The organism is Paenibacillus sp. G2S3 (genome assembly GCF_030123105.1).
Lineage (GTDB): Bacteria > Bacillota > Bacilli > Paenibacillales > Paenibacillaceae > Paenibacillus_AQ.
Window position 1 is genome coordinate 6,053,396 of sequence record NZ_CP126095.1, and the last position, 57,671, is coordinate 6,111,066.

Below are 57,671 nucleotides of genomic sequence, written 5' to 3' on the forward strand. Positions count from 1 at the left end.
CTACACCCAGACGAACTGCTGCTTCAACGGTTTCGTCGAATTTTGCAGTCGCTGCCTTTTTCACAAGCTCTACAGCTTCTGAAGGCTCGTAAGTTGCTTCGCTGTTGATCAGCTTAGCAGCTTCTTGGTATTTCTTACCATGTTTAGCCATGAAATGTTCCTCCTTTGTGGTGTTAGCGGAAATTCCTCCCACATACTTGCGGGTCACGAATGACCGATTCTTCGAAAACTACTAGTCTTCGATTGTGATACCCATACTGCGAGCAGTACCTTCAACCATACGCATTGCAGCTTCTACAGATGCAGCGTTAAGGTCGGGCATTTTTGTTTCAGCAATTTCACGAACCGCTGCGCGGCCGATTTTTGCTACTTTTTTCTTGTTTGGTTCGCCGGATCCTTTTTCTACTTTAGCAGCGATGCGAAGCAGAACAGCAGCCGGAGGAGTTTTAGTGATGAACGTAAAGGAACGGTCTTCAAATACTGTAATTTCAACCGGAATGATCAAGCCAGCCTGGTCGGCAGTACGAGCATTAAATTCCTTACAGAATGCCATGATGTTGACACCTGCTTGACCTAACGCCGGACCTACTGGAGGCGCTGGATTCGCTTTCCCTGCAGGAATCTGCAGTTTCACCATTTTAATAACTTTTTTAGCCATGAGTGACACCTCCTTGCAAAAATAGTGGTCTTCGAACGCCATTAGCGCTCTCCCACAAGAAACCCTTAGCTTATGTTATATTTTCTCCACTTGAGTGAAATCCAACTCTAGCGGGGTTTCCCGTCCAAACATGTTCACATGCACTTTGATCTTGCTCTTGTCAGCCAAAATTTCTTCCACGGATCCCACAAAATTCGCAAACGGACCAACCATAATACGTACGGATTCCTTGATTTCGAAATCAATCTTCGCTTTAGGTTCAACCATGCCCATATGCTTCAGAATTTGTTCTACCTCTTCCGGAAGCAAAGCTGTTGGTTTAGACCCTGAGCCTGTCGAACCAACAAATCCAGTAACGCCCGGAGTATTGCGGACAACATACCAGGAATCATCAGTCTGAACCATTTCCACCAAAACATAACCCGGGTAAACTTTACGCATAACGGTTTTTTTCTTACCGTCTTTGTTTACGATTTCTTCTTCCATAGGAACAAGAACGCGGAATATTTTGTCTTCCATGCCCATGGACTCAACGCGCTTTTCCAAATTGGCTTTGACCTTATTCTCATACCCAGAATAGGTATGAACGACATACCATCTTTTTTCCATATCAAGCCACCTGGGACCTCTCTAAATAATCGCTTCAATCACAGCGGAAATACCGATGTCCAGAACCCAGAAGTAAATAGCGACAACTACTATTGTACCGAGAACGATCAATGTATAGTTGGTCAATTCTTTACGACTTGGCCAGCGAACTTTTTTGAGTTCACTCCAGCTCTCAGTGAAAAAGGAAAACATAGACTTGAAACTACGTTTCATGCCGACTACACCTCCACAGACTATCTGGTTTCGCGATGAGGAGTTTGCGAGTTACAATACTTGCAAAATTTCTTCATCTCCATGCGGTCGGGGTGATTTCGCTTGTTTTTGGTAGTCGCATAGTTTCTTTGTTTGCAACTTGTACAAGCCAAAGTGATAATTACCCGCATGATGTGCACCTCCCGAGACGTCCTTCTAACTATACAATTAGAAGACGTAAATATTGATCCTAAAAAAAGCCGCGAATTTAGGCCTACCTAAAACACTTTAGCATAATGTCAAGGTCTGTGTCAACGAAAGAATTCCGTTCTGCACTGGGTAATTTCGGGTGTTATAGTCATATGGCCGTACCCTGTCCTTGGGTCTATCTCTTCCTCACACTTCGCTGTCTTCTTATCATTATGGGGCATTCCGACTGTGTATAAACCTACCCTCAACGGCAACAACTAAAATCGACTCAAATAGAAATTTATGGTGTTAGCTCCTAATTCTATCTAAGCAATTTCATGAGACTAAAAAAAAGAACTCGATGTACGAGCCCTCTTGTGTTCATTATATCATTAATTGTCACGCACTTCTAGATATCTTTCTAATTTCCGCTTTACTCGTTGTAAAGCGTTGTCAATAGATTTCACATGTCGCTTTAGATCTTCAGCAATTTCCTGATAAGATCTTCCGTCTAAATACAACATCAGAACCTTGCGCTCTAGGTCACTTAAAATCTCCGCCATCTTATCTTCAAGTCCAATGAATTCTTCTTGATTGATAATTAGCTCTTCTGGATCCAGTACCTGAGTTCCACAAATGACATCCATAAGCGTCCGGTCGGAATCTTCATCATAAATGGGCTTGTCCAAAGAAACATATGAATTGAGCGGAATATGCTTCTGACGAGTGGCCGTCTTAATAGCGGTTATAATTTGACGTGTTATGCAGAGCTCAGCAAAAGCCTTGAATGAAGAGAGCTTGTCACCTTTAAAGTCACGAATAGCCTTGTATAGACCAATCATTCCTTCTTGAACAATATCTTCACGGTCTGCCCCGATCAAGAAATAAGAGCGGGCTTTAGCACGTACAAAATTACGGTATTTATTAATTAAGTGTTCTAATGCGCCACTGTCGCCACCACGGAAAGCCTCGACAATATCTTCATCACTTATGAAATCATACTCGGATAGCATTATTTCCTTGAGGTCGACACTCACCAAGAATCCCCCCGGCTGCAACGCAAGACACATCGTTACTTCGCGAAATATAGGATCAGTATATATTATGTTACCTTACACCGTCAACCGGATTTGTCCAAAAACAATCTGTAATAGCATAAAATGGAATAAAAATATTACCTAAATCTTTCCTCTTGTCACTGCCTACGCCAATTTTCCAGTTTACTCCGCACATCAGGAGGAAGTTTTTCTTCCAAAGAATGACGTGTAGAACTGATGCTTCCCGGTTCGATAGCCTTTTTCACTTGTTTCTGGTTCTCTTCTATTTCTAGATGCAATTCTCTTGCAGAAATCCGCAGTGCACCTTGAGCAAAAATAATATGCTGCTCCACAAAGTCACTCGTCGCAACATAGATCTGCCGACGGCGGTTGCTAAATTCCCCAACCAGTCGCTCGATGCATTCATCTGCGGTTTCTTTTTCCTTGGTGAAAAACACCTGGACTTTCCCCTGGACAAATGACCGCCCCAATCCTGGAACGCGGTATGCATCAAACACAGCAATAACTCGTCGTCCTGAGTAAGCCTGGTAATCGGCCAGCAAATCCATCAAGCGGTCTCGTGCTTCCTGCATACCAATCTGGGACAGTGCCGCAAGTTCCGGCCAGCCACCGATCATATTATATCCGTCCACAAGCAGCACATCGCGCCAGTCGGCCATAGTTATCCCTGCTGTTGCCGAAGGCGTACCACTTCATACATAATGACTCCTGCGGCGACAGAGGCATTTAATGAATTGATCTTTCCGGCCATCGGCAGCTTAAGTAATACATCACATTTTTCACGAATCAGGCGTCCCATCCCTTTATTCTCATTACCGATTATAACAGCTACCGGTCCTGTGAAAATATTGGATCCAAACAGATTCTGATCTGTATCCACATCCGTACCTACTACCCAGACTCCCTGCTCTTTCAGACGATCAATGGTTTGACCTAGGTTAGTGACCCGCGCAACCGGAACATATTCCACGGCACCGGCCGATGTTTTGGAGACAGTAGCAGTAATCTGAGCCGAACGACGTTTAGGTACGATTACTCCGTGCACTCCAGTACAATCTGCTGTCCGCAGAATAGATCCCAGATTATGTGGATCTTCGATCTCATCCAGCAAAATCAGGAATGCGGGCTCTCCTTTGGCTTCAGCTGCAGCCAGCAGATCATCTACCTCAACATAGGCAAATGGTGCCGCTTGAGCAACTACCCCCTGATGTTGCACTCCAGGAGCAAGTTGATCCAGCTTACGCTTGTCCACATGCTGAATGACAATCCCCGCTTTACGTGCTTCAGCTACGATTGGTGCGGTCAGATGCTTCTGAGCCGTTTCTGCAATCCATATTTTATTTAATGTACGACCCGCACGAAGCGCCTCAAGCACTGAATGCTTCCCAGCCAATATTTCCTCTTCTGTCTTCAAATCCTCTTCCATGTTCACTTCTCCTATTCTTTATTTCGCAAAAGCCTTATCACGGCTGATTCAACATAAACTGTATGCCACTGTTCACAATTTCTTGTATTCTCTCCTGTTGACCTGTGTAGTATAAGTAACCAATCAGGCACTCAAAAGCAGTAGCATGACGGTATTCAAGCACATCTGCATTCTTAGGAATACTTCCCGATTTAGCATTTCTCCCCTGACGGGCGACATCTTTTTCCTCTTCTGTGAGACTTGGCTCCAAAAATCCGAGAATTGCACTCTGCGCCTTAGCGGATACAAGTCCTGTAGCAGAGCGATGCAAATGATTTGGGCGCAAATTCGGAAGAGATACTAAATACTGGCGAACTGACACTTCGTAAATAGCATCTCCTACATAGGCAAGCACAATTGGCGAGAGGAGTCGCGCAGGTTTGGAAGGCTCGTAAGGAAACCATCCGTTCTGAAACTTGCGTTCCTCACTCATTTACGCCGCCACCGCATTCCTTGCGGAGTATCCTCAAGCAATATGCCCAAGCGCCCCAATTCATCACGAATCTCATCGGACCGGCTCCAATTCTTATTCTTACGCGCTTCAACCCGCTCCGCGATCAATCGTTCAACTTCTTCACTCGCGATCTCTTCTTCTTCAAGCTCAGGTGTCAAACGTAGTAAAGCATTCATTTCCCCAAAAGCTTGCAGCAACGCAGCAAAATCAGCAGGGGCTGCCTCATTATTTGCAAGGGTATGGTTGGCAAGACTCACCCAATCAAACATAGCGGTGATCGCATCAGGGGTATTAAAGTCATCCTGCATTCTGGCATGGAAATTGGCCACAATAGCAGATAACTTATCATTAATCTCTAAGCTGACCTCGCCCTGAGCACCTTCAGCAGCAAGTTCAAGACGATGCTTAACGTTACTTTCTGCAAGTGAGATACGTTCTACGCTCTTTTCGGCTGAAGTCATGGAATCCACCGAGAAGTTCAACGGATTACGGTAATGTGTCGATAGCATGAAATAACGAATGGTTCCAGCTTTAAATTGCCCACGGATATCTTTTACAAGCCAACCGTTACCCAATGATTTCGACATTTTTTCATCACCGATGTTGATAAATCCATTGTGCATCCAGTAATTAGAGAGTGGCTTACCCGTCAGAGCTTCTGTCTGAGCGCATTCGCATTCATGATGCGGGAACTGCAAATCTTGTCCACCCCCGTGGATGTCGATCGTATCCCCCAAGAACTCTCTTGCCATGGCCGAGCATTCAATATGCCAGCCTGGGCGTCCATTTCCCCATGGGCTCTGCCAATACACTTCACCTGGTTTTGCTGCTTTCCACAACACAAAATCTTCAGGCTTCTCTTTACGTGAGTCTACCTCCACGCGAATACCAAACTGCAATTCATCTAGGTTCTGACGGGACAGCTTACCATAGTCTTCAAATTTGGATGTACGGTAGTAAACATCGCCACCACTCTCGTAGGCATATCCTTTTTCCTCAAGCTCTTTAATGAATTCAATGATCAACTCCATGCTTTCTGTTACCCGCGGATTCAGTGTTGCCGGTTTTACTCCAAGCCCTTCAAGATCCTCACGATAAGCATTAATGAAAATTTCAGCAACCTCAGCTACTGAAGTGTTCATTTCTTCTGCTTTGCGTATCAGTTTATCATCTACATCTGTAAAGTTCGTAACATACCGTACCTCATTACCGAGTTGCTCCAAATAATTCCGGACCATATCAAAGACAATAATAGGTCTAGCATTTCCGATATGCATATATCCATAAACGGTTGGACCACATACATACATTTTCACTTTGCCCGACTCCTGGGGCACAAACTGCTCCTTGCTGCGTGTCATTGTGTTGTAAATTTGTAAAGCCATCCTATTCCAACCCTTTCTGTTGTCCCGATTCCTTAAGTACCGGATATGCTTAAATTTCGTAATCGCCAATGTACTGCTGAGTTTCGACTAGCCGCTGCGCGGTCTTTTGCTTATCTTCTTCGCCAAGCTTCTCTCTGATCTCTTCGATTTCTTTCTGCAGAAAGCGAAGTGAATCTACAAGCGGGTCTGGCATCTTGGTATGATCCAAGCGATCGGATACACGTTCACCGTTACGTTTTACTACACGACCTGGATTTCCTACTACCGTACTGTTATTCGGCACTTCACGCAATACAACTGCATTCGAACCTATATTTGAATTGTCGCCGATACGAAACGATCCTAATACCTTCGCACCAGAACCAATAACTACATTGTTGCCAACTGTCGGATGGCGCTTACCTTTTTCTTTCCCTGTTCCCCCGAGTGTAACCCCTTGATAGATAATAACATCATCACCGATTTCACAGGTTTCTCCAATAACAATCCCCATACCATGATCGATAAATAGCCTGTTTCCGATGACAGCTCCGGGATGGATCTCAACACCGGTCATAAATCTACTAAACTGTGAGACCATACGGGCCATTGTATACCAGCGGCGTTTGAAAAAAGAATGGGCAATCCGGTGACCCCAAATGGCGTGCAACCCTGCATATGTGAAGACAACCTCGAACCAGCTGCGGGCAGCGGGATCGTTATCAAATACCGCCCGAATGTCCGACTTAACATGCTTAAACATCACGGTTCCTCTCTTCTTAACTCCCCCATCTCCTGTTTACAGGTACACAAGGAAGGTATTGTCTCCCATCCATCATTCTTATCATACATATGCTGTCGGTGTTTGCTTGGTTTGTTATATTAGAAAAGATACCTCGAAACAAAAAAAGCCCCTGCAGCATAAAGCTGCAGAGACGTTTAACCGCGGTTCCACTCTGCTTGAACGAATCAAACAGACTGCTCTTGTTACCATCGGCAGAGTTCTTCGTTCCACTTGGCATCATTAACGGCGACGTACCCGGCGCGATCTAACGAGCCTTAAGGATCGTTCAACCGTGCAGCTCACAGGCGCATGTTCTGCCCCCGACAAATGAATAACTCTCAGCCCGAAAGGGTCTCCCTTTCTCGGTTATTCTCTCTGGCAATTGCCTTTATGGACGTACTTCTCCTGATCACAGCTATTATCATATGATACTATCTTAGCGCAAAAGCTAAGGGACTGACAAGAGGCTTAGATATAAGTAATCCTACCTTAAGCTCCCTTTATTTGTGATTTCAAACGTTCGATCACTCGGTTTTGACCGAGCAAAGCAATCGTTATATTAAGATCACGTCCGTGCGTTTGTCCGGTCAAAGCCACACGTATCGGCATAAAGAGCGCTTTACCTTTGTGCCCTGTTTCCTTCTGCACTTCTTTGATTAGAACAGCCATGTTGCTAGCACTGAAATCCTGACAGGCTTCAACCTTAGCTAGGAAAGCAGACAAAACCTCAGGCACTTGGCTTTCAGCCAGAACCTGCGCTGCTTCTGTTTCTAACTCCAGATGGCTGCGGAAGAATAGTTCAGATAGCTCTACGATATCGGAGGCAGAGGTCATCTGCTCTTGATACAGTGCTACAAGGCTTTCTGCCCATGCCTGCTGCTCATCATTCAGCTCAGCCGGTATTTTCCCCGCTTTTTGCAGATGTGGAATCGCTAATGCCGAGATCCGTTTAGGATCAGCATGCTTAATATAGTGATTATTTAGATGCGCCAACTTGTGCTTATCGAATACAGCCGGGCTTTTGGACAAACGGTCCGCATCAAAAATAGAAATAAGTTCTTCTTTACTGAAGATCTCCTCTTCTCCCTCTGGTGACCAGCCCAGTAGAGAAATGAAGTTAACCAAAGCCTCAGGCAAGTAACCCAATTCATCATATTGCTCAATAAATGTAATTACAGATTGATCCCGCTTGCTAAGCTTCTTATGGTTATCACCGACAATCAGTGTCATATGACCAAATATTGGTGGTTTCCAACCAAGAGCCTCATAGATCATAAGCTGACGTGGTGTGTTGGAAATATGATCTTCCCCACGTAATACATGGGTGATAGCCATCAAATAATCATCAACAGCTACCGCAAAGTTATAGGTCGGAATTCCGTCCTTCTTCACGATAACAAAATCACCCATTTCTTTCGTATCAAAAGAAATAGTACCTTTTACGATATCATCGAACGTGTACGTACGATCCTCTGGTACACGGAAGCGAATGCTAGCTACTCGTCCCTCAGCTTCAAAGGCAAGGCGCTGCTCTTCCGTCAAATCACGGTGTTTGCCGGAATAACGAGGTGTTTCTCCACGTGCAGTCTGTTCTTCACGTTCCGCTTCCAGTTCTTCCTCCGTGCAATAACAGCGGTAAGCCAAACCTTTATCCAGCAATTCCTGCCAATATACACGATATAGGTCAAGGCGTTCAGTCTGGCGGTAAGGTCCGTACTCTCCGCCAACATCAACACTCTCATCCCAATCCATACCTAGCCATTTCAAATACTTAAGCTGGCTCTCTTCACCGCCTGCGACATTGCGCTTCACGTCTGTATCTTCAATTCTGATAATGAATTTACCGCCTTTATTACGGGCGAACAGATAGTTAAACAGCGCCGTTCTGGCGTTACCTATATGTAAATGTCCCGTAGGGCTCGGTGCGTAACGCACCCGGACTTGATCCGTCATTATATTCCCTCCGCTTCATATGGTTAAAACTTAGATTTACTACTTAGACCATCTCAAGATGATATCACATCTTGGAGTAGACAGACAATAGATTGCGCGGCAATTCCTTCGCCACGACCGGCAAAACCAAGCTGCTCAGTAGTGGTAGCTTTAACATTCACCTTGGACGGATCCGCGTGAAGTGCACGAGCGATGATTTCCGTCATTTGAGGAATGTAAGGAGCCATCTTTGGTTTTTGGGCAATAATCGTTGAATCGATATTTCCAAGCTTATAACCTCGCTCGCTAGCAAGTGCCCACACTTGTTCTAATAATTTCAAGCTATCCGCGTCCTTAAACGCTGGATCTGTGTCCGGAAAATGTCTGCCGATATCACCAAGTCCTAGTGCGCCTAGAATAGCGTCACTTACTGCGTGCAGCAGCACATCTGCATCGGAATGTCCCAGTAATCCTTTTTCATAAGGAATCGTAACGCCTCCAATAATACAAGGCCTTCCCTCAACCAATTGATGTACATCAAATCCTTGTCCTACAGCGATCATGATTGTCCCTCTCCCCTGTTTCTTTCTGTGAATTCTGCAAAATCCAAATCTTCAGGCGTCGTAATCTTAATATTTCTGTAGCTTCCCTCTACCACAGAAACCGGAATACCGGCACGCTCCGCCAAGCTGGAATCATCGGTACCTAGAAACCCATCCCGCTCCGCCGCCGTATAGGCATCCAGCAATTCAGAAAGACGAAAAGTCTGCGGGGTTTGAATCGCCCACAGACTTCGCCGATCCGGCGTAGAAAGTACTTTGCCTTCATTATCTACCTGTTTGATCGTATCTTTGACTGGTACAGCAAGAACTGAAGCACCGATCAGCTTCGCTCGCTCGTAACATGCCTCAATTTCATTCGGCTGTACAAACGGGCGAACACCATCATGTACCATTACCCACGGTGTCGTAAGTTTCAACAATCCTTTATGTACGGAATGCTGACGCTCAGATCCACCAGGTATTATAGCCTTAACCTTGTCCAGCTTATAGAGCTGTATCCATTCCCGGCAGCGCTCAATATCTTCCTTACCGGTTACGAGCACGATTTCAGAAATCAATTCGTGCTGCTGAAATACTTCCAGCGTATGGACGATAATTGGTTTACCCTGCAGTAACAGATATTGCTTGCTCTCTACAGTCCCCATTCGAGTACCTCTGCCTGCCGCCACAATGACGACGCCCACACTGTTTGACATTACTCAGGCTCCTGTCTTTCACGTATATTCCCATCATAACGTGTTTGGCGGGCATTTCCAACCCATAGGACATTTGCCGTACACTTTATCTACGCTTATTGTGCTTTTTCCAAGAGCTTTGGCTTCGCAAATATCATTCGTCCAGCCGAAGTTTGAAGCACGCTCGTGACGAGAACCTCCATCGTAGTCCCGATGTACTCCCGTCCGCCTTCCACAACGATCATTGTTCCATCGTCTAAATAGGCTACGCCTTGTCCATGCTCTTTGCCATCCTTAATGACCTGAACTACGATTTCCTCACCAGGCAACACTACAGGCTTCACCGCATTCGCAAGATCATTAATGTTCAGGACTGAGACTCCCTGCAATTCACATACTTTATTCAAGTTGAAGTCATTGGTAACTACTTTACCTCGCAGTACCTTCGCTAACTTCACCAGCTTACTATCCACCTCAGAGATTTCTTCAAAATCTCCCTCGTAGATTAATACCTTTACATCGAGCTCTTTCTGAATTTTATTGAGAATATCAAGTCCCCGCCGTCCGCGATTCCGTTTCAGTAGATCGGAAGAATCTGCGATATGCTGGAGCTCCTCAAGTACGAATTCCGGTATGACAATCGTTCCTTCAATAAATCCAGTTTTACAAATGTCGGCGATCCGGCCATCAATAATAACGCTTGTATCGAGGATTTTATGCTCCTCCAGCCCACGACCTTCCGGCTCAGCTGCTTGCCCCCAGCGTCCAGTTGTCCAAAGTGCAGCTAGTTCCTCTTTTTTCTCCAGACCGATCCGCAGCCCCATATATCCGAAAGCTAACGTAACGGGTACCTGCAGCAACTGCCCAGCTTTTCCAAGCCAAATCATAGCAGGATATAACAGAAGCGATAGCAAAAGCCCCCCTGTAAGCCCAGCTGCACCTGCAGCCAATTCATTCATTGGTATACGCGAACAGTACAGAACCGCCTCCCGCAGTTTTGAACCTCCCCATTCCGCGCATAAAGACCCCGCAAACAAAAAAATAATGGCACCCAGCACCGTAAATAAAATGCTTCCCTCTACAGGTAAACTTTCACTCAGCTTTTCCATCCCCTTGGGGAATCCTCTTTCAAGCGCATGGTATAGCGAAAAACCAGACCAAGCACCACATATTAAAGCAAAAGACAATATCACTTTTTTCCACATAACCTAACGCACCTCCTTTTTATTCATCCTTGAATGATTTATACCTCACCAGTATGTTCCAATTTTCAAGACGATAAACTTGGGGTAACGCTGGAATTGCAAAAAGGCTTTGCCATCCCCCTAAGGACGACAAAGCCTTTAGCTATAATTATATTAGTTCAACCTACAAGAGACTGCTTTAACCATTCTTCGAGTGATACACTTTATCTTCTGAACGTCTTCTACGACGGTGCCGGCGTCTGGCTGTTAATCGATCGATGTTTTGTTTAAAACCATATAACGCGTAAATCCCAAGTAAGACGAAGATTAGCTTAGCAATTTGTTCAGGGAACACAACAGCAACAGCCACGGCAACAACAATGACTACTGGCGCTCCGACAACCACTTTTTTAGGTAATCCAACCTTCTTAAAATTAGGATATTTAACAGTGCTGACCATCAAATAAGATAAGAGTAATGTAGCCACGATCATAAATGGAGCAGAAACATCTTTATTAAAAAGAGCTAATGTGGCAAGTACACCACCAGCAGCAGGAATTGGCAATCCGATGAAATAACCAGGAACTCCTGGATGAACATTAAAGCGAGCAAGGCGCAATGCACCAAACACCGGAAAAATTGCAGTTACTGTCCAAGCTAATGCAGAATTTAAATCATGCAGGCTTGAGACGTACATAATAACAGCGGGTGCTACTCCAAAAGAAACTACATCGGACAAAGAGTCCAATTCCTTACCAAATTCACTCTCACATTTAAGTGCGCGAGCAACCCGGCCATCTAATCCGTCTAACAGCATAGCAATAATAACCATGATAGCGGCCATGCTAACTTTGCCGTCAAACGCCATCATGATACCAAACATTCCGAGCATCAAGTTACCTATGGTAAAAAGACTCGGAATTGATTTTTGTATCATTTCTTCACCTCAATTTTCTCACATTGGCCTTAAACAGCTCCAATATTACGTGATTGTATGTTATTTACATTTGCCTGTCAATAAGAACTTGCTTCTGTAAACGTTTGAGCCCATCCTGAATATTACGAGCTCGCACCTCCCCAATTCCGTCCACTTCATCCAGTTCAGCTATACTTGCAGACATCAAATTAGGCAGCATTTCAAACCGCTCCACCAGATTATGAATGATCACATTTGGAAGCCGCGGAATTTTGTTAAGCAGACGATATCCACGTGGTGTAACCACTTCTTCGGAAGAAATTGCCGTAGAAGAGTAGCCCAGCAATCGAGCAATATGGTTGTCATCCATTAGGTCATCATCACTAATACGTTTGAGACCAGCAATAATTTCACGAATTTTATCTTCTTGCTCTTCCTTAGCATAGTCTCTGTATAGGAGCCATGCTTCTTCCTCTGTATTTCCAACCAGTTCTTCCATCTGCATGCTGATTAAGCGTCCTTCGTTGCCCAGTTCATTTATATATCGTTTGATCTCCATTTTTATGCGCAGAACCATCTCTACCCGTTGAATCACTCCAACCACTTCGGCGACCGTTACGATTCCCTCATACTCCGAAGCAGACAAATTCGTCAGTCCTTGTGTAAGAACCGCTTTGTACTTTTCGAGGGTTTGAATCGCTTGATTAGCTTTAGCCAAAATAGCTCCGATTTCTTTCAATGCATATCGAATGGAGCCTTGATACAGAGTAATGATGTTGCGGCGCTGTGAAATGGAAACCACCAGTTTACCTGTTTGCTTCGCTACGCGCTCGGCGGTCCGGTGACGAATGCCTGTTTCGATGGAGGAGATGGACGAATCCGGAATTAGCTGTGTATTTGCATACAAAATGCGTTTCAAATCCTCACTAAGAATAATGGCACCGTCCATTTTGGCTAGCTCATATAAATAATTGGGCGAAAAATCGCAGTTAATGGAGAATCCTCCATCCACTACCTCCATCACCTCAGGACTATACCCAACGACGATTAGTGCTCCCGTCTTAGCGCGTAGCACATTCTCCAGACCTTCTCGAAAAGGTGTCCCCGGTGCTGCCAGTCTGAGCAGATCATTCATATTTTCTAATTGGTTATATTCTTTCATAATCCCTGTGCCCCCTAATCTAACGCGACCGATAGTGCATCTGCTACGGTACTGACGCCAATAATCTGGATATCTTGCGGGTGCTTCCAGCCCTTCAAACTTTTCTCTGGCATGATCACCCGCCGGAAGCCTAGCTTCGCGGCCTCCTTCACACGCATTTCCGCGCGTGAAACACCTCTTACTTCACCTGTAAGCCCTACTTCACCGAAGAAAACATCGTAAGGTTTTGTTGAAATATCACGAAAGCTGGAAGCGATACTAATAGCTACTGCTAAATCAATCGCCGGTTCATCCAGCTTCACTCCTCCAGCAACATTAAGGTAAGCATCCTGATTCTGCAGGAACATGCCCATCCGCTTTTCCAGTACAGCGATAATAAGTGCCATTCGCTGGTGATCCATACCTGTGCACATCCGGCGCGGGGAGGGGAAATGAGTGGCGGCGACAAGAGCCTGAAGCTCTACAAGCACTGGTCTAGTCCCTTCCATACTGGCCACGACTGTAGATCCAGCTACACCAAGTGGACGTTCCGACAAGAAGAGCTCAGATGGATTCTCTACTTCTGTTAGTCCCACTTCACCCATTTCGAAAATGCCGATTTCATTCGTTGAACCGAAGCGATTCTTCACAGCCCGCAGGAGTCTATACGTATGATGCCGCTCTCCCTCAAAATACAGCACACAATCCACCATATGTTCAAGCATCCTTGGGCCTGCAATAGCTCCTTCCTTGGTGACATGCCCAACGAGAACTGTAGCAATTCCCCGAATCTTAGCGATACGCATAAATCTTGTCGTACATTCCCGAACCTGGGTCACGCTGCCTGGCGCACTGGTTACTTCTGGCATAAATACAGTCTGAATTGAATCGATAACAAGAAATTGCGGTTGAATTTGTTCAATCGCTTCTTCTATGCTTTCCATATTCGTCTCACATAGTACATATAGCTCAGCTGACAACGCACCGAGGCGATCCGCACGCAGCTTAGTTTGCCTTACCGATTCTTCGCCCGAAATGTACAGCACTCGCAATCCCTGAGTAGTCAGAGCATGCGATGTCTGTAATAAGAGCGTAGATTTACCGATTCCTGGGTCTCCCCCTACTAGTACCAGCGATCCTGGCACGATCCCCCCACCGAGAACACGGTTAAGCTCACCTATACCTGTCAGTATGCGCGGTTCCTTGTCACTTTCTATACTTATGATCGATTGTGCCTTTTCTTTACTATGAAAAATAGGGGCATTCATTCCCTGTGTTTTGACTACGCTTTCCGTTTCCTCCACCATGGAGTTCCAAGCTTGGCACCCGGGACATTTACCGAACCATTTTGGCGATTCGTATCCACAATCGGTGCAAAAAAATTTAGTTTTTGGTTTAGCCATTTGTTCTCCTTACGGTCCGAACTTTTAAATTGCGGATATTTTCTTCTAATGAAAGTTTACCATTTCTGCCCCTTTAACGAAAGGTCATTCGGAATTTGTACTAAATGTATATTTTTAAGAGATAAATTTTCAACAAGTATAACCGCCTTCGGCCTCTTTATAAGGACGGTAAGCGTTTAAGCGAGAAATATAAGAAATAACGTATGGTGTGAAACTTATACTTTCTTATATTTAAAAAAGCTCCCGCCCCTCAATAAACTGAGGAGCGGAAGCTTTATTTATTCCGTTTTTTATTCGGATTCTACTTCTTTTTCAAGCAGTGGTGCTACAGGAGCATCCACTTTATTCACTACAAGTTCTCCGCCAACTTCATCAATGTTGAGGGAATCACCCTTTTGGATATTACCTCTCAACAATTCCTCAGAGAGACGGTCTTCAATATGCTTCTGAATCGCACGACGCAATGGACGTGCACCGAAGGCTGGGTCATAACCTTCTTTAGCCAAGAAAGCCTTCGCCGCATCCGTGAGTACGAAATCAACATCATATTCACGCAGCCGCTTGCGCAGTTCATCAGACATCAACGTAACGATTTCAGCAATATGCTTCTCATCGAGGGAATGGAAGACTATGATTTCGTCAATCCGGTTCAAGAACTCTGGACGGAAGCTCTTCTTGAGCTCTTCCATAACCTTGCCCTTCATATTACCGTATTCTGCTCCGGCATCTTGTACAGCTGTGAATCCAAGTGTCGAATTCTTCTTGATCGCTTGTGCGCCTACGTTAGAAGTCAGAATAATTAATGTATTACGGAAATCGACTACCCGTCCTTTAGAGTCAGTCAAACGACCATCTTCAAGAACTTGCAGCAAAATGTTAAACACTTCTGGGTGCGCTTTTTCAATTTCATCAAGCAGCACTACAGAATAAGGTTTACGGCGTACCTTCTCGGTTAATTGGCCACCTTCTTCATAGCCAACATATCCAGGAGGGGCTCCGACTAAACGGGACGTGGAGTGCTTCTCCATGTATTCCGACATATCAATACGGATGACCGCATTCTCATCGCCGAACATGGCTTCAGCCAATGCACGCGCCAACTCAGTTTTACCTACACCAGTAGGGCCGAGGAAAATAAAGGAACCCATTGGACGTTTCGGATCTTTAAGGCCCGCACGCGCACGGCGTAGTGCCCGGCTAACTGCCTTAACAGCTTCGTCCTGACCGATCACTCGTTCATGCAGTAAAGCCTCCATGTTAAGCAGACGGTCGGTCTCCTCTTCCTTCAGCTTACTTACAGGTATACCCGTCCAGCTAGCTACAACCTGTGCGATGTCTTCAGGTGTAACCTCTGAATCCGTGCGACCCTGTTTTTCTTTCCATTGGTTCTTAGTCGTATCAAGCTCTTCACGGATTTTTTGCTCTGTATCACGCAAGGCAGCCGCTTTTTCAAACTCTTGACTCTGCACTGCGGAATCTTTCTCCTTGCGGATATCATCCAAGCGCATTTCCAGTTCCTTCAGATTTGGCGGTATGGTGTAAGAGTGAAGCCTTACTTTAGATCCCGCTTCATCGATAAGGTCAATCGCTTTATCTGGTAGGAAACGATCCGGGATGTAACGATCGGACAACTTCACTGCTTCCACAATAGCTTCATCCGTAATCTTCACACGGTGATGCGCTTCATAACGATCACGAAGACCAAATAGAATTTGTACAGCTTCTTCCGGAGAAGGTTGATCCACCGTAATCGGTTGGAAACGTCGCTCCAATGCTGCATCTTTTTCAATATATTTACGATATTCGTCAAGCGTAGTCGCACCAATGCACTGAAGTTCTCCACGGGCTAAAGCCGGCTTCAGAATGTTAGAAGCGTCAATTGCACCTTCCGCGCCACCAGCACCGATCAAAGTATGCAGCTCATCGATAAAGAGCACGATATTACCTGCTTGGCGAATCTCATCCATAATTTTCTTGAGGCGGTCTTCGAACTCACCGCGATATTTTGTTCCAGCCACTACTGAGCCCATGTCGAGGGTCATGACGCGTTTATCGCGAAGCGTTTCTGGAATTTCATTGTTGATAATCTTTTGTGCAAGTCCTTCAGCGATAGCTGTTTTACCAACACCAGGTTCACCGATCAGTACCGGGTTATTCTTAGTCCGGCGACTCAGTACCTGAATAACACGTTCAATTTCCTTGCTACGGCCGATAACAGGGTCTAGATTGCCCTCCTTAGCATAGGCAGTCAAATCGCGCGCAAGACCATCTAGGGTCGGTGTGCTGACGTTAGCCGGAGTCCCACTATGACTAGAGGCTGCCTCGCTGCTTCCCAGGAGTTGAAGCACTTGTTGACGAGCTTTGTTCAAGCTGATGCCGAGGTTATTAAGCACACGAGCCGCGACACCTTCTCCTTCACGGATAAGTCCAAGCAAAATATGCTCAGTGCCAACATACGTATGACCCAGTTTGCGGGCTTCGTCCATCGACAGCTCAATCACTTTTTTAGCGCGAGGAGTATAAGCAATGTTCGTAGGCTGTTCTTGACCTCTGCCAATCAGTGTCTCCACTTCGTCCTGGATTTTTTCAAGACCTAGCCCTAAAGCTATTAATGCCTTAGCAGCAATGCCGTCTCCTTCACGAATAAGTCCGAGCAAAATATGTTCTGTACCAATATTGTTGTGTCCTAAACGAACAGCTTCTTCCTGCGCCAGCGCTAGCACTTTTTGTGCGCGTTCCGTAAATCTTCCAAACATCATATCTCCTGCACCTCCATGAATAGTAAATATCTATATTAATGTTGTGTTCCCAGTGTCTCTCGGAGCAGTTTTGCCCGATACATATCTCGTTCAGTGGCGTTCAGCTCATCGCCGAACATCTTTTGCAGAAATCCTGGCTGTGTCTTAACGTTAAGTTCATTAAGCACGGAAATCGAAAGGCCTTCCAGAATACCAAGGTCAACCCCAAGTCTCACATCAGACAGTCGTTGTGCAGATTCTTTAAGCTCCATAAGAGCCGCATAACATAAAATCCCGTAAGAACGCTTCACTCGGTCTGTTATTCTCAGTGCGGAATCAACAAGCAACCGTTCACGTGCATTTCGCTCATGCTCTATAATCTGGGTGACTACACTGTGAAGGTTCTCTATAATTTCACTTTCCGTTTGACCGAGAGTGATCTGATTAGAAATTTGAAAGATGTTCCCTACTGCTTCGCTACCCTCACCGTAAATTCCTCTTACCGTCAATCCCACTTGATTCACTGCGGACAGTATGCGATTGATCTGATGAGTCATTACAAGCGCTGGTAGATGCAGCATTACCGAGGCACGGAGCCCTGTACCTACATTAGTGGGACAACTGGTCAAATATCCTCTTTTATCATCAAAAGCGTAATTGACAGCTGCCTCAAATATATCATCGATCGCCGTCGCACGTTCCCATGCTTCTCTAACCTGAAGACCAGGAAACAGACATTGGATTCGCAGATGGTCCTCTTCGTTAATCATGATGCTGACCGACTCATCTTCATTTAATAATACAGCCGCACTGCGCGAATCATTAGCCAAGTTAGGACTGATTAGATGCTTCTCAACCAGTACCTTTTTGTCCAGTTCATTCACTTCATCAAGCTTTAGGAGTTGAAAGGATCCGAAATCTGCAGCTGCTTCTTCATGAAACACAGGAGCCAGCAGCTCTAATACTTCTTCCGATTGCTCTAAGGAAGCCAGCATTGGGAACGGAAGATGCTCTAGATTACGGGCAATACGCATACGACTGCTAATTACAATCTCGGAGTGACTACCTCCAGAACGCATCCAATCACTAAGCGCTTGTTCAGTAAATCGGAGACTTGACATGTCATATCCCCCCTATATATCAAAGACTTTACTCTTGTGCTATTTCTTTTTCAAGTTTACGAATCTGATCTCGCAGCTCTGCCGCTTTCTCGAATTCTTCTTGTGTAATGCTTTGCTGTAGTTCCTGCTTGAGTTCATCAATCTGGCGTCTAAATACTATCTGAGCTCCTGCACGTTTCGGTATCTTACCTACATGTGAAGTACTGCCATGCACTCGCTTAAAAAGCGGATCCAGTGCGCTGTTAAAATATTTATAACAGGAGCTACAGCCAAAACGGCCTAATTTGCTAAACTGGGAGTACGTCATCCCACAATTCTCACATTGCAGACTCTGCGTAGTCTTCGTTGCAGCCGACTTCTCCTTGCCGGCACCTTCAAGATCAAGCAGACCTGACAGCAGACTGTGTATAGAGAATCCTCCAGCCGTTCCGGGAATGAGTTCACCCTTCTCCCGTGCACAGCTCTCGCAGATATGAAACTCCGTCTTCTCTCCATTCACGATCTTAGTGAAGTGGAGTGTTGCCGGCTTGACGCCACATTCCTGGCATTGCATAAGCGAAAGCCCCTCCCTTATGGTTGACAATTATTTGCCTAACAAAGAGATTAACATCGCCTTCATAATCTTGGCACGAATCTCATCCCGGTATGGAATCTTAACCGTTAGGCATTCACGAGAAACAGCAGCGCGCATAAGGCACGCTTCACGCTTACTTAGAAAACCAGCTTCCTCCAGCTGATAAATCAGCCCTTCAGCAGCGTTCTGATCAATCCCGCCACCTATAGTATGGTTTAAATGGGCATGCAGTGCCACGTTTGGTGGCAATTCAAAACGTTGAATACGAATATATCCCCCGCCACCACGCTTACTTTCCACCACATAACCTTTTTCCAGAGTAAAGCGTGTACTGATGACATAATTGATCTGTGACGGTACGCATGAGAACTGGTCCGCCAGGTCATTTCGCTGGATTTCCACCGTACCTTCGGGACTTTCATGCAAAATATTCTTCAGATATTGTTCGATAATATCAGAGATATTGCGCATCACTCATCCTCCAGTGCTTAAATCTTTATAATACCAATTGCAACTTGCATTCATAATGACAATGGTCTTTAATTGAACTTAAACATTTGTGGATAATCCCACACGTTCAAAGAATCGGATCGCTGTCATTAAGCTTCGTTGACTTTGACTTTCTTTGACTTTTTAATATTATAACATATTCTGTGCTAATTCCAAGTGGATTCTCTTATTTTTCACTTTTTTCAGCGAATGTATTCGGAAATAAAGAACTCTCCCAACTTCTTTCGAAGGGGAGAGCCTAATTTTTGTCAAGTATAAACGCCTTCGGCGCCCTTATTAGGACGATAAGCGTTTAAACGAGAAATATAAGGATAATGTACAGCGTGAAACTTATACTTTCTTATATTTTTAAAAATGATCAAATAATGCTGTCTGTGCTTGTGGTAGAATTTCCTCGAACCACTCCAGTGCCGCTGACTGACCTGTAACACTTCCATAACGAGCCATTTCTGTTGGACGTTTGTATCCAAGCATCAAGGCCGTCAATGTGCCTATGTCACAGCTTAAGTCTGCTTCTGCCCGCTCCCCTTCCACTCGGGTTAAAGTAGCCGATCCCTCATTAGAGATGTTCCATGCCCACAATCCATCATTCCAAGGTGCATATTTATCTTTAATATATATAAGCTGCTGCTTTTGGCTGCTGTATCCTCTGAAGGTGTAACTTTCTATGAATGCCTTGGCATTAACAATGCGCCCCATAAAATAAGGATAATTCTCCTGCCCTATACGCGGATCTGGTAACAAGAAGGGTAACATGTCGTCCGAAGGCACCAGCTTTAAGGATGCCCCGGTCACCATCGAATCATGGTTCGCCAGAAATGTCCACAGCCCCTGCCTAGCTTGTTCATTCAAAAATACAAATTCATCAATAACCAGTTCTCTGTTCTCTACCTTATACAGCACGTATCCCTCTGGTTCACCACTCTTGGAGTAAAACACTGCACTCTTTCCTTCATCATCTAAAACAGAGTTCTCCCACCAGTCCAAATCGCGCTTAAGTGTCCCGTTATATTGGACAGCGAATCGATTGTATAAGCTATCCAATACTTCGATATCTTTTATGTCCCGTTTAACCTTGCCCTCAACTTCAACCTTCTTGGGAAACTTCGCTACTGGAATGGAGTATTTCTTATATTCACAATAAACTTCCCAGCCAAATTTACGATAAAAAGGAATTAAGAACGGATGTAGAAAAGAGAGCGTTTGACCCGCCTCATTCATCGTATGCAGCGCATGAGTCAGAAGATTTGCCACATGTCCTTGTCTGCGGTTCTCCGGCCATGTAGCTACTCCTGCTATGCCACCCATAGGTACCACTCTACCCTGTATGTACACTTGGAAAGGAATAATCGTCAATTTAGCTTCCAATGTTCCGTCCTCAAAAGCACCCCATACCTGTTCAGCCTTGAATCTTTCCTTAGCACTTGCCCTTTTTTCACTAGGAAGCTTGTACTGAAAAGCATATTCTGACAAGTTCATGCTTGCTTCGAATTCTTCTGAACGTAACTGTCTTATTACCACAAACTCACCTCATCCTTTATAAAATTACTTTTAGGATAAGTATAACAAGAGCGTCAATTGTGCGCTAATCTATTGCATAATTTATAACTTTATTTTTAGTTATCCACAGCTCTATGCAGTTATAAAAATAGTCTTGAAATCTTGTCCTATCCAAGTTAAAATAGTTATCCACTTATCAATAGCTCTATCCACATAATTCCGGCTATATCCACAGCAACCCGTGTATTACTTAGGTTTTCTGTTGACAGATCCATATAAATATGTATTTAATCCACACTATTTAGGGATTTTTTCTCTTTCATTCATCTATCCACATGTGCGTAACTTTTCTGCAAATCCAAGACTTTATCCACAAGTTTTCCACAGACTATAATAGACGCAAAAAAGCCACTGTCGATTAGTCAACAGTGGTCTAATTGTGCTTGGCAACGTCCTACTCTCCCAGGACCCTTCGGTCCAAGTACCATTGGCGCTGGAGGGCTTAACGGTCGTGTTCGGGATGGGTACGCGTGGAACCCCTCCGCTATCGCCACCAAACATGCGTCTGTGAAACAGACGCTGCCGCGTGAAATTTCGTTCATCACCAGAAGTGAGAATGAATTTCTAAGCGTGTTACAGGCTTGATGCCTGAAAACTGAATCCGAATTGAATTTGCGTTCTAAGTATAGGATAAGCCCTCGACCGATTAGTATTGGTCAGCTCCATGCATTACTGCACTTCCACCTCCAACCTATCTACCTCGTCGTCTTCAAGGGGTCTTACTAATTGGGAAATCTCATCTTGAGGGGGGCTTCACGCTTAGATGCTTTCAGCGCTTATCCCGTCCGTACGTAGCTACCCAGCCATGCTTCTGGCGAAACAACTGGTGCACCAGCGGTACGTCCATCCCGGTCCTCTCGTACTAAGGACAGCTCCTCTCAAATTTCCTGCGCCCACGACAGATAGGGACCGAACTGTCTCACGACGTTCTGAACCCAGCTCGCGTACCGCTTTAATGGGCGAACAGCCCAACCCTTGGGACCTACTTCAGCCCCAGGATGCGATGAGCCGACATCGAGGTGCCAAACCTCCCCGTCGATGTGGACTCTTGGGGGAGATAAGCCTGTTATCCCCAGGGTAGCTTTTATCCGTTGAGCGATGGCCCTTCCATGCGGTACCACCGGATCACTAAGTCCGACTTTCGTCCCTGCTCGACTTGTAGGTCTCGCAGTCAAGCTCCCTTATGCCTTTGCACTCTTCGAATGATTTCCAACCATTCTGAGGGAACCTTGGAACGCCTCCGTTACTCTTTAGGAGGCGACCGCCCCAGTCAAACTGCCCGCCTGACACGGTCCCCGTACCCGATAAGGGTACTAGGTTAGAACCTAGATACGATCAGGGTGGTATCCCAACGGCGCCTCCACCGAAGCTTGCGCTCCGATTTCTACGGCTCCCACCTATCCTGTACAGATCGTACCCAAATTCAATATCAAGCTGCAGTAAAGCTCCATGGGGTCTTTCCGTCTTGTCGCGGGTAACCTGCATCTTCACAGGTATTAAAATTTCACCGGATCTCTCGTTGAGACAGCGCCCAAGTCGTTACGCCATTCGTGCGGGTCAGAATTTACCTGACAAGGAATTTCGCTACCTTAGGACCGTTATAGTTACGGCCGCCGTTTACTGGGGCTTCGGTTCATAGCTTCGGATTGCTCCTAACCACTCCCCTTAACCTTCCAGCACCGGGCAGGCGTCAGCCCGTATACTTCGCCTTGCGGCTTCGCACAGACCTGTGTTTTTGCTAAACAGTCGCTTGGGCCTTTTCACTGCGGCCCCCTCGTGCTATTCACACTACCGGGGCACCCCTTCTCCCGAAGTTACGGGGTCATTTTGCCGAGTTCCTTAACGAGAGTTCTTCCGCGCGCCTTAGAATTCTCTTCTCGCCTACCTGTGTCGGTTTGCGGTACGGGCACCTTCTCCTGGCTAGAGGCTTTTCTTGGCAGTGTGAGATCATGACCTTCGCTACTACAATTTTCGCTCCCCATCACAGCCCAGCCTTAATGATGTGCGGATTTGCCTACACATCAGCCTCACTGCTTAGACGGACATATCCATCAGTCCGCGTCACTACCCTCCTGCGTCACCCCATCGCTCATAGCGGATTACGGTGGTACAGTAATTTCAAACTGTTGTCCTTCGACTACGCCTTTCGGCCTCGCCTTAGGTCCCGACTTACCCTGAGCGGACGAGCCTTCCTCAGGAAACCTTGGGCTTTCGGCGGATCAGATTCTCACTGATCTTTTCGTTACTCATACCGGCATTCTCACTTGTATGCTGTCCAGCGCTCCTTACGGTACACCTTCAACCCACATACAACGCTCCCCTACCCCAGATACATACGTATCTAGCCATAGCTTCGGTGGTGTGTTTAGCCCCGTTACATTTTCGGCGCAGAGTCACTCGACCAGTGAGCTATTACGCACTCTTTCAATGGTGGCTGCTTCTAAGCCAACATCCTGGTTGTCTGTGCAACTCCACATCCTTTCCCACTTAACACACACTTGGGGACCTTAGCTGATGGTCTGGGCTGTTTCCCTTTTGACAATGGATCTTAGCACTCACTGTCTGACTCCCGGCAATAAGTATATGGCATTCGGAGTTTGACTGAGCTTGGTAATCCTTGCGGACCCCGCACCCAATCAGTGCTCTACCTCCACTACTCTTATACCGAGGCTAGCCCTAAAGCTATTTCGGGGAGAACCAGCTATCTCCGAGTTCGATTGGAATTTCTCCGCTACCCCCACCTCATCCCCGCACTTTTCAACGTACGTGGGTTCGGGCCTCCAGTGCGTGTTACCGCACCTTCACCCTGGACAGGGGTAGATCACACGGTTTCGGGTCTACGTCCACATACTAAATCGCCCTATTCAGACTCGCTTTCGCTGCGGCTCCACCTTCTCGGCTTAACCTTGCATGTTAAACGTAACTCGCCGGTTCATTCTACAAAAGGCACGCCATCACCCATAGATAGGGCTCTGACTTTTTGTAAGCACACGGTTTCAGGTTCTATTTCACTCCCCTTCCGGGGTGCTTTTCACCTTTCCCTCACGGTACTGTTTCACTATCGGTCGCCAGGTAGTATTTAGCCTTAGCAGATGGTCCTGCTGGATTCATACGGGGTTTCACGTGCCCCGCACTACTCGGGATCCGTCTCGGAGAGAACACAGTTTAGGCTACAGGGCTTTTACCTCTATCGCGGGCCTTTCCAGACCTCTTCGCCTACCATATTCCTTTGTAACTCCATGTGAGACGTCCCACAACCCCTAAGAGCAAGCTCTTAGGTTTAGGCTGTTCCGCGTTCGCTCGCCGCTACTGACGGAATCACTATTGTTTTCTCTTCCTCAGGGTACTTAGATGTTTCAGTTCCCCTGGTCTGCCTCTACATTTCCTATGTATTCAGAAATGAGTAACTGCGAATTACCACAGCTGGGTTTCCCCATTCGGACACCCCCGGATCAAAGCTTGCTTACAGCTCCCCGAGGCAGTTTCGTTGTTCGCCACGTCCTTCGTCGGCTCCTGGCGCCTAGGCATCCTCCGTGTGCTCTTATTAGCTTAACCTTTGCTCCGATGTTTCGCTTGTTCGCACAATCGATAATCTTCGCTTCCAGCTAATAACTAACGTACTTGTTTACACAAGTTATAGCTAAAAGATGTTCTAAAACGCAAATTCGTTTCGGTATCCAGTTTTCAAGGATCAAGATAAAAATATTCTAGACATAACAAATAGATGAAGTTTGTTGGTGGAGCCAAGCGGGATCGAACCGCTGACCTCCTGCTTGCAAGGCAGGCGCTCTCCCAGCTGAGCTATGGCCCCGCAAATTCCATCAAAACCGAACAAATGGATACGCGTTAAATGATTGTGGAAGTTTAACTTCCGATTTGAATGTCTTCATTGCAGAAGACGATTCTCCATAGAAAGGAGGTGATCCAGCCGCACCTTCCGATACGGCTACCTTGTTACGACTTCACCCCAATCATCTACCCCACCTTCGGCGGCTGGCTCCCTTGCGGGTTACCCCACCGACTTCGGGTGTTGTAAACTCTCGTGGTGTGACGGGCGGTGTGTACAAGACCCGGGAACGTATTCACCGCGGCATGCTGATCCGCGATTACTAGCAATTCCGACTTCATGCAGGCGAGTTGCAGCCTGCAATCCGAACTGAGACCGGCTTTGATGGGATTGGCTTCACCTCGCGGCTTCGCTTCCCGTTGTACCGGCCATTGTAGTACGTGTGTAGCCCAGGTCATAAGGGGCATGATGATTTGACGTCATCCCCACCTTCCTCCGGTTTGTCACCGGCAGTCACTCTAGAGTGCCCAACATGACTTGCTGGCAACTAAAGTTAAGGGTTGCGCTCGTTGCGGGACTTAACCCAACATCTCACGACACGAGCTGACGACAACCATGCACCACCTGTCTCCTCTGTCCCGAAGGCCGCTGCTATCTCTAGCAGATTCAGAGGGATGTCAAGACCTGGTAAGGTTCTTCGCGTTGCTTCGAATTAAACCACATACTCCACTGCTTGTGCGGGTCCCCGTCAATTCCTTTGAGTTTCAGTCTTGCGACCGTACTCCCCAGGCGGAGTGCTTACTGTGTTAACTTCGGCACCAAGGGTATCGAAACCCCTAACACCTAGCACTCATCGTTTACGGCGTGGACTACCAGGGTATCTAATCCTGTTTGCTCCCCACGCTTTCGCGCCTCAGCGTCAGTTACAGCCCAGAAAGTCGCCTTCGCCACTGGTGTTCCTCCACATATCTACGCATTTCACCGCTACACGTGGAATTCCACTTTCCTCTTCTGTACTCAAGTCACCCAGTTTCCAGTGCGACCTTAGGTTGAGCCCAAGGTTTAAACACCAGACTTAAATGACCGCCTGCGCGCGCTTTACGCCCAATAATTCCGGACAACGCTTGCCCCCTACGTATTACCGCGGCTGCTGGCACGTAGTTAGCCGGGGCTTTCTTCTCAGGTACCGTCACTCCGATAGCAGTTACTCTACCGGACGTTCTTCCCTGGCAACAGAGCTTTACGATCCGAAAACCTTCATCACTCACGCGGCGTTGCTCCGTCAGACTTTCGTCCATTGCGGAAGATTCCCTACTGCTGCCTCCCGTAGGAGTCTGGGCCGTGTCTCAGTCCCAGTGTGGCCGTTCACCCTCTCAGGTCGGCTACGCATCGTCGCCTTGGTGGGCCGTTACCCCACCAACTAGCTAATGCGCCGCAGGCCCATCCCTCAGTGACAGATTGCTCCGTCTTTCATTCTTCCTTCAGGAGAAAAAAGAAATTATCCGGTATTAGCTACCGTTTCCGGTAGTTATCCCAGTCTAAGGGGCAGGTTGCCTACGTGTTACTCACCCGTCCGCCGCTAAGTACTTTTGAAAGCAAGCTTTCAAAAGTACTCCGCTCGACTTGCATGTATTAGGCACGCCGCCAGCGTTCGTCCTGAGCCAGGATCAAACTCTCCAATTAGTATTGAAAAGAGCGATATGCTCATTTTGAAACTGACGATTCATTAAATGAATCTTTTAAAAATTAACGCGTTCCATTTGTTCAGTTTTCAAAGAACTTGCCCCTGGCATTTCGACATCCAATGTCTCTTGCACAGGAATTAGAGTATATCATGTTTCCGTATTTCTTGTCAACTTATTTTTTCATCGTTTGTGATTCATTTGTTCGATGCGTCATAAGCACAAGAGATAATATACCATGCCATTCTTATGTTTGCAAGCTTTTTTTGAAATAAAAATAATCTACGAATAATAACTTTAAAACTAGCACAAACCAACACAAATTGATTCCCATAATCCATGATTTATGGCTAAATAGAATTTATCACAATCCCATATATTAACTTCTAATGAAAAGTACAGAGAGGAGCCTAAATGAAAAACAATCCATCTACTGCTGCGACCCAAATAGACACCAAGGACAAGGAGCAGCGTAATCTGCAGCAAGCAACGATCTATAAGATTTTGCTGGCTGTCAGCTTTGTTCATTTATTTAATGATTCTATTCAGGCAGTCATCCCTGCAATCTTTCCTATTCTCAAAGATAACTTAATGCTCTCCTTCGCTCAGATTGGGTGGATTTCCTTCGCCTTAAACATGACGTCCTCCGTTATCCAGCCAGTCATTGGGTATGCTGCTGATCGCAAGCCTCGTCCAATATTGTTACCGCTAGGCATGTGCAGCACATTTTCAGGCGTACTTTTACTGGCATATGCGAACAACTATATCCTTGTATTGTTCTCCGTCATGCTAATCGGCTTCGGCTCGGCGACCTTTCATCCGGAAGGCATGCGTGTTGCTCATATGGCTGCTGGCCAGCGGAAAGGTCTTTCACAATCTATTTTTCAAGTCGGTGGCAATGCTGGGCAATCTTTAGGTCCAATGCTTACGAAATGGATATTCATTCCTTTTGGGCAGATCGGGGCCCTTGGCTTCACTATCGTTGCAGCTGCCGGAATTGCCGTCCAGACCTATGTCGCTCGCTGGTATCGGGAGATGCTAGATGCGGGATATACGTTTCATAAGAAATCAACAGCTCGTACAATTGATCCTGCCCGACGCAAAAGTATTCGAACGGCAACCATCATCCTTGTGTTCCTAGTCTTTGTAAGGTCTTGGTACGGTGCTTCTATCGGCAGTTACTACGCTTTCTATTTAATGGACAAATACCAAATGACGCTTGATAAGGCCCAGATCTATATTTTTATGTATTTAGCGGCTGGTGCCATTGGTACATTCTTTGGAGGTCCACTGGCAGACCGCTTCGGACGGCGTAATCTCATCCTTCTCTCTATGGTCGGAACAGTGCCCTTCGCACTGGCTCTCCCCTTTGTGAACCAAATGTGGGCAGCCATACTCCTACTGATTGGTGGTTTCATCCTTTTGTCCAGCTTCTCTGTTACTGTAATCTATGCTCAGATGCTTTATCCAGGCAATATCGGAACAGTTTCAGGGTTAATCACTGGTCTTGCTTTTGGTCTCGGTGGAATTGGCTCCTTAGTACTCGGCAATCTGATTGACAGCATTGGTATTTCAAAAGTGTTTATAGCTTGTGGCTTCCTACCTCTTCTTGGTTTCCTTGCTCTCCTGCTTCCTAGAGATGAGAAACTAGAAGAATGGGCCGCTCAATAAAAATCAATAATATCAGTAACATCAGTAACCGCTTAACGCCTTACTCATGACTGTAGAAAATAGAGCGGCAGCCTTCCCGCTGCCCTCTGTCATATAATTATCCTTATTCGTACGATCAAACCCCATCCACACCGCAGCTGTCCATTTCGACGTATAACCGACAAACCACAGATCCCGATTAGCTTTCTTGCTCACGCCTGGCAGGTCCAATTGGGTTGTTCCGGTTTTTCCCGCTACAGGTCTGTTCATTTGTGCTTTTTTGCCTGTTCCTTCATTGACAACATTACGAAGCATCATCGTCATTGCTTCTGCGGTTCGTTGCGAAATTACCTGCCTTGATTCAGAGAGATGTGAATAAACGACCTCCCCTTTGGAATCCATTATCGTGCGTACCATATGAGCCTCATTGAATTTACCTCCATTAGCAAAAACACCGTAGGCTTGTGTCATTTTAAGTGGAGACACCCCTTTATGAAGCCCTCCTAAAGCTATTGATAAATGGTTATCGTCCTCCGTCAGTACAATTCCTAATTCGGCTGCGAATTGCCGCGCAGAAGAGATACCAACCTGCTTTAATAGCCAAACGGCTGGTGCATTTATGGATTTTTGTAATGCTGTGTTCATTGTGATTTGTCCTTGGTACACACCATTCAAGTTCTCAGGTACATAATTGCCATAAGCGTATTTTCGGTCAGACAGTATACTATTCGGGCTATACTTCCCGCTCTCTAGCGCAGGTCCATAATCAATGATCGGCTTGAAGCTCGAGCCTGGCTGCCGCGCATCAATTGTGGCTCTGTTCAAGCTCCCCTCGTTTTGTTCACGTCCACCAATCAGTGCCACCACTTCACCTGTACGATGATCCATTATCGTCATAGCTGCTTCCACCTGTTGATCTTTTCCGTCGGGCGGGAAGGAAGAGTCCTTAAGAAAGGCCTGCTCAAGCGCGTGCTGTGCTTTAATGTTCAACCCAGTAACGATAGTAAAACCGCCCGTTCGAAGCTCCTCCACAGACTTCCCGGTCATCTGAGCCGCCTCCTTAAGCGTAGCATCCACATAATGCACGCCAATGGCTTCTTCTTTGTTCGCAGCAGGAGGCTGATACTGTTTATCTCTAGCCACAATCATTTGTTCATTAGTGATCAGTCCTTGATCCAGCATGATCTGTAGAACGAGGTTCCTTCTTGTTTTCGATAATGTACTATTATCTACCGGATTATAAATAGATGGTCCTTTAGGAATTCCCGCTAGGGTGGCTATTTGCCATATCTCAAGTTTTTTTAAATCAGAAACACCAAAGTAACGCTCCGCAGCTGCTTTTACTCCATACTGTCCGCGCCCCATATAAATCTGATTAAGATACAGCCCTAGAATTTCACGTTTAGATAGCTGCCTCTCCAATGCAAGAGCAATGGATGCTTCGTTTAGCTTACGTATGACATTCTTGTTCCTATTCAAATAAAGATTGCGAGCTAGCTGCTGAGTAATACTACTCCCGCCCTCAGAGAGATCCATATCTACAATATTATTTAGAAAAGCTCGAGAAATCCCTTTGTAATCTAATCCCTGATGGCTATAAAAACGACGATCCTCCACTGCTAAGAATGTATTTATCAATAATGCAGGCATCTCCTCCAGCTCCGCCGTTTGTCTATACCCAGAGCCCGGTAAAGGGATCATTCGTAATGTCGTCCCATCTGAGGTCTTAATGATGCTCGATTCCGGCAGCTGAAGTTTATCCTCTTGCTGTTTAACCACTTGTCCGCCGTATTGAAATACGTAAAGCAAACCCACGAGCGCTATTATTATTCCAATGACACTCCCGTCAAATAATAAATATCCTAGACGGAGTAACCGGGTACGTACGTTCCATCTGCTTTCCTTGTCTGCATGGGCTACACTTTGTTTTTTTTCGATAACGGCACTCATGATTCTATAATCAGGTTCTCTAGGAACCGCTCCATACTACGGGCTTCAACACTCGCTGCTTCAAGAAGTGTTTGAGCTTCCACCCCATCTTCTGTATTGCTGGCCTCTTCTACCTCACGGAGAGTACGGATAATTGCCCGAGTTCTTATCAATAAAGCTACAGCTGGCGTCTCTTCCATCGTCTCTGGTACTACGCCTCTATATGGAACTTCAATTCTTTGTATGCGATTCAGGTTAACTGCGATTTGGCCCAATTCTCCTCCAGAAAGGACTTTAATTTCTTGCGTTGTTCCCTTGTCCGCCAACTCTGAGGTCCCAACCAATACCGCGTGCAAATCATTGGCAATTTTCTGTGAACGGAGAATAAACAGCCCACTGAAGATTAGAACAAATAAAGCAATGGCACAGGGAATTTTTCCAATATGATTAATGATCCAGTGGATAAACCGAACAAAAAAAACGCCTGATTGCCCCGAATAATGAGAATACAGCAAAGCAACAGCCCGCTGGACAGCAAAAAGAAAGGCAGCACTCAAAAGAGCACTACCTATAAAAATATAAAGATAATGGATACGAACCGTTCGAAGTTTGTGCATAGTCATTCCCTCCTTGTGCTCACAAGGATATCTTCAAAATCTTAAGAACCCGCCAAGAGTTTTCTTAAGATTCTATGAAGAATGGGAAATAGGTGATGAAATCCGTGCGAAGTGGTGAGCTTTCTACATTAATAACACCATTGTGGCGTTCGATGATACTTTTGGAAATGGCAAGACCTAGGCCTGAACCGCCAGTATGCTGTGAACGGGACTTCTCTGCCCGATAGAATCGTTCAAAAATAAACGGAATATCGCTCTCTGCAATCATCTCTCCAAAATTGCTAATACGGACAACCGCTTCCTTGCCCTTTTTACTGAAACCAATTTCCACTTTTCCGCCGCTTCTACCGTAACGGATCGCGTTCGTAATCAAATTCTCATAAGCACGAACTAATTCTTTAGGGGAAGCCTCTATCCACAACTCACCAGCTTGATCATCGATCTCATAGGTCATCTCAGCCTTCGTTAGTTCCGGAACTGACTCCTCCGCTAACTGCCGTATAAATGCTTTTAAATCCAGTCGCTCCAGTACCAGAGGGTATTCTCCACTATTCACACGCGTATATTCAAAAAGATCGTCGATCAGTTTACGCAGCACAAGGGATTTGTTGTAGGCTATGTTAACGTAATATCGTATTTCTACTTCTTCCTGGCATCGATCTTGCTCGATATATTCCAGAAAGCCGAGGACAGAGGTAAGTGGAGTCCGTAAATCGTGTGAAACGCCAGTGATCAAATCATTTTTTGCATTCACGGCTTTACGTTCCTCCTCCACGGAGTGCTGCAGACGCTCAGCCATTTCATTAATGTTCTCCGCCAGCACACCCAGCTCGTCTGATGTTCTGACCTCAATACGGTGCGACATCCCCGAGCTTGTGATTTCCCGAATCCCTTTGGTGATCTCCTCCAGATACAGCACTACTTTGCGCGTATAGATAAAAAAGAACAGCAGAAAGCTGATAATACCAGCTGCGGTCAGTAGTGGCATAGAGCCAATATGATTAATGATCCAGCGTAAGATGCGTGAATAGGGAGCCGACTCTGAAGCTGGATTTAGATAGATCATAAAATTAACGAGTTGGTAGCAGACAAACAGCAGTAATCCACCAGAAAGCACACTAAGCAAAAAGGCGTATATAAACTTCCAACGAATCGTAGTTATATATTTGGAATTCAAGAAACCTCACCTATCCTTTCAGGAAGGTCCGTCAAGTTTATAACCAACGCCCCAGACGGTTTGGATATAACGTGGGCGCTTCGAATCCACTTCGATTTTGTCGCGGAGGTTACGAATATGTACCATCACTGTATTGCCCCCATCTAAAAATGGTTCGTTCCACACCTTATCGTATATCTGCTCTAAGCTGAGCACTTGACCTTGGTGCCTTGCCAAAAGCTCTAAAATGGAGAATTCCCGCGGGGTCAGCTTAATCTTTTGCTGGTCTATATGTACCTCATGCTTAGACGTATCTATAGTTAAATCTTCAAAGCTCAGTTTGCTGTCATTCCCTAGGCTATTACTGTCTTTATTGAAAGCGTGATAACGACGCAGCTGTGACTTAACTCGTGCCACAATCTCCAAAGGATTAAACGGCTTGCCCACGTAGTCGTCCGCTCCTATGCTAAGTCCTGAGATTTTGTCCATATCCGTATTTTTGGCCGAAAGGATGATAATTGGCATCTTGCGCTTTTCACGGATCTTCATACAGGCTACTAGCCCATCCATTTTAGGCATCATGACATCAAGAATAATTAGATCTACTTCTTCCTTCTGTAGACACGCCAGCGCTTCCATCCCGTCATAAGCTTTAAGTAGGCGATAGCCCTCATTACAGAGGTATATTGATAACAGCTCTACAATTTCCTTCTCATCATCTACTAACAATATCGTTTCTCTCTTCACAGGAGGGGTTTCCTTTCATATATAGTAATAATAATCTATAGCTTCTATATTAGCAGATCAATCGAACGATTTTCCTCGAAAATAGAAACATGTACTTAAAATCGAACGACAATAAGTAGGTTACGCAAAAAAAGGATACCCGCTCCTCTCGTACTTAAACGAAATGGAACTGGTATCCTTTTAGGATTCAGTAAAAATATGCTTACATCTCCAGCAGTCGAATCAGCTCATCTTCATCTTCAATAACCTGAATGCCTAGCTGCTGTGCCTTGGCCAGTTTGCTACCAGCCTTCTCGCCGGCAATAACCAAATCTGTCTTCTTGGATACACTTCCGGATACCTTCGCTCCGAGTGCTTCTAAGCGTTCAGCTGCTTCTTCACGCGTCAGCTTTTGTAACGAACCGGTCAACACTACCGTTTTTCCACTAAAGAAGGAATCCGTACTAACAGGACGTGGTGCCTCTGGAGCCTTCGCTTCAACCCCAAGCGCGCGCAATCGAGCAACGTTCGCTACTACTACAGGATCTGCAAAGAAGTTAACAATGCTCTCGGCGACAATCCCGCCAATGTCTGGTAACTCGGCGAGCTCCTCCGCTTTAGCCTGCATCACAGCATCTAGATCGCAGAAATGATCAGCTAGCATTTTGGTTGTTGCTTTACCTGTGTTAGGGATTCCTAACGCAAAGAGGAACGAGGCGAGATCGCGCCCTTTGCTATCCTCTAATGCTTGCAGCAAATTCTGTGCTTTTTTCTCCCCGAAACGGTTCAGCTGTACAAGCTGCTCAAAGGACAATTCATACAGATCCGCAGAGTCGTGTACATTAAGTTCGTCGTAGAGCTGACCTGCCGTCTTCTCACTAAACGTCTCAATATCCATCGCATCACGCGAAGCAAAATGAGTGATCCGACTAATAATTTGCGGTCTACAGTTCAGCTTATTGTTACAGAAAAGATGTGCGCCGCGCATTTCTAGCGGATATCCGCAAGCCGGGCAATCCTCAGGGAAGATAATTTCTCCTCCGTCATTCTCCTCTGTTACCTTGCCGAGAATTTCTGGGATAACATCATTAGAGCGACGAATAAACACTCGTGAGCCTAAGGCAAATTTCAAGTTTTTGCGCTCAATATCGCCCACATTATTTAATGTACAATTCTGTACGGTAACTCCAGCAAGCTCTACCGCCTCTACACGAGCCAGCGGAGTCACTTTGCCTGTACGGCCTACATTCCAGCTAACAGACTCAAGCACGGTCGTTGTTTCTTCAGCCTCAAATTTATAAGCCACTGCCCAGCGGGGGAACTTATCAGTGTAACCAAGAACTTCACGAATACGGAAATCCGTCACCTTGATCACGGCTCCATCGATGAGGTAATCAAGACTTGAACGACTCTCCTCGATTCCAGCAAGCTGCTCGGTCACATCATCGAAATCATTACAGTAAGTCAGATAAGGATTTACTTTGAATTTGTTATTCCTTAGAAAATCCATCATCTCCTGATGATCAGCGAATTCTACACCTTCTCCAAAACCTACATTATAGAAATAAGCATTCAAACGACGTTCTGCAGTAGTCTTCGGATTAAGATTGCGCAGTGCACCTGCTGCTGCATTACGCGCATTCTTTAGCGGCTCTGCAGCCCGTGTATTATAATCAGCGAGCACGGACAGGTTCATAATTCCTTCACCCTGAACCTCAATAACACCTTCTTTAAAAGGAATCGTTAATGGAACAGACTTTATGGTCTTCACCTGTGCAAGTATTCCTTCCCCCACTACACCGTTTCCACGCGTCGATGCCTGTTCAAGAACGCCATTACGATAGGTTAGATTCAGCGTTAAGCCATCAAACTTCAATTCTACTGCATAACAAGGATCAGGTAGAGGGTTGCCTGGGTTCTTAAGATTGTACTCATTCACTAAGCGAAGTACCCGCGTATTCCAGCTCCGCAGCTGTTCAATATTCTGTGCTTTATCGAGACTCCAAAGCGGAGCCAGATGCCGATGCGGCGTGAAGCCCTTAAGCAGCTCTCCACCTACACGTTGTGTAGGTGAATCCGGTAGTACGAAGCCACTCTCAGCCTCCAGTGCTACAAGCTTGTCGTATAAAACATCGTATTCCTTATCGCTGACTAGCGGAGCATCCAGCGTGTAATAGTGGTAATTATAATTATTTAACTCCGCAACAAGCTCTTCCATCACATGCATAGCATCCATGCAGGTACATCCCTCCGTCAATAAGTTTCCTAATGGTTAGCGTGGTCTAAATATCCGTTCGTTAATCGTTTCCTACTATTATTCCACCCTGGTAATCGGTGCAAACCCTGCAAGCAGTCGTTTTACACCCACTGGTGCCGGAAAAGCAATCTGCAGCTCCGTATCATTCCCGGTGCCCTTTACAGCTACAACGGTACCAGTGCCCCATTTGCCGTGCGAAACCTTATCACCGGCTTTGTAATCGCCAGCTGCTGCAGCCCCTGCTCCAGTAGCGCGCTGAGCGCCGCCGGAGGTTACGGTCACGCTGCTCTTGCTTGTCGCTGCTGACGCTGTGCTTCCGCTGCCAATCGGCGCCGCACCAGCGGCTCCACCTCGGCCGCCGAAGTTCCCACGACTGCCGCCACTGAAGCCGCGTCCGCCATAAGCACCGCCTACCTCCGTGCCTCCGCGTTGGAAGCGATCCTGCGTCTTAGCGGTATCCTCCTTCAACTCCTCCGGAATCTCTTCAATGAAGCGGGACGGCTGATTCGCCGTCGTCCGCCCAAAGAGCGTACGCATCCGCGCGCAAGAGAGAAACAATTGTTTCTCGGCGCGGGTGATCCCTACATATGCAAGCCGGCGTTCCTCTTCGAGCTCATCGTTGTCTTGGAAGGCTCGGCTGTGCGGGAACACGCCTTCTTCCATCCCGACGATAAATACCGTTGGGAACTCCAGACCTTTGGCGCTGTGCATCGTCATCAAGACAACAGCATCACTACGATCCTCTTCATCATCGTTCACACTATCAATATCTGCGATAAGCGCAAGATCTGTGAGGAAGGAGACAAGCGACTTGTCCTCGTTATTTTTTTCAAACTCCATCGTCACGGACAGGAACTCATCGATATTCTCTAGTCGCGAGCGAGATTCGAGTGTGTTTTCATTTTGCAGCTCCAAACGGTACTGCGACATCTCCAGTATTTTTTCCGTCAGTTCGGTTACGGACAGGAACTCCACCATACGGTGCAGAGCTTCAATCATATCGTAGAACTCTACTAGCATATTCCGTGTCCGCCCAGCAAAGCCCAAATCATCTACAGTTTGCAGTACGCGGAAAATAGAAACACCTCGTTCACCAGCCGCAGCTGCCAGCTTGCCAACCGTTGTATCCCCTAATCCCCGCTTAGGTACATTAATAATGCGTGTCAGACTGATATCATCATCAGGGTTAGACAACAGGCGTAAATACGCGAGCAGATCCTTGATTTCTTTACGATCATAGAACTTAATCCCGCCTACGATTTGATACGGAATATCTGATTTAATCAGAATTTCCTCTATTACCCGTGACTGGGCATTCGTACGATACAGTATCGCGTGATTCTGGTAGGCTTGGCCTTGTTTCACATTCTTACTGATTTCCCCGGTTACAAAATACCCTTCATCATGCTCGGAGTCCGCCCGATACACCTTAATCTTGGCGCCTTCCTCGGAATCGGTCCACAGCCTCTTCGGCTTCCGTCCACTATTGAGCGCGATTACTCCATTGGCTGCATTTAGGATATTAGCAGTTGAACGGTAGTTCTGCTCTAGAAGAATGGTTTTCGCTTCTGGATAGTCCTCTTCAAAATTGAGAATGTTCGTAATATCCGCTCCGCGCCAGCGATAAATGGACTGGTCACTATCCCCTACCACGCAAATCCGGTGGTGGCTATCAGCGAGCATACGGCACAACATATACTGCGCTCTGTTCGTATCCTGATACTCATCCACGTGGATGTATTTGAATTTCTTTTGGTAGAAATCAAGGACCTCGGGAACTTCCTTAAACAGTTCGATCGTCTTCATAATCAAATCATCAAAATCAAGCGAGTTATTGCTTCTTAGACGCCTTTGATACATCTTATATACCTTTGCAACTAAGCCTTCAAAATAATCGCCAACCTTCTGCTCATACTGCGCCGGAGTGATCAGCTCATTCTTGGATGCGCTAATGATAGCCTGCACAGCTTTTGGTTCGAATTTCTTCGTATCAATATTCAGTTCCTTCATACAGTTACGTATTACGGATAACTGATCTGTAGAGTCCAGAATGGAGAAGTTGGAGGTAAAGCCAATCCGCTCAATATCCTTCCGCAAAATCCGAACACACATAGAGTGAAAGGTAGATACCCAGATATCCCTTCCCTCAGGTCCGACAAGCTTAGATACACGTTCCTGCATTTCCCGCGCGGCTTTATTCGTAAACGTAATCGCCAAAATCGCCCAAGGCGGCGCCTTTCGATTGGCAATCAGCCAGGCAATTCTGTGAGTCAACACTCTCGTCTTCCCACTGCCCGCACCAGCCATAATCAAAAGTGGTCCTTCAGTAGTTTCCACAGCCTGTCTTTGTGGAGGATTCAGTCGACTTACTGCGTCTTGTATGCTAATAAGTTGCATGTGTAACATGCTCCTTTCTAAAAATGAAATTACAAATCATTAAGAGCTAAAATTCAAAATTAGCGATTAACCGTTCGAGAACAAGCCACTACGGGTTCGGAGGGTTCTTACGATCGCTGTTAAAGCCCAATTTCTTGATTCCAATAAAGAGATTATCGGTTGAAATGGATCTTTAAAGGCGACCACTGGCGTTTCTCCAGAATCCCTCCGACCCTCCGCTCTGTCCGCACGTCAAGTCATCATAAGTAGTCCTAAAAATAACCACTAAGCATAAACGCTCTTGGCGTCCTTATAAGGACGGTAAGTGTTTATGCGAAAAATATAAGGATAATGTATAACGTGAAACTTATACTTTCTTATATTTTAATCGAATTGCTCTTGTACTGTCTTTTTCACAGCCGCAACTGTTAGCAGCGCCTGCTGTACACAACTATAAATAATATTGCCGACCACTACTGTATCACATAGAGCTGCTGCCTGCTCGGCTTCTGCCTCACAAGTAATGCCCCCACCATAAAAAAGCTGGGCTCGCTCCACCATTTCACGCACTGTCCGCACGGTCTCCATATCCCCGAACCTACCGCTGTATTCAAGATAAACAATCGGCAGTGACATCAGCCTGTCCGCAACCTGGGCATAGGCAGCCGCTTCTTCAGCATCAATGGCCGTCTCGGCCCCTGTAATCCGCGCAACGGAAGAGTCGCTATTCAGCACAATATAGCCTTCCGTTAATAACGAATCCCATGGAATCATAAATCCATAGCGTTCAATAGCTCGGCGATGATGGCCTACGATCCAGGCTGGATCAGGCGTATTAAGCACCATAGGGATCATATAAAGATCAAATCCGGGCACAGCAGCTTCAAGTTCGGATACTTCTAGTGCACAGGGTAACTCAAACCCTCTTACTCTTGATAAGAGATCCACTGTATTCTCATAGGTTACTCCTGTTGAGCCCCCTATCAGTATGGCATCCGTGCCAGAAAAGCAAACGGCCTCCAAATCCTCATCCGAAATCATCCGGTCAGGGTCTAGTTTAAACACATGCCGCCAAGGTTTGATCATTTGCTGCACTGATTTCATGAGAATCATCCTTAATAGTCATTTGGGCAAGACAAAGACACTCCTGCCGCCGCAAAAGATATAGATCTAGTCTATGCCAGCGCAGCAGGTGTGTCAATTTAAAGCGAACAAAAATACGAACATTTTTTCGTGTTTTTTTATGGTAATATGAGGTCTAAGATTTCACCGTAAACCTGTAATGTTAATTAAATCCTCTTCGGGCACAAAATCAGTATAGAAACCATCCACTCCCATACGGGACAGCTCCCGAATTTCATCTTCTTCATTTACTGTATGAACATACACACGAGCGCCAGCCTTCTTCAGCTTTTTAACAAAGCTCTTGGTGGCTCGGCTAACTGGCATTGTAATATCCACACCTGTTTTTTTAACAAACTCAATAACTTGTTCATCCGTATCCTTGGATTGGTATAGGGTATAAAGCACTTCTGGAAAAGAATACATCTTATTAATCTCATCAAGCATCGACTGGTTATATATTTGTGGAATAATTCGATCTAATATGGCTGGTTCCCGATCCTGTGCCGCTTCTACCAACAGTGTAAATTGTTTATTTATAAGTTCGGGTTTGATTTCTTTCGTATCGGTCACGATATAGGCATCTGGATAATGCTGCATCAGATCAAGCAACTTCTCGACATCGATCGGGGAGTATATATTCAGGATTGGACTGTTCATGAATTCCTTATAATCTAGTACTACCCCTTGTTTATTAGCAGGAAGAACATCCAACTGACCTAAAAGCTTGCTCATATTGCCTGACCACTCATGTCTACCAACTAACTGATCATCAGCCGATAATAACAAGTCTACTTCAAATACACGAGTTCCCTGAGCATAATTAGCAACAAATGCTTCAAAGGCATTGGTGTATGTATGGCCGTTAATGCCACCCATGGCATGTGCTACGACCTTGTGAGCCTCAAAACCACTTGCAGGCTGTTCGTCTTCATTACTAAAAGCGATTACAAATAACATGATAAGAGCTCCAATTACAATTACAGTAGCAACAATCTTTTTCTTATCCATAGTTGAGAGTTTCCTTTGCAAAGTTTAGATTATAAAACCAATAGAAAAACAATACCCCGCTCTACCATAGGTAGAAACGGGGATCCAATTAAAGTTTTAGCAAATCTGAATAAGTGCAGGAATCAATAAGCATTTTTGTTGACGAAGCCGTTGCGAATCGTTTTAAAAATAATTCGAATGTCGAACAGTAAAGACCAGTTCTCGATATAGAAAATATCGTGTTTGATCCGCTCCTCGATGGAAGTATCACCGCGAAGTCCATTGCTCTGTGCCCAACCTGTGATTCCAGGGCGTACATGGTGTTTTACCATATACTTTGGAATTTCGTCACGGAACTGTTCTACATAATATGGGCGTTCTGGCCGAGGACCAACTACACTCATATGTCCCAGTAACACATTAAAAAATTGCGGAAGCTCATCCAGACTTGTCTTACGAATAAAGGTACCAAATCTAGTTCTACGAGGATCTTCTCGCGTACTCCAGCCCGTATCCTCTTCGCCGTCCTGCTGCATCTTCATGGAGCGGAACTTATACATCATAAAATTACGACGGTTCAATCCCACACGTTCCTGCCGGAATATAATCGGTCCCGGAGAGGTCAGACGAACACCAAGAGCCACGATAAGCATCACGGGAGAGATCATAATAATGGCGAACAAAGAGAACACAATATCAAACAATCGTTTTGCCATCTTATTACCCGTCATATCTAGTGGAATATCACGAACATTAATCATTGGCATGCCTGCAAAGTTATCAAAGTAAGGACGGGCTGGTAAGTAGTCGAAAAAGTCAGGGATAATCAATGTGCGTACGCCTGCTTTTTCACAAGCCGCAATAATTGAAGGATACTTCGAATGCGCATCAAGTGGCAGCGCGAGTATAACCTCATCCACAGGCAGCATCTCTAGCATTCCAGACAACTGGTCAACCGTTCCTAGAATCGGTTTATAGCGCTGTTCCTCAATTCCATCCCAAGTATGATAGTCATCCAAGAAACCAATCGCTTCGTATCCGAGCTCGGGGTATTGCTCCAGATTGTTATAGAATCTTTTACCAAGTGTACCTGCGCCGATGATAAGTACGAACTGTCGATTAAAGCCTTTTTCGCGAAAAGATTTAAGCATCTTCTTCAGCACATAACGGTACAGCATAATAGAAAGAACGTTAAATCCCATATAAATAGCAAGGTAGGTACGAGAGATATCGATTTCTTTCACAAAGAACATCAGACCGAGTAAAATGAATATGCTCATGATATGAACTTGGAAAATCTTGATAAATTCATCGACAAAACGTTTCTTACGTTTAGGCAAATACAGTGACAATAATATACCGATTAACACTGCAACTCCGCCATAAATCATACTCCAGTAAGCGTACGACTCTACAGGCAACGGATTGTAAAAATCCATCCATCCACTTTTAAACTTAAGCCACCAAGCCGCTAAAAAAGAGATCTGGATGACAATAAAGTCAGCAACCATATAGAGCTGTGTTAAAAATTTCTGATTACGCCGAATCATAAATTCACCTCAGTGTTCTTTTCGTTACGTGCACCTGTTTCATTAGTGGAGTTAAGACTCTGTGCAGGTGATGGAACTCTTTTAGGAGAAGTTAAGGCATTCCGCAAAAGCGAAAGTGCGAACTTCACGCCAACTCCAGCATATACTGTTCCATTTATCATACTGTTGTACTTCTTACTATAATGCTTACGATGAAATAAAATCATTGCCCGGTGGAATTCATAGACGATCTTAAACGGTCTGCGTCTGGCGCTGCCACCTTTAAGATGCACAATAGAAGTCTTCGGATAATAATAAATCTCCCAACCAGCCTCTTTAATACGATAACACCAATCTAAATCCTCACCGTACATAAAGAACTCTTCATCCAATCCACCCACCTGATCAATCGTCTCCCGCCGCAGCAGCATAAACGCACCAACCAGACAATCTATCGGGTAATCAAGATCAGGGTTCAGATAACCTAACTGGTAACCGTTAAACCTCGGACGATCCGGAAACAGCTTGCTAAATCCAAAAGCATAATAGAAGGATGCAGACGGTGTAGGAAATCCCCGCTTACAAGCTTTATCTAGCGACCCATCCGGTAAAATAATCTTACACCCTGACGCTCCTACATCAGGCCGACTGTCCATAAAGGAGATCATCGTCTCTAGCGTATCCTTACGTACCACCGTATCTGAATTCAGCAGCAGCACATACCGTCCGGATGAAGCTTCCATCCCCTGATTATTGGCACGGGCAAAACCGACATTGTCGTTATTTGCGATCAACATTACACCTGGAAACTCTCTACTAATCTTCTCTACCGAATCATCATGGGAATTGTTGTCTATTAAAATAATTTCATAGGAATAGTTCGTTTCTGAGTCATACACCGACCTGAGACAATCCATCGTCAGGCGACATGTGTTGTAATTAACAATAAGTATGCTTACATCTACATTCACTGCGTAACGCTCCTGACAAATATAGTAATCTACCGACAATAATTATAACATAAAACCTCCCTGAGAGTAGGTGACGTTTCAGGGAGGTTTTACCAGATTAGGTTTAGTTTTTGTGTTTCTCTCTCTCTTTTATCACGGCTTGTATATACTCACGCTTCTTTTTTAACGCTGGGAGCTGAGTGAAAAAGGACTTCCACGCTGTAATTAACTGTGGCTCTCTCAGAAGCATATAACCATGAGCGGCAATTTCATAGGGGAGAGAAATGAAGATTGTCTTCAACATAGTTCGAGCAGATTCATTCTTGTAGATCATTTTGTAGCGGTTAATGTAAGATATTCGTCGGATGAACATCGGTTTGGTGCTACGGCCAGACGTTTTCCACCCACGTTCATGATACCCGATCGCCTCTGCATCATAATATCCCTGCCAGCCGAATAACTCCGCCCTCCAAGCCACATCCACATCTTCCTTATAGGCAAAAAAGTCGGCATCAAAAAATTCGCCATCAACACTTATGTCGTTGATCATCCGCCGAGAATACATCGCAGCCGCTCCAGATACACCGAATACAGGACCCGATTGCGTCCATTGGTCAGCTGGCTCACCCGCACCGCGATCAAATGCACGGCGTGCTCTGTTCATTCGGAGACCTGTGCTGTCTACCAGCCCATGATCCGCCTTCAGCAAAAGCTTGCCTGTGGCGCTGCCGATCTGCGGATTATTCTCCATCTGTGTGATTAGCCTGGAGATATAGTCTGGTGCCAGCGTTAGGTCAGGGTTAAGGACGAGCACGTAATCTGTTTCCGTAGCAGCAATGGCTTGGTTGTGGGCTGGGGCGAAGCCTGTGTTAAGCTCATTCTCCAGAAGGTCAATTGTTGGATATTGCTTTATCTCCCTTGCGGAGTTCATAGCTTCATGCCCCACCAAGAATGCAGCGGGTGAGTCCGAGTTAAACTGGTGATAGAACGTTCTGACCTTATCCGCCGAACCATCAGTTGAAGCGTTGTCCACTACGACAATTTTTTTGACCAAATAGTCCTGTGCCATTACTGCCTCTATACAATCTATGATGTCGTCAGTACTATTATAGGTGACGATATGTACACTAACTGATTTGTTGTTCATGGGTATCCTCGACTTCGTGATTTCTTGTTAACTACCTACTCCCTTCCTATTATAGCGAAAGAATACAAAAAACTCCCGCATCGTTATAAACGATTTGGGAGTTTCAATGGTTATTATTCTATTCTTTTAGCTCCAGAAGGAAATCTCTTAGTCCCTCACGCCAAGGTCGAATATCCTCAAAACCGTTAGTACGTATCGACAAATGCTCCATCACTGAATTACGGGGACGCGGTGCAGGTCGAGGGAACTGTTCTGTCGCACACGGTTCAAGCTTGGCAGTGAATTTCAAGCCCAAAATATCCTCAGCCTCTGCAAAAATAGCCTGTGTAAATTCAAACCAAGTGCAAGATTCGCTATTTGACGCATGGTATACTCCATACTTTTCAGTTTGGATAAGCTCAAGCAAAAACCGAGCTAAATCGACTGTATAGGTAGGCGAACCCTTCTGGTCATCGACTACTTGAAGCATTGGCTTTTCTTGACCAAGCTTTAGCATTGTTTTGACAAAGTTATTCCCGTATTTACCATACACCCATGATGTGCGTACGATGAAATACTTAGAAGAGAGGGATTGAACGAGCACCTCGCCCGCACGCTTCGATTTACCATATATACTCTTAGGATCTGTATTATCATACTCATGGTAAGGCTGTACTCCCAAACCATCAAATACGTAATCCGTACTAATGTACACCAGCTTAGCTCCAGCTTTTTCAGAAGCTAGCGCTACGTTTCGACTGCCCGTTGCATTAATTAAATAAGCTGCATCGATGTCACTTTCTGCCGCATCTACTGCAGTATGCGCAGCACAATGAATGACAGCATCCGGTCCAAACTCACCAATAACCTGGATACACTGATCCAGATCGGTGATATCCACCTCTTGACGGTCGCAGCCCATCACTTGGTGACCTTGATCCTGGAGTAGTAAAACTACGTCTTGGCCTAGTTGTCCGGCCGCGCCTGTAACAAGTACCTTAAGTTGAGCCATTATAGAGACTCTCCCAAACGATCGCCATATTGTAATTCAGCGTACTTCTGGTATTCCCCAGATTGAATGCGAGTCCACCATTCACGGTTATTGAGATACCATTGGATGGTTTCTTTAATACCTGTTTCAAATGTATGTTTCGGCTTCCATCCCAGTTCGTTCATAATCTTAGTTGGATCTATACCGTAGCGGCGATCATGACCTGGGCGGTCTTGAACATAAGTAATCAGAGAATCGGGTTTGCCCAATTCTTGAAGTACCGTGTTTACAATATGCACATTCGTGCGCTCGTTATTGCCACCAATGTTATAAACTTCGCCATTCACGCCCTCATGAATAACCAAATCAATCGCGCTGCAGTGATCCTCAACATACAACCAATCGCGAATATTCATCCCATCACCATAAACAGGCAACGCTTGATCCGCAAGTGCGCGAGAGATCATCAACGGAATTAGTTTTTCAGGGAATTGATACGGGCCATAATTGTTCGAGCAGCGGGTAATGTTTACTGGCAGTCCGAATGTTTCATGGTATGCACGTACAAGCAGGTCTCCACCCGCTTTGCTGGCCGAATAAGGACTGTTCGGAGTCAAAGGAGTTTCTTCAGTAAACAACCCAGTTGCTCCAAGTGATCCGTAAACCTCATCCGTAGAAACCTGAACGAATTTAGTAACACTGTATTTTTTCGCTGCATCCAAAAGTACTTGTGTTCCAAGCACGTTCGTCTTTACAAACACTTCAGGCTCCAAAATACTCCGATCCACATGCGATTCAGCCGCGAAATTCACCACTACATCCACACCTTGGCTAAACAAAGCATCCATTGCCTGTACATCTGTAATGTCTGCTTTTACGAACTTGTGGTTCGGATGATTTTCAATTGATTTCAAATTCTCCAAATTACCTGCATACGTCAACGCGTCTACGTTAACGATTTGATAATCAGGATGTTGTTGCAGCATGTATAATACAAAATTGCTGCCGATAAATCCGGCTCCGCCGGTAACTAGCAGTTTCATTTATAGCCCACCTTTTGTTCAATGAAATGTTATGTTTATAATTCGAAGTTAAGTTCTGCGTCCTTCAGTACAGGATGACGTTGATCTTTATCCGATAATATCGGACTAGAAGTCGGCCAATCAATACCTAACGCTGGATCATTCCATAATATGCCGCGATCATTCTCAGGGGAATAATATTCGTCCACCTTATATAACACTTGGGTGTTCGGAACCAATGTGCAGAATCCATGTGCAAAGCCCTTCGGCACAAGCAGTTGGCGTTTGTTATATTCGCTAAGAATTACGCCAACCCATTGACCAAATGTAGGGGAATTACGACGGATATCAACGATTACATCGTAAATAGCTCCAGTTAGAACACGGATCAATTTCGTTTGAGCTTTGGGATTCAGCTGGTAGTGAAGACCACGCAGCACTCCAACGTCTGCAGAGAGGGACTGATTGTCTTGAATGAAATTGTAGTTTACGCCGAGCTTATGCATTACTTCTTCGTTGTAGCTTTCCATGAAAAATCCACGTTTGTCACCGTGAACCACAGGCTCTAACATGTTTGCACCTTTTAGTTGTAAGGCTGTAGCTTTCATCTAAAAGCCTCCCACTTTTAAATATTTATATTGGATCAAAAAATCACCATACAGATTTATTAGAACCGCTCTGATGTATATCTTACTCAGTAACTGTCCAATATGTTTTAAATTCAAGGTGATATTCATACCTAATCTGTATACATATTTTCATTTAGCTTTTACTACGCAAAAGCCCAATAACGATTAAGAAAAAAATTACTAATTGGAACAATTATAATAATTGCCATTTGAGCCCAAATATACCATAAGCCAATTAAATTAACCATTAGAAACATTATTAAAAGATTAATACCTAAGCCTGAAATCGATACAATCATGTACTTATAGAAAAAAGAAGACCTTCTTTCTGTTTTAAATGTCCACTTAACATTGATAAAGTAAGACACTATTAAAGAAAATATAAATCCAATAACTGATCCTAATAAAGGGTTCGCACTCATTTTCTCTACAAGCAAGATTAGCGTTAGCGACTGTACTGCTGTTCCTATGACACCAACTATTGCGTACTTTATGAATTGCTTTACTATATTAGATTGAATTAGTCCCATAAGATTCATTCTGCACTATCCTTCTTATATTTTTCCAATTCATTCTTAAGTAACCCTATTTCCTGTGAAAGCTGTTTAATTTTAATCGAATATTTCGACACAGAGACAGATAAGCTATATAAAATCATAAAACATGCTAAAAAACCAAATAAAAACAAAGTATTTACTGGAGTCTCAATATATAATAAATCGGATAAAAACGTTAAAATTCCCGGAAATAAAGCAAGCAAAATATTAATAAATATTATGAACATCCACAAAATAGTATACTTTAGTTCTATTTTATATGCTTTAATTTTTGTAACAAAAAATATGAATAAAAGAATACTAGCAACTATCAAAATTATTTGCAAATTCAAGGCAATCATACGTCAACCCCTTGCAACTCTTCTCTTTTGTTAAAATTCTTATTTCTCCTGATAGTCTCAATCAATATAGCCAATGTAACTTTAACCATATAGTAAATAGATCTAACAAAATTGATAGAAGACAGTCCGGATTTTCTTTCCATCATGGTTACAGGAATCTCCATCAATCTATAATTTTTTCTCAACAAAGCAGTTATAGACTCCGGTTCAGGATAATCAACAGGATAATAAACAGAAAAGTAATTAATAACTTCCAAGTTGCAGGCTCTAAAGCCAGATGTCGGATCAGTAATTTTTTTACCAGTTACCAATTTTATTAATGAACTAAAATACTTAATACCAACTCTCCTCATAAATGTTGATTGAAAGCCCTCTTTGTTGATATATCTAGAGCCTATAACCATGTCTGCTTCATTCTGAATAATTGGGTTTATTAAATTCTTAATAAACATTGGATTATGTTGTCCATCACCATCTACTTGAATTGCAATATCGTATCTATTCTTCACTGCATAAGCATACCCCGTCTGAACTGCCCCACCAATACCTAAGTTACAAGGTAAATCTATATAATTAACTTGCATTTTTTCGAGAATCTTCAATGTCATGTCAGTAGATTTATCATTGATTACTAATACATCAACGTTGATCTCCTTTAATTTAGATATTAGTTCCTCAATATTCCCCTCTTCATTATATGCTGGTATGATTGCTAATACTTTCATATAAGGAGCTCCCTCACTCTTATTGATAATTCTATTGAACATGAATTCTTGTAACTTCACTAGAATAATACTCTAATACAGAAGTCTAAAAACTATGTCCTCTTCGTATTTAACTCCTTTAATAAATAAATCACCATCTGTATATATATTAGGTTTGCTCAACTGGAAAGTAATGGGTGAAAGAACCTGAGACTCTGTTGGGAAAATGGAGATAATATAGTTATTCCCTTTGGATTTCGCAATAGGTTCAAATGAAATATCATAATAGGCATTATCTATTATTTTACTCACATCTAAGTTAACTTCCCGAATAGTACTCCGATCCTTAGCGTCCTGCAGCACTAATTTATATGGACTAGTTATTTGTTTTTCGAAGGTAGATATATATACGCTAAAGCCACTTAGGTTATTGTTTTCTGCTTTGATATATTGATTTATCTCTGTATCCGCCAATATCCCACCTTCAATAAAGTGATTATTATCGGGTTCTAACAATTGATATTGAGGTCCAAAAAAATAATAGTGCTGAAGCATTTTTCCTGATGCAACAAGCAAAGTAGCAATTAGAATAATACATATTACCCATTTAGAGTACTTAATAAATGTTGGAGCCAGTAAATATAATCCGTAAAAGAACAACAAAACTATCGGTATAAAATATCTTCCTTGCACACCTTCAACAATCACGGGACTTGTTTGAGGCCAATTTAAATACAATGAGGTTTCAATAAGTATATAACAAATAATAAATATACCTATGCTGAGAACAATTGAAAGAATTCTGCCCTCAGTATATTCTCTTTCTTTACTCCCTTCTACAAAAGCAACAACAAATAGTGCTATAAAATACAGAATGTAAACTACCATTGGTAATGGAACGCTCAACCAACCTAATATTCCTATAAACTGCAAATACAAATTATCGTAATTAAAAATATTCTTTACTAGTAATTGGCCGTAATCTAAAGGGTTCTGTAATATGTTGCTTAATTGAACCGCTGTATCTACAGGGAAAAAGATATTCATAGACTTTGTGAAAAACATCCAAAGTACTGCTGAGACAGTAGCTAAGCATACAATAAGAGTATTTATTATGAGATAGTTCTTTATAGTTTTATATTTAGTATGAGGAATTAGGAATATTGCAAGCGATAACGGAAAATAAGTAATCTTCAGTAAACCTAAAACCATGGAGAGTATCGCAATGATTATAAGGTTCTTCCGGTTTACGAAGCTATCCTCCTTATATTTAATATATAGAATATAGCAAAGTAATAAGAAAGCCGTAGCATTTGTTAAAGCATCTGCACTTAATGATCCAGCTTGATGTAAGGACATAGGCATTAATGCTAATAACATTACTACATTCTTTAAACGCGGTATCAATCGGATGGAAATAGCACAAATCATTATGTATACTAATAAATTTGTTAGTCTACCCAAGTAAAAGATCCACATTAAATTTAGATTTAGAATATTGCCAATAAGAATTCCAAATGCTTGTGGTAAATAAGGCGCTGCATTATATACACAACTGCTGTAGTGTTCAAAGAACACCTTTTTACTACTTGGATAATACTTGGATGCATTATTTAGTGTTTCAATATTTCTACTTGTACTAGTCATATCAGTACTATTTACGAATTCGGAAATGTTAGATGGTAAGTAACTCCCGGCATAAGAATCCCCTTCACTCGAGCAAAGGAACTGACCCTCAGAAACTGCATAGGCTTTATAAAAATGAACTTGCTCATCAGGAGCTTGGAATGGTGGTGTAATAAATACAAATAACACCCCAAAAATAGATGCGACTATTATAAATATATGTAGTGCATTTATTTTCAATAGCTTTGTGAATCTGGACATATCACATCTCCCACTTGTATTTCAGCTTTGTTTTTTCTGCCAAGTATTTTGTTGAAAAACTTACCCAAATTATAACTTCCGTAAAACAAATTTAATCCGGTAAAAAAAACTATCTAAGCGCCTCTGTTTGTACATAGGTGTCTTCAATACATAGCTAATCCTTTTAAAGAAATTCAGATCCCGTTTAACTATAAATGTTCTAAGATCCGTTTTTTCCTTATTTGGCAATTGATCCATATAAATATTAAAGAACTCTTCAGCTTGAGTACTCAGCATCTTCCCATAATAATTCCTAACAAATCGCGTATATCTTTTCTTCCATTTGATTGCAAAGGTTTCTGTCTGACCACCAAGTAAATTATCATTATGCTGACGATAAAGAATAAACGGCCTAGGATCAAATATGACCTTTCCAAAACAAGAAGCACACAAATAGATCCACCAATCATGCATAATAACATTACCATAATTTTTGGGAAGATTGTTTTTTACTAAAACCATTAAATTTGCATTCATTACTATAGTACATCCTACTGCAATGTTTTCAAGAACTGCATTATATACGGTTAACTCCCTATCAGGCCGATTAGGCCATGAATTTATGAATTTCAATTGAGAATTCACCATTTTAGTAGAAGAGCAGTAAAGTATAGGCTGTGTTAGATCATTTTCTCTTATTAGGTTGATTGCGTTTATAATTTTTCTACTATCCCAAACATCATCTTGATCGCAGAAGCAAAAATAATTAAAGTCCTCAGAACTTTTAACAATTAAATTGAAAAAGCTTTGTTTCGCACCAACATTCATTCCGGTATAGAAAGTAATATTATTAGGGTATCTTTTAATATATTCATTAATTATATTAACTGACATATCGCATGATCCGTCATCCCTTATCAATACATGGATATCCACATCTTCTTGAGTCATTAAACTTCCAAGTTGTTCATCTAAATACCTCTCTCCATTATATATAGAGAGTAACACTTGAATTTTATAATGATTCAAAATAAGACCTCCATAGCAATTACTTCATGCTCATAAATTCGGTGTATTTATCAATGCCTTGCTCAAGACTATACTTTGGATAAAAACCAAGTTCCCTTTTAGCTTTGTCTATCGATAATATATTGACTTCAGCATCAATAGATCTAGAATCCACATATTCAATGATCGCTTTTTTCTGCAATTTATACTCGATCAAAGAGATTAATTCAATTAAAGATGTTCCTTTTCCTGTTCCAATATTAAATACCTCTTCAACACCTAAGTAAGTAGCAGAGCTTATCAAAGCTGAGATTACATCATCAATATAAATATAATCTCGAACAGTGTTCCCACCACCAAAAATGGTTATTGTTTCCTCATTTAATATTTTACTCAAAAATATTGTAACAGCGCCAATATTTTTGTTCTTATTTTGCCCAGAACCATAAGGATTAGCAAGTCTTAATATTAAATTTTTCATACCATAACTCTTATTATATTTTAATAGAAGTTTTTCAATCGCCAATTTTGATATTCCATAGTTGTTCATTGGATTTGTTTGATGATTCTCATCAATAGGCAAATATTCATGATTACCATATACTGTCCCACCTGAGGAGACAAAAATAATCTTTTTCACACCTCGTTCACGTGCAATTTCTAATAACTTCAGGGATTGTAACAAGTCTACTTGATAAGCTTCAAATGGATTTGCTTCCGAACGCGCAGGATTAGAAGAACTAATGAGATGGAATATTACATCGATATTATTCACAGCTTCCATTAGATCTGCTTCTCTAGTGAAATCACCCTTTACGCATTTCACATTGGGAATTACTTCAGACTCTTTAGAAAAAGTAGTTATTTCGAATAAGTCATTTAATTTCGAAAGTTCTTTCACAAGATTCGAACCCACAAAACCATTTGCTCCCAAAACTAAACACTTAATCTTGTTCATATTTTTTTAAGAGCTCCTCTTTTAAGAATAATTCAAATTTATCAGCTTCTTTATCCCACGACGTATTTATAGCGAAATCATATGCTTTTTTTATTTTTTCTTGACGTTCAGCATCATCGTCGAGTAAACGTGCCATCTCTATTGCAATGGCTTTATAATCTATATCGACTAAAGAGGAATTCCCCTCATTTAATAACCACTCAACATTAGGTCCTTTATTTGAAACGACCAGACAGTTGCAGGCCATCATTTCTAGCGGTAGAAGAGACAGATTAGTACCAGAAAGAACTAATCCCAAATCACATTGAGAGTATAAATCAGGCAACTCGTTAATTGATACACTCCCAGCATTTAAGTGAGGAAATGGTATTTCATAGTTACTTACATCCCAACCTGCAAAAATGATTCCGGTCTCTGGGCGTATCTTGTGTAATTCATTCAATATTAATAATCCCATTTCAAACAATCTTCTTGGAGTTACTGGCCGTGCATAGAACAACACTTGTTTTAATTCTGGTTGCCTTTTAGTTGTGGGAATATACAAGTCTTTGTCATAAGAAAACCCAACAGACTGGCATCTCATGTTATATTCACTTTCCAATTTTTCAGAAAGCCAATTCCCGGCTGTTATTCCTTTAAAACCGAACTTATAAGTATTTTCAGCCAGAATAAATTCTGTGCCTACAGAGTAAAACACAGGCTCAAAATCTTGAACAAAATAAAATTTCTCATAAGTTTTTCTGAATTTCTTGACTTCATAAGCTGTGTGCCATGAAGTTGCAATGGTTATATGGGAATAATCCATATCATTAACAGAATTATAAAAAAGCGTGCTAGATTCAGGAGATAAATTATAATGAGCTATTAGAAAACTTCGAAGAGATTCATTACTATTAAAGCGATTTCCATTCATAACATAAACTCTATTAATATGTCCTCTTCTTTCTAACTGATTAATAAATCTGAATATATTAATATGTCCACCTGAGCCTATCCCCATCTCAGGTATAATCCAATTGATAGTCATAGTTCCGTTAAAATTCAAATTAAAACTCTCTATTTCACAATCCATCTCAGATGACTCAATGAAAGAATAATGAGCTATAATATCATTTTTAACAGCAAGTTGTTTCACTTTGTTTGCTAAAGAACCAGGATTCTCTGTCTTTAGCAAACGCAATATCTTTTTAGCAACTCTTTTAATCGCTTTGACATCCATACAATCATCACCAATCTAATTTATTTATTTATTTCTCTGCATATATTGTTGTGAGAGATTCCGATCCAAAATGTTCTTTATTTTTTGAGGGTATCTATGGTAGTTGCTACCCAAATACCCTCCTACATAGCGATAGGTATTGCGCAGAAATGCATATTTCATCCAATAATTACGATTTTCTTCCACGTAATGTTTAATATAACGTCTATCACTTATATAATGTTTAATAATAGCTGGAACAATATATACCCACGACTTCAATATCTTATATTGATAAACCTCATAAATTCCTTTATATTCGTCAAAATATCTTCTGAAATATGTTTTAAGATCATAATTATGAGAATGATACACTACAGAATATGGTGTATATGCAATCTTCATTTTCTTTTCTATTACACTTCTCGCCCAAATTTGATCTTCTGCAAAATCAACATCCTCGTACGGATATTTATCAAACACTTCTTTCCTGATACACGAATTATTATCAGAAAAAAAACAAATGAAATGTTTGTAGCCTTCATCATTCTTATATCTCTCTTCATCATCCATAAAATGGAAATCGATCTTGTTCCCAAAATTCTTGAAATGTCCTACTATATCTCTCTTATCAAACGGATTACATTCTTCATAAGGAAGATGTGCCCCAAATGATGCTACTACATCTTCTCGCAAAGAACACGCATTAACTAAATGCTCAAGCCAAAACTCATTAACCGGCTCAGCATCCTGTGTCAAAAAAACTATAAACTTCGCCGTAGATAGAGAGGCCCCATACGCCCTTGTCTTTCCATGTCCAAAATCTTCTTTCGGTATGTGATAAAGTCTAACCTTATATTGTTCCACAATACTCAGAGTGTTATCACTAGAACCAGAATCTATTAAAATCACTTCATATATATAATTTGTTTTTTGATTAAATACTTTATTTAGGACCTCGTCTAGTTTATCTCCTCCATTTTTTATTGGAATTATAATTGATATATCCATTCAAAGTTATCTCCCAATCCATTTTTTTATTTTGTTCTTAAACTTCATAGATTCTATCGTTTCCTTCAATTCTTTGATATCCATTTCTTTTAAATCCAACTCACTTAAATACTTTTTTTCCACTTCTAAACAAGAATTTATTTTTTGTTGTCCCTGAAGTAAACTAGCTTCTAGGATTACTTTCTCATTTTGTAATGAAATAACTTCCTGAGAATAATTTGAAGATTTTTCATCTGATATGAGTTTTGAAGCATAAATCTCATTATAGCTCTTCATCAGAGGGAAATACTTATGTCTTTCACTAATTTCAATATCAATAATTGTATAATCAATAACTAAAGTGAATTCCCCTTCTTCTTTCAATGTTGTTGTTTTTATCTTATCAAGATCCAAATAAATTTGTGGATCATCCGATATAAAGACCATTCCACTTTCTTCGCTTAAGTATGCATTCATTTGAGTGTATGGTATAGGGTACTTCTTATCATCAAAAACACAATATATCTTATTTATTTTTATAAAGCAGGATTGATTCAGCGGATCAAAACGAAACGCTCGTATTTCCGACAAATCCAACCCTTCATACATTAGTATAATATCTTCATTAGGCTTACCTGAAAGCATAACATTTTTTATAATACTTACCTTCTCATCGATCATGCCTTCAGCATTAACTATATATAGTTGACTGTAGTATATATTACCTACTTTTAATAACTCCGCTTGAAGATCAAGATTGACACTTTTTTTCGCATAATTATCAAACAAATTCCCTTTATCTGAGATAAAACGAATAAAATTATTATCCATATCCGAATACACTTCAACTTCAACTTTTGTAAACCCAAAATGCTTCAGTATTTCATCAAACAAGATGAATTCTTGGAGCATCATAGAATTAGTAGTATAAAAGTATAACAAGCTTCTAAATTGAATAAATCTGATAGGTATAGGAAATGAAAATACCCACTCGTAATCCACCATATACCAACTATTATCTTCATCACTTACAATAATATTATCAAAATTAGTATCTATATTACTGTGCAAAAAGCTCTCCAAATTACAAGAGGATAGCAGTTGTTTGTATTCGGTACCAAAGACACTTTCAAATTCATCAGAATAATTAAAAGGTGTCTTTGTTTTAGAACTGTACATTTTCTCTGTAATCTCAGAAAGTTCAGCAAGAAATGATATTTTATCATACGAATCAGTAAGCTTAAGCAAACGCTCATTTAAGGTTTGCCCTTTTATATATTCGAACTTTATATGATCATCAAACAGCTCACTGCTGCATATGCTGATGTTATTATAAACAGCATTAAGCAATTTGTAATTCTCGGAAATCTTTTGTATGTGTGCAAAGCCTTCAGCATAAATCGGATGTTTTTCCACATTACAATTTTTAATAACAGTTCTGATCTGATACTTCTTTTTTCGATTATACGAATGTTTAATATATTCAATCCCCATATTCAAACCCATCCTGTATTAAGAAAATTTTGCAAACACTAAAAACGAATTCGAAAAAACATCAAAATATCCACTATTAATAATGTTATTAATCGATTTCACTGGATTAAAATAACTAACTCTTGGACTATCATAGTTTGCCACTATATCGTTGACCTGCCCCACTTTAGGAAGGTATTTGTCTGTGAAAATCTGTGTGCAGAATTTATAATCAGGAACAGGATAATAAAATTCAGTATCGTTAAATCCACTACTCTCCAGAAGAAACTTTAATTCTTGTTTGGAGTATGTTTCTACTCCTTTACTACGATCATAGCCCTCGATGCTCAAAAAAAGTTTCCCTAAATGATCTTCCACAGAACCGGCCCAATATTTAAAACCCAATTTATTCTCAATTGCAATAATTAGTTTTCCATCTGGCTTCAATAGGCTTTTGATTTTTTTCAGGAAATCAACATTTGAATATTGTCCTTTGCTAATTAACCCGGAATATTCAAAAACACCGATTAAAGAAATATAGTCATATTTTTTTTCTAACGTAATTTCATTAAAATCGCCTACAATAATTTCTAGATTTTTATGATGTTGATTTCTGTAGGCATTAATTAATGATCTTTTATGTGAATACTCTATACAAGTAACATTCATTTCTTTTTCAATAAACAAACCAGTAATCGCACCGCAGCCAGCACCTATTTCTAGAACATTCGAACCTTTTTCAAAGTCATACCAATTAAGAATATTATGGCGTCGTTCTGATAAATGATAAAGTAATGCCCACTCGTCGCTTTGTTCTAAAATTGCTTTGTAATCCTGACCGCTTTTGAAGATCTCCAAAAGTCTGTCCTCAACCTCACCATCGCTATATAAGTTGTCATTAGGAGCAAACTCCATATTAAGATAAACATCATTCACATAATAACTCTTCATTATTTCACCCATTAAATTATCGATTATTTTTTTTCAATGTCACTGATGAATCAATATTGAAAAATCCGACTGTATCTTTTTCTGATATTACATTCAGATGCAGTACATCATATAACCTGTGGTAAATCTGAAATTCACCATTGTTGTATCCGGTACATCCTAGTGAAATTAAATATCCTCCGTTTTGAAGTGGAACGTTCTGTTCAAATGAGATATCATATACGTCACCCTCTATTGCAGTACCTGTATTTATTTTTTCGTACATTGTATTAGTTCCAGTAATTTCGTTTCCTTTGATATCTTTAATCGTAAAAGCAAAAATTGGATCGACAACCGTTGTATTAAAGGCAACTTTCATACTTATAAAGAATGATTCTTTCCCGATAACACTACTTATAGGTGTTTTTTTCTGATCAAAAACTCCAAAATCAAAAATTTTCGCTTCATTATTCCCATACTCAATAAAGTTAGGATTTTTATTAATTAGTTTATCTGACCATAAAACCTCTGAAGTATCCTCTTCTATCGTCGTTGTCTCTATTTCATCGTCAATGTTGTTGTTCAATAGCTTCTTGTAAACATCGACCATTTCTCTTGAAGGTCCTTCTGCAACTAACTTCCCTTCATGCAATACAATGGATCTAGCACAATATTTGATTACACTTCCCATATCGTGACTTACAAATATCAGTGTTTTTCCTTTGTTGGAGAATTCCTCAAACTTTTTATAACATTTACTTTGAAAGAAAATATCACCAACAGACAATGCTTCATCAACAATTAAGATGTCAGGCTCTACATTAATCGCTACTGAAAATGCCAACCTTGCAAACATCCCACTACTATAGGTTTTTACGGGCTGATTAATAAATTCCCCAATGTCCGCAAACTTAACTATATCTTGGACCTTATCATCTATTGCTTCTTTAGAGAACCCCATCATTGTACTATTAAGATATATATTTTCAATACCTGTATATTCGGGATTAAACCCGGTTCCTAATTCCAATAAGGCTGCAATCTTGCCATTAGCATTAACTGTCCCTTCAGTAGGTGTAAGTACACCTGTTATTAATTTTAATAGTGTAGATTTTCCCGACCCATTCTTACCGATTATGCCGATAGACTCACCTTTATTAATAGTGAATGAAATATCTTGCAGAGCAAAATGATCAGTGTGCAACGTTTTCTTACTAATACTCAATGCCTCTCTTAAGCGATCTACAGGTTTATTGTATAATCTGTAAACTTTAGATAATTTTTTGACTTCTATTGCTAAATCCATATTTCCTCCCTCTCACCTATAAAACATCCGAAAAGTGAGGTTTAAGTTTTTTGAAAACAATCATCCCGCCAAATAAAATTAAAATACTGACACACCAAAAATAAAGAGTGTACAATGGCTTATCGAAAAACCACTGCTTGTAAATAAATGTATCTCTAAACCCGTCAACTATATAAATCATTGGATTCAATTTAAAAAACTTCGAAATGGTTGGAGAAAGGATATTCATATTCCATACAATAGGTGTCAGCCAAAATCCAAATTGCAAAACTATTCCAATAACTTGACTCATATCTTTGAAGAATACCATCACCGAAGAGGTGAATAACGTAATACCAAAAGTAAGAAAAAGCAAACAAAAGTAATAATAAAATATTTGGAAATTATACAAATTGAAATAATTCCCGTATGCAAAATAGAAAATAAAAGCAAGTACTACAAATAATAAGTTTATAGTTATAAGAGATAGTAACTTAACTATAGGCAATATACTAATCTTGAAAACCATTTTTTTAACCAAGTAACTATACTCGAGAAAACAACTGGTAACTACCCCTAAAGCTTCCGAGAAATAGAACCATGGTATTATACCTGGAATAAACCATAGTATAAATGGGATATCTTCAATATTTGAGGATTTAAACCCAACTTGGAACACAAACCAATAAATCAAAACTGTAAGCAACGGAGATATTACTGCCCACGCTATCCC

50 protein-coding genes, 1 tRNA gene and 3 rRNA genes (2 of these 54 running past the window's edge) are annotated in these 57,671 nt (G+C 42.6%); 1 reads left to right on the forward strand and 53 read right to left on the reverse strand.

Annotated elements, in window-relative coordinates; genetic code table 11:
* The 27 genes from rplA to QNH28_RS27005 form a co-directional block, all read right to left on the reverse strand.
* A protein-coding gene (gene rplA, locus QNH28_RS26875; protein WP_283909229.1) for a 50S ribosomal protein L1 crosses the window boundary here: on the reverse strand, positions 1–151 show its 5' portion. Its footprint begins 542 nt before the window's first position; the window shows 151 of its 693 coding nt (coding positions 1–151); the start codon lies at positions 149–151; its stop codon lies beyond the left edge, outside the window.
* 81 nt (positions 152–232) lie between these two features.
* A complete protein-coding gene (gene rplK, locus QNH28_RS26880; RefSeq protein WP_042131235.1) occupies positions 233–658 on the reverse strand; it encodes a 50S ribosomal protein L11 in 426 nt (141 codons plus the stop codon).
* A gap of 75 nt (positions 659–733) precedes the next feature.
* Positions 734–1,267: a transcription termination/antitermination protein NusG gene (gene nusG / locus QNH28_RS26885; RefSeq protein WP_036680499.1), complete on the reverse strand. Its 534-nt coding sequence runs from the start codon at positions 1,265–1,267 to the stop codon at positions 734–736.
* Between the two features lie 21 nt (positions 1,268–1,288).
* On the reverse strand, positions 1,289–1,480 hold the full coding sequence (secE, locus tag QNH28_RS26890) for a preprotein translocase subunit SecE (protein ID WP_036680497.1): 192 nt from the start codon (positions 1,478–1,480) through the stop codon (positions 1,289–1,291).
* 20 nt (positions 1,481–1,500) lie between these two features.
* The gene (gene rpmG / locus QNH28_RS26895; protein WP_076099620.1) at positions 1,501–1,650 is read right to left on the reverse strand and encodes a 50S ribosomal protein L33; all 150 of its coding nucleotides are present in this window, start codon (positions 1,648–1,650) and stop codon (positions 1,501–1,503) included.
* Between the two features lie 390 nt (positions 1,651–2,040).
* Positions 2,041–2,685, reverse strand: a complete 645-nt coding sequence (gene sigH / locus QNH28_RS26900; protein ID WP_036680496.1) for an RNA polymerase sporulation sigma factor SigH — start codon at positions 2,683–2,685, stop codon at positions 2,041–2,043.
* A gap of 158 nt (positions 2,686–2,843) precedes the next feature.
* Entirely contained in the window at positions 2,844–3,365 is a 522-nt protein-coding gene (locus QNH28_RS26905) for an NYN domain-containing protein (protein WP_283909230.1), read from the reverse strand.
* A gap of 2 nt (positions 3,366–3,367) precedes the next feature.
* Positions 3,368–4,132, reverse strand: a complete 765-nt coding sequence (gene rlmB / locus QNH28_RS26910) for a 23S rRNA (guanosine(2251)-2'-O)-methyltransferase RlmB (protein WP_283909231.1) — start codon at positions 4,130–4,132, stop codon at positions 3,368–3,370.
* A gap of 37 nt (positions 4,133–4,169) precedes the next feature.
* Complete coding sequence (locus QNH28_RS26915; protein WP_283909232.1) at positions 4,170–4,604, reverse strand: Mini-ribonuclease 3; 435 nt, start codon at positions 4,602–4,604, stop codon at positions 4,170–4,172.
* The gene (gene cysS, locus QNH28_RS26920) at positions 4,601–6,010 is read right to left on the reverse strand and encodes a cysteine--tRNA ligase (protein ID WP_283909233.1); all 1,410 of its coding nucleotides are present in this window, start codon (positions 6,008–6,010) and stop codon (positions 4,601–4,603) included. The genes QNH28_RS26915 and cysS overlap by 4 nt, the downstream gene beginning before the upstream one ends.
* 49 nt (positions 6,011–6,059) lie before the next feature.
* Positions 6,060–6,752, reverse strand: a complete 693-nt coding sequence (cysE, locus tag QNH28_RS26925; RefSeq protein WP_283909234.1) for a serine O-acetyltransferase — start codon at positions 6,750–6,752, stop codon at positions 6,060–6,062.
* Positions 6,753–7,262: 510 nt separating this feature from the next.
* Entirely contained in the window at positions 7,263–8,726 is a 1,464-nt protein-coding gene (gene gltX / locus QNH28_RS26930) for a glutamate--tRNA ligase (protein ID WP_283909235.1), read from the reverse strand.
* 53 nt (positions 8,727–8,779) lie between these two features.
* The gene (gene ispF / locus QNH28_RS26935; protein ID WP_042131242.1) at positions 8,780–9,268 is read right to left on the reverse strand and encodes a 2-C-methyl-D-erythritol 2,4-cyclodiphosphate synthase; all 489 of its coding nucleotides are present in this window, start codon (positions 9,266–9,268) and stop codon (positions 8,780–8,782) included.
* Positions 9,265–9,963 carry a 2-C-methyl-D-erythritol 4-phosphate cytidylyltransferase gene (gene ispD, locus QNH28_RS26940; RefSeq protein ID WP_283909236.1) on the reverse strand — a complete coding sequence of 233 codons (699 nt, stop codon included), beginning with the start codon at positions 9,961–9,963 and terminating at the stop codon, positions 9,265–9,267. The genes ispF and ispD overlap by 4 nt, the downstream gene beginning before the upstream one ends.
* 95 nt (positions 9,964–10,058) lie before the next feature.
* The gene (locus QNH28_RS26945) at positions 10,059–11,147 is read right to left on the reverse strand and encodes a PIN/TRAM domain-containing protein (RefSeq protein WP_042131244.1); all 1,089 of its coding nucleotides are present in this window, start codon (positions 11,145–11,147) and stop codon (positions 10,059–10,061) included.
* A 178-nt stretch (positions 11,148–11,325) separates the two neighbouring features.
* Entirely contained in the window at positions 11,326–12,063 is a 738-nt protein-coding gene (pssA, locus tag QNH28_RS26950) for a CDP-diacylglycerol--serine O-phosphatidyltransferase (RefSeq protein ID WP_042192208.1), read from the reverse strand.
* A 64-nt stretch (positions 12,064–12,127) separates the two neighbouring features.
* Positions 12,128–13,204 carry a DNA integrity scanning diadenylate cyclase DisA gene (gene disA, locus QNH28_RS26955; RefSeq protein WP_042131246.1) on the reverse strand — a complete coding sequence of 359 codons (1,077 nt, stop codon included), beginning with the start codon at positions 13,202–13,204 and terminating at the stop codon, positions 12,128–12,130.
* Between the two features lie 14 nt (positions 13,205–13,218).
* Positions 13,219–14,586 carry a DNA repair protein RadA gene (radA, locus tag QNH28_RS26960; protein ID WP_060625849.1) on the reverse strand — a complete coding sequence of 456 codons (1,368 nt, stop codon included), beginning with the start codon at positions 14,584–14,586 and terminating at the stop codon, positions 13,219–13,221.
* Positions 14,587–14,876: 290 nt separating this feature from the next.
* Positions 14,877–17,345 carry an ATP-dependent protease ATP-binding subunit ClpC gene (gene clpC, locus QNH28_RS26965; protein ID WP_042131248.1) on the reverse strand — a complete coding sequence of 823 codons (2,469 nt, stop codon included), beginning with the start codon at positions 17,343–17,345 and terminating at the stop codon, positions 14,877–14,879.
* 35 nt (positions 17,346–17,380) lie between these two features.
* Entirely contained in the window at positions 17,381–18,445 is a 1,065-nt protein-coding gene (gene mcsB, locus QNH28_RS26970) for a protein-arginine kinase McsB (RefSeq protein ID WP_042131249.1), read from the reverse strand.
* A gap of 28 nt (positions 18,446–18,473) precedes the next feature.
* Positions 18,474–18,998: a protein-arginine kinase activator protein McsA gene (gene mcsA, locus QNH28_RS26975; protein WP_076121176.1), complete on the reverse strand. Its 525-nt coding sequence runs from the start codon at positions 18,996–18,998 to the stop codon at positions 18,474–18,476.
* A 30-nt stretch (positions 18,999–19,028) separates the two neighbouring features.
* Complete coding sequence (locus QNH28_RS26980) at positions 19,029–19,490, reverse strand: CtsR family transcriptional regulator (protein ID WP_042131251.1); 462 nt, start codon at positions 19,488–19,490, stop codon at positions 19,029–19,031.
* 387 nt (positions 19,491–19,877) lie between these two features.
* A complete protein-coding gene (locus QNH28_RS26985; RefSeq protein ID WP_283909237.1) occupies positions 19,878–21,050 on the reverse strand; it encodes a GNAT family N-acetyltransferase in 1,173 nt (390 codons plus the stop codon).
* Positions 21,051–21,470: 420 nt separating this feature from the next.
* A 5S ribosomal RNA gene (gene rrf / locus QNH28_RS26990) occupies positions 21,471–21,587 on the reverse strand.
* A gap of 128 nt (positions 21,588–21,715) precedes the next feature.
* Positions 21,716–24,644, reverse strand: a 23S ribosomal RNA gene (locus QNH28_RS26995).
* A gap of 180 nt (positions 24,645–24,824) precedes the next feature.
* Positions 24,825–24,900: transfer RNA gene (locus tag QNH28_RS27000), tRNA-Ala, on the reverse strand.
* Positions 24,901–25,001: 101 nt separating this feature from the next.
* Positions 25,002–26,559 (reverse strand): 16S ribosomal RNA (locus tag QNH28_RS27005).
* Together the 16S, 23S and 5S rRNA genes with 1 tRNA gene alongside form the textbook arrangement of a ribosomal RNA operon.
* Before the next feature lie 413 nt (positions 26,560–26,972).
* On the opposite strand from QNH28_RS27005, the gene QNH28_RS27010 reads away from it, so the two are divergent.
* Positions 26,973–28,229: an MFS transporter gene (locus tag QNH28_RS27010; RefSeq protein ID WP_283909238.1), complete on the forward strand. Its 1,257-nt coding sequence runs from the start codon at positions 26,973–26,975 to the stop codon at positions 28,227–28,229.
* Between the two features lie 21 nt (positions 28,230–28,250).
* Here QNH28_RS27010 and QNH28_RS27015 read toward each other — a convergent pair whose 3' ends face one another.
* From QNH28_RS27015 to QNH28_RS27140, 26 genes are all read right to left on the reverse strand, one after another.
* Positions 28,251–30,158: a transglycosylase domain-containing protein gene (locus QNH28_RS27015; protein ID WP_283909239.1), complete on the reverse strand. Its 1,908-nt coding sequence runs from the start codon at positions 30,156–30,158 to the stop codon at positions 28,251–28,253.
* Positions 30,155–30,754 (reverse strand): hypothetical protein, encoded by a 600-nt coding sequence (locus QNH28_RS27020; protein ID WP_283909240.1) that lies wholly within the window; start codon positions 30,752–30,754, stop codon positions 30,155–30,157. The genes QNH28_RS27015 and QNH28_RS27020 overlap by 4 nt, the downstream gene beginning before the upstream one ends.
* A gap of 64 nt (positions 30,755–30,818) precedes the next feature.
* Positions 30,819–31,931: a sensor histidine kinase gene (locus QNH28_RS27025; protein ID WP_283909241.1), complete on the reverse strand. Its 1,113-nt coding sequence runs from the start codon at positions 31,929–31,931 to the stop codon at positions 30,819–30,821.
* A gap of 18 nt (positions 31,932–31,949) precedes the next feature.
* Positions 31,950–32,657: a response regulator transcription factor gene (locus tag QNH28_RS27030; protein WP_283909242.1), complete on the reverse strand. Its 708-nt coding sequence runs from the start codon at positions 32,655–32,657 to the stop codon at positions 31,950–31,952.
* 202 nt (positions 32,658–32,859) lie between these two features.
* Positions 32,860–34,872, reverse strand: coding sequence for an NAD-dependent DNA ligase LigA (gene ligA / locus QNH28_RS27035; RefSeq protein WP_283909243.1), 2,013 nt, complete (start codon positions 34,870–34,872; stop codon positions 32,860–32,862).
* A 78-nt stretch (positions 34,873–34,950) separates the two neighbouring features.
* On the reverse strand, positions 34,951–37,290 hold the full coding sequence (gene pcrA, locus QNH28_RS27040; RefSeq protein ID WP_283909244.1) for a DNA helicase PcrA: 2,340 nt from the start codon (positions 37,288–37,290) through the stop codon (positions 34,951–34,953).
* Positions 37,291–37,653: 363 nt separating this feature from the next.
* Positions 37,654–38,373, reverse strand: coding sequence for a heptaprenylglyceryl phosphate synthase (gene pcrB, locus QNH28_RS27045; RefSeq protein ID WP_481858341.1), 720 nt, complete (start codon positions 38,371–38,373; stop codon positions 37,654–37,656).
* Between the two features lie 162 nt (positions 38,374–38,535).
* The gene (locus QNH28_RS27050) at positions 38,536–39,402 is read right to left on the reverse strand and encodes a phosphatidylinositol-specific phospholipase C/glycerophosphodiester phosphodiesterase family protein (protein ID WP_283909245.1); all 867 of its coding nucleotides are present in this window, start codon (positions 39,400–39,402) and stop codon (positions 38,536–38,538) included.
* A 122-nt stretch (positions 39,403–39,524) separates the two neighbouring features.
* Positions 39,525–40,931: an undecaprenyl-phosphate glucose phosphotransferase gene (locus QNH28_RS27055; RefSeq protein ID WP_283909246.1), complete on the reverse strand. Its 1,407-nt coding sequence runs from the start codon at positions 40,929–40,931 to the stop codon at positions 39,525–39,527.
* On the reverse strand, positions 40,928–41,827 hold the full coding sequence (locus QNH28_RS27060; RefSeq protein ID WP_283912276.1) for a glycosyltransferase family 2 protein: 900 nt from the start codon (positions 41,825–41,827) through the stop codon (positions 40,928–40,930). The genes QNH28_RS27055 and QNH28_RS27060 overlap by 4 nt, the downstream gene beginning before the upstream one ends.
* Positions 41,828–41,984: 157 nt before the next feature.
* Entirely contained in the window at positions 41,985–43,007 is a 1,023-nt protein-coding gene (locus tag QNH28_RS27065; protein WP_283909247.1) for a glycosyltransferase family 2 protein, read from the reverse strand.
* Positions 43,008–43,125: 118 nt separating this feature from the next.
* Positions 43,126–43,998: a dTDP-4-dehydrorhamnose reductase gene (gene rfbD / locus QNH28_RS27070; RefSeq protein ID WP_283909248.1), complete on the reverse strand. Its 873-nt coding sequence runs from the start codon at positions 43,996–43,998 to the stop codon at positions 43,126–43,128.
* Positions 43,998–45,020, reverse strand: a complete 1,023-nt coding sequence (gene rfbB / locus QNH28_RS27075) for a dTDP-glucose 4,6-dehydratase (protein WP_283909249.1) — start codon at positions 45,018–45,020, stop codon at positions 43,998–44,000. Before rfbB ends, rfbD begins: the two co-directional genes overlap by 1 nt.
* Positions 45,021–45,055: 35 nt before the next feature.
* Positions 45,056–45,607: a dTDP-4-dehydrorhamnose 3,5-epimerase gene (gene rfbC, locus QNH28_RS27080; RefSeq protein WP_283909250.1), complete on the reverse strand. Its 552-nt coding sequence runs from the start codon at positions 45,605–45,607 to the stop codon at positions 45,056–45,058.
* Positions 45,608–45,771: 164 nt separating this feature from the next.
* Entirely contained in the window at positions 45,772–46,167 is a 396-nt protein-coding gene (locus QNH28_RS27085) for a GtrA family protein (RefSeq protein ID WP_283909251.1), read from the reverse strand.
* Positions 46,164–46,526: a DUF2304 domain-containing protein gene (locus QNH28_RS27090; protein WP_283909252.1), complete on the reverse strand. Its 363-nt coding sequence runs from the start codon at positions 46,524–46,526 to the stop codon at positions 46,164–46,166. Before QNH28_RS27090 ends, QNH28_RS27085 begins: the two co-directional genes overlap by 4 nt.
* Positions 46,523–47,251 (reverse strand): glycosyltransferase family 2 protein, encoded by a 729-nt coding sequence (locus QNH28_RS27095; RefSeq protein ID WP_283909253.1) that lies wholly within the window; start codon positions 47,249–47,251, stop codon positions 46,523–46,525. The genes QNH28_RS27090 and QNH28_RS27095 overlap by 4 nt, the downstream gene beginning before the upstream one ends.
* Positions 47,252–47,323: 72 nt before the next feature.
* Entirely contained in the window at positions 47,324–49,117 is a 1,794-nt protein-coding gene (locus QNH28_RS27100; RefSeq protein ID WP_283909254.1) for a DUF2142 domain-containing protein, read from the reverse strand.
* Positions 49,118–49,186: 69 nt separating this feature from the next.
* Positions 49,187–50,125, reverse strand: coding sequence for a glycosyltransferase (locus QNH28_RS27105; protein WP_283909255.1), 939 nt, complete (start codon positions 50,123–50,125; stop codon positions 49,187–49,189).
* 19 nt (positions 50,126–50,144) lie between these two features.
* Entirely contained in the window at positions 50,145–51,062 is a 918-nt protein-coding gene (locus QNH28_RS27110; RefSeq protein ID WP_283909256.1) for an NAD-dependent epimerase/dehydratase family protein, read from the reverse strand.
* A complete protein-coding gene (locus QNH28_RS27115) occupies positions 51,049–52,281 on the reverse strand; it encodes a glycosyltransferase family 4 protein (RefSeq protein ID WP_283909257.1) in 1,233 nt (410 codons plus the stop codon). The genes QNH28_RS27110 and QNH28_RS27115 overlap by 14 nt, the downstream gene beginning before the upstream one ends.
* A 24-nt stretch (positions 52,282–52,305) precedes the next feature.
* Entirely contained in the window at positions 52,306–53,271 is a 966-nt protein-coding gene (locus tag QNH28_RS27120; protein ID WP_283909258.1) for a glycosyltransferase family 2 protein, read from the reverse strand.
* A 6-nt stretch (positions 53,272–53,277) separates the two neighbouring features.
* On the reverse strand, positions 53,278–54,666 hold the full coding sequence (locus QNH28_RS27125; RefSeq protein WP_283909259.1) for a hypothetical protein: 1,389 nt from the start codon (positions 54,664–54,666) through the stop codon (positions 53,278–53,280).
* A 96-nt stretch (positions 54,667–54,762) separates the two neighbouring features.
* Positions 54,763–55,659, reverse strand: coding sequence for a class I SAM-dependent methyltransferase (locus QNH28_RS27130; RefSeq protein ID WP_283909260.1), 897 nt, complete (start codon positions 55,657–55,659; stop codon positions 54,763–54,765).
* A 31-nt stretch (positions 55,660–55,690) separates the two neighbouring features.
* Complete coding sequence (locus tag QNH28_RS27135; RefSeq protein WP_283909261.1) at positions 55,691–56,959, reverse strand: ABC transporter ATP-binding protein; 1,269 nt, start codon at positions 56,957–56,959, stop codon at positions 55,691–55,693.
* Between the two features lie 16 nt (positions 56,960–56,975).
* Positions 56,976–57,671: the 3' portion of an ABC transporter permease gene (locus tag QNH28_RS27140; protein WP_283909262.1), read on the reverse strand. The gene runs 714 nt beyond the window's last position; 696 of the gene's 1,410 nt are visible here — the last part of the coding sequence; its start codon lies off the right edge, out of view; its stop codon occupies positions 56,976–56,978.

Coding starts and splice junctions, on each gene's coding strand:
- rplK (WP_042131235.1), bottom strand. CDS start 658: ATGGCTAAAAAAGTTATTAAAATGGTGAAACTGCAGATTCCTGCAGGG.
- nusG (WP_036680499.1), bottom strand. CDS start 1,267: ATGGAAAAAAGATGGTATGTCGTTCATACCTATTCTGGGTATGAGAAT.
- secE (WP_036680497.1), bottom strand. CDS start 1,480: ATGAAACGTAGTTTCAAGTCTATGTTTTCCTTTTTCACTGAGAGCTGG.
- rpmG (WP_076099620.1), bottom strand. CDS start 1,650: ATGCGGGTAATTATCACTTTGGCTTGTACAAGTTGCAAACAAAGAAAC.
- QNH28_RS26905 (WP_283909230.1), bottom strand. CDS start 3,365: ATGGCCGACTGGCGCGATGTGCTGCTTGTGGACGGATATAATATGATC.
- rlmB (WP_283909231.1), bottom strand. CDS start 4,132: ATGGAAGAGGATTTGAAGACAGAAGAGGAAATATTGGCTGGGAAGCAT.
- QNH28_RS26915 (WP_283909232.1), bottom strand. CDS start 4,604: ATGAGTGAGGAACGCAAGTTTCAGAACGGATGGTTTCCTTACGAGCCT.
- cysS (WP_283909233.1), bottom strand. CDS start 6,010: ATGGCTTTACAAATTTACAACACAATGACACGCAGCAAGGAGCAGTTT.
- cysE (WP_283909234.1), bottom strand. CDS start 6,752: ATGTTTAAGCATGTTAAGTCGGACATTCGGGCGGTATTTGATAACGAT.
- gltX (WP_283909235.1), bottom strand. CDS start 8,726: ATGACGGATCAAGTCCGGGTGCGTTACGCACCGAGCCCTACGGGACAT.
- ispF (WP_042131242.1), bottom strand. CDS start 9,268: ATGATCGCTGTAGGACAAGGATTTGATGTACATCAATTGGTTGAGGGA.
- ispD (WP_283909236.1), bottom strand. CDS start 9,963: ATGTCAAACAGTGTGGGCGTCGTCATTGTGGCGGCAGGCAGAGGTACT.
- QNH28_RS26945 (WP_042131244.1), bottom strand. CDS start 11,147: ATGTGGAAAAAAGTGATATTGTCTTTTGCTTTAATATGTGGTGCTTGG.
- pssA (WP_042192208.1), bottom strand. CDS start 12,063: ATGATACAAAAATCAATTCCGAGTCTTTTTACCATAGGTAACTTGATG.
- disA (WP_042131246.1), bottom strand. CDS start 13,204: ATGAAAGAATATAACCAATTAGAAAATATGAATGATCTGCTCAGACTG.
- radA (WP_060625849.1), bottom strand. CDS start 14,586: ATGGCTAAACCAAAAACTAAATTTTTTTGCACCGATTGTGGATACGAA.
- clpC (WP_042131248.1), bottom strand. CDS start 17,345: ATGATGTTTGGAAGATTTACGGAACGCGCACAAAAAGTGCTAGCGCTG.
- mcsB (WP_042131249.1), bottom strand. CDS start 18,445: ATGTCAAGTCTCCGATTTACTGAACAAGCGCTTAGTGATTGGATGCGT.
- mcsA (WP_076121176.1), bottom strand. CDS start 18,998: ATGCAATGCCAGGAATGTGGCGTCAAGCCGGCAACACTCCACTTCACT.
- QNH28_RS26980 (WP_042131251.1), bottom strand. CDS start 19,490: ATGCGCAATATCTCTGATATTATCGAACAATATCTGAAGAATATTTTG.
- QNH28_RS27010 (WP_283909238.1), top strand. CDS start 26,973: ATGAAAAACAATCCATCTACTGCTGCGACCCAAATAGACACCAAGGAC.
- QNH28_RS27015 (WP_283909239.1), bottom strand. CDS start 30,158: ATGAGTGCCGTTATCGAAAAAAAACAAAGTGTAGCCCATGCAGACAAG.
- QNH28_RS27020 (WP_283909240.1), bottom strand. CDS start 30,754: ATGCACAAACTTCGAACGGTTCGTATCCATTATCTTTATATTTTTATA.
- ligA (WP_283909243.1), bottom strand. CDS start 34,872: ATGGATGCTATGCATGTGATGGAAGAGCTTGTTGCGGAGTTAAATAAT.
- pcrA (WP_283909244.1), bottom strand. CDS start 37,290: ATGCAACTTATTAGCATACAAGACGCAGTAAGTCGACTGAATCCTCCA.
- pcrB (WP_481858341.1), bottom strand. CDS start 38,373: ATGAAATCAGTGCAGCAAATGATCAAACCTTGGCGGCATGTGTTTAAA.
- QNH28_RS27050 (WP_283909245.1), bottom strand. CDS start 39,402: ATGGATAAGAAAAAGATTGTTGCTACTGTAATTGTAATTGGAGCTCTT.
- QNH28_RS27055 (WP_283909246.1), bottom strand. CDS start 40,931: ATGATTCGGCGTAATCAGAAATTTTTAACACAGCTCTATATGGTTGCT.
- QNH28_RS27060 (WP_283912276.1), bottom strand. CDS start 41,827: ATGGATTGTCTCAGGTCGGTGTATGACTCAGAAACGAACTATTCCTAT.
- QNH28_RS27065 (WP_283909247.1), bottom strand. CDS start 43,007: ATGAACAACAAATCAGTTAGTGTACATATCGTCACCTATAATAGTACT.
- rfbD (WP_283909248.1), bottom strand. CDS start 43,998: ATGGCTCAACTTAAGGTACTTGTTACAGGCGCGGCCGGACAACTAGGC.
- rfbB (WP_283909249.1), bottom strand. CDS start 45,020: ATGAAACTGCTAGTTACCGGCGGAGCCGGATTTATCGGCAGCAATTTT.
- rfbC (WP_283909250.1), bottom strand. CDS start 45,607: ATGAAAGCTACAGCCTTACAACTAAAAGGTGCAAACATGTTAGAGCCT.
- QNH28_RS27085 (WP_283909251.1), bottom strand. CDS start 46,167: ATGAATCTTATGGGACTAATTCAATCTAATATAGTAAAGCAATTCATA.
- QNH28_RS27090 (WP_283909252.1), bottom strand. CDS start 46,526: ATGATTGCCTTGAATTTGCAAATAATTTTGATAGTTGCTAGTATTCTT.
- QNH28_RS27095 (WP_283909253.1), bottom strand. CDS start 47,251: ATGAAAGTATTAGCAATCATACCAGCATATAATGAAGAGGGGAATATT.
- QNH28_RS27100 (WP_283909254.1), bottom strand. CDS start 49,117: ATGTCCAGATTCACAAAGCTATTGAAAATAAATGCACTACATATATTT.
- QNH28_RS27110 (WP_283909256.1), bottom strand. CDS start 51,062: ATGAACAAGATTAAGTGTTTAGTTTTGGGAGCAAATGGTTTTGTGGGT.
- QNH28_RS27115 (WP_283909257.1), bottom strand. CDS start 52,281: ATGGATGTCAAAGCGATTAAAAGAGTTGCTAAAAAGATATTGCGTTTG.
- QNH28_RS27120 (WP_283909258.1), bottom strand. CDS start 53,271: ATGGATATATCAATTATAATTCCAATAAAAAATGGAGGAGATAAACTA.
- QNH28_RS27135 (WP_283909261.1), bottom strand. CDS start 56,959: ATGGATTTAGCAATAGAAGTCAAAAAATTATCTAAAGTTTACAGATTA.